This is a genomic window from Actinomadura rugatobispora (genome assembly GCF_042656285.1).
GTDB lineage: Bacteria > Actinomycetota > Actinomycetes > Streptosporangiales > Streptosporangiaceae > Spirillospora > Spirillospora rugatobispora.
In genome coordinates, this window is the sequence record NZ_JBHSON010000099.1 from 1 (window position 1) to 56424 (window position 56424).

At 73.0% G+C, this 56424-nt stretch carries 53 protein-coding genes (1 of these 53 only partly in view); 19 read left to right on the top strand and 34 right to left on the bottom strand.

The window, feature by feature from the left end:
• The 3 genes from ACFPZN_RS45275 to ACFPZN_RS45285 all read right to left on the bottom strand — a co-directional run.
• Positions 1-1174: IS200/IS605 family accessory protein TnpB-related protein (locus ACFPZN_RS45275; RefSeq protein ID WP_378289304.1), on the bottom strand; the 1174-nt coding region annotated here is incomplete at its 3' end.
• A 321-nt stretch (positions 1175-1495) separates the two neighbouring features.
• Complete coding sequence (locus ACFPZN_RS45280; protein WP_378289306.1) at positions 1496-1696, bottom strand: DUF397 domain-containing protein; 201 nt, start codon at positions 1694-1696, stop codon at positions 1496-1498.
• Positions 1697-1712: 16 nt separating this feature from the next.
• Positions 1713-2582: a helix-turn-helix domain-containing protein gene (locus ACFPZN_RS45285; RefSeq protein ID WP_378289308.1), complete on the bottom strand. Its 870-nt coding sequence runs from the start codon at positions 2580-2582 to the stop codon at positions 1713-1715.
• A gap of 174 nt (positions 2583-2756) precedes the next feature.
• Here ACFPZN_RS45285 and ACFPZN_RS45290 point away from each other — a divergent pair, with 174 nt between their 5' ends.
• Positions 2757-3503, top strand: coding sequence for an ATP-binding protein (locus ACFPZN_RS45290; protein WP_378289310.1), 747 nt, complete (start codon positions 2757-2759; stop codon positions 3501-3503).
• A 21-nt stretch (positions 3504-3524) separates the two neighbouring features.
• Here the strand turns inward: ACFPZN_RS45290 and ACFPZN_RS45295 are convergent, their stop codons facing one another.
• From ACFPZN_RS45295 to ACFPZN_RS45340, 10 genes are all read right to left on the bottom strand, one after another.
• Positions 3525-4841: a hypothetical protein gene (locus tag ACFPZN_RS45295; RefSeq protein ID WP_378289312.1), complete on the bottom strand. Its 1317-nt coding sequence runs from the start codon at positions 4839-4841 to the stop codon at positions 3525-3527.
• Positions 4828-5244: a hypothetical protein gene (locus ACFPZN_RS45300; RefSeq protein WP_378289314.1), complete on the bottom strand. Its 417-nt coding sequence runs from the start codon at positions 5242-5244 to the stop codon at positions 4828-4830. Before ACFPZN_RS45300 ends, ACFPZN_RS45295 begins: the two co-directional genes overlap by 14 nt.
• Entirely contained in the window at positions 5241-6374 is a 1134-nt protein-coding gene (locus ACFPZN_RS45305) for a molybdopterin-dependent oxidoreductase (protein ID WP_378289316.1), read from the bottom strand. The genes ACFPZN_RS45300 and ACFPZN_RS45305 overlap by 4 nt, the downstream gene beginning before the upstream one ends.
• Positions 6350-6976 (bottom strand): methyltransferase domain-containing protein, encoded by a 627-nt coding sequence (locus tag ACFPZN_RS45310; protein WP_378289318.1) that lies wholly within the window; start codon positions 6974-6976, stop codon positions 6350-6352. Before ACFPZN_RS45310 ends, ACFPZN_RS45305 begins: the two co-directional genes overlap by 25 nt.
• The gene (locus ACFPZN_RS45315) at positions 6973-7638 is read right to left on the bottom strand and encodes a TIGR04282 family arsenosugar biosynthesis glycosyltransferase (RefSeq protein WP_378289320.1); all 666 of its coding nucleotides are present in this window, start codon (positions 7636-7638) and stop codon (positions 6973-6975) included. Before ACFPZN_RS45315 ends, ACFPZN_RS45310 begins: the two co-directional genes overlap by 4 nt.
• The gene (locus ACFPZN_RS45320) at positions 7635-8306 is read right to left on the bottom strand and encodes a glycosyltransferase family 2 protein (protein ID WP_378289322.1); all 672 of its coding nucleotides are present in this window, start codon (positions 8304-8306) and stop codon (positions 7635-7637) included. Before ACFPZN_RS45320 ends, ACFPZN_RS45315 begins: the two co-directional genes overlap by 4 nt.
• Positions 8303-9316, bottom strand: coding sequence for an NAD-dependent epimerase/dehydratase family protein (locus ACFPZN_RS45325; protein WP_378289324.1), 1014 nt, complete (start codon positions 9314-9316; stop codon positions 8303-8305). Before ACFPZN_RS45325 ends, ACFPZN_RS45320 begins: the two co-directional genes overlap by 4 nt.
• 120 nt (positions 9317-9436) lie before the next feature.
• Positions 9437-10552 carry a sensor histidine kinase gene (locus ACFPZN_RS45330; protein WP_378289326.1) on the bottom strand — a complete coding sequence of 372 codons (1116 nt, stop codon included), beginning with the start codon at positions 10550-10552 and terminating at the stop codon, positions 9437-9439.
• A complete protein-coding gene (locus ACFPZN_RS45335) occupies positions 10549-11271 on the bottom strand; it encodes a response regulator transcription factor (protein ID WP_464043868.1) in 723 nt (240 codons plus the stop codon). The genes ACFPZN_RS45330 and ACFPZN_RS45335 overlap by 4 nt, the downstream gene beginning before the upstream one ends.
• 26 nt (positions 11272-11297) lie before the next feature.
• Positions 11298-11855: a helix-turn-helix domain-containing protein gene (locus ACFPZN_RS45340; protein ID WP_378289328.1), complete on the bottom strand. Its 558-nt coding sequence runs from the start codon at positions 11853-11855 to the stop codon at positions 11298-11300.
• 62 nt (positions 11856-11917) lie between these two features.
• Between ACFPZN_RS45340 and ACFPZN_RS45345 the strand changes: the two genes are divergently transcribed.
• The 3 genes from ACFPZN_RS45345 to ACFPZN_RS45355 all read left to right on the top strand — a co-directional run bounded on the left by ACFPZN_RS45345 (position 11918) and on the right by ACFPZN_RS45355 (position 15383).
• Positions 11918-12865: an alpha/beta hydrolase gene (locus tag ACFPZN_RS45345; protein ID WP_378289330.1), complete on the top strand. Its 948-nt coding sequence runs from the start codon at positions 11918-11920 to the stop codon at positions 12863-12865.
• A gap of 48 nt (positions 12866-12913) precedes the next feature.
• Positions 12914-13798, top strand: a complete 885-nt coding sequence (locus ACFPZN_RS45350) for a CPBP family intramembrane glutamic endopeptidase (RefSeq protein WP_378289332.1) — start codon at positions 12914-12916, stop codon at positions 13796-13798.
• Positions 13799-13946: 148 nt separating this feature from the next.
• Complete coding sequence (locus ACFPZN_RS45355) at positions 13947-15383, top strand: serine/threonine protein kinase (protein ID WP_378289334.1); 1437 nt, start codon at positions 13947-13949, stop codon at positions 15381-15383.
• On the opposite strand, the gene ACFPZN_RS45360 is transcribed toward ACFPZN_RS45355, so the two are convergent.
• The 6 genes from ACFPZN_RS45360 to ACFPZN_RS45385 form a co-directional block, all read right to left on the bottom strand.
• The gene (locus tag ACFPZN_RS45360; RefSeq protein WP_378289336.1) at positions 15296-17563 is read right to left on the bottom strand and encodes a transglutaminase TgpA family protein; all 2268 of its coding nucleotides are present in this window, start codon (positions 17561-17563) and stop codon (positions 15296-15298) included. The genes ACFPZN_RS45355 and ACFPZN_RS45360 overlap by 88 nt on opposite strands.
• Positions 17560-18675, bottom strand: coding sequence for a DUF58 domain-containing protein (locus tag ACFPZN_RS45365; RefSeq protein WP_378289338.1), 1116 nt, complete (start codon positions 18673-18675; stop codon positions 17560-17562). Before ACFPZN_RS45365 ends, ACFPZN_RS45360 begins: the two co-directional genes overlap by 4 nt.
• 2 nt (positions 18676-18677) lie before the next feature.
• On the bottom strand, positions 18678-19682 hold the full coding sequence (locus ACFPZN_RS45370) for an AAA family ATPase (protein WP_378289340.1): 1005 nt from the start codon (positions 19680-19682) through the stop codon (positions 18678-18680).
• Between the two features lie 33 nt (positions 19683-19715).
• Positions 19716-21506: a YncE family protein gene (locus tag ACFPZN_RS45375; RefSeq protein ID WP_378289342.1), complete on the bottom strand. Its 1791-nt coding sequence runs from the start codon at positions 21504-21506 to the stop codon at positions 19716-19718.
• Positions 21507-21809: 303 nt separating this feature from the next.
• A complete protein-coding gene (locus tag ACFPZN_RS45380) occupies positions 21810-22109 on the bottom strand; it encodes a WXG100 family type VII secretion target (RefSeq protein WP_378289344.1) in 300 nt (99 codons plus the stop codon).
• Positions 22110-22120: 11 nt separating this feature from the next.
• A complete protein-coding gene (locus ACFPZN_RS45385) occupies positions 22121-22462 on the bottom strand; it encodes a hypothetical protein (protein ID WP_378289346.1) in 342 nt (113 codons plus the stop codon).
• Positions 22463-22818: 356 nt separating this feature from the next.
• Here ACFPZN_RS45385 and ACFPZN_RS45390 point away from each other — a divergent pair, with 356 nt between their 5' ends.
• On the top strand, positions 22819-23160 hold the full coding sequence (locus ACFPZN_RS45390; RefSeq protein WP_378289348.1) for a hypothetical protein: 342 nt from the start codon (positions 22819-22821) through the stop codon (positions 23158-23160).
• Positions 23160-25673, top strand: coding sequence for a TPR repeat domain-containing protein (locus ACFPZN_RS45395; RefSeq protein WP_378289350.1), 2514 nt, complete (start codon positions 23160-23162; stop codon positions 25671-25673). The genes ACFPZN_RS45390 and ACFPZN_RS45395 overlap by 1 nt, the downstream gene beginning before the upstream one ends.
• A gap of 57 nt (positions 25674-25730) precedes the next feature.
• On the opposite strand, the gene ACFPZN_RS45400 is transcribed toward ACFPZN_RS45395, so the two are convergent.
• Complete coding sequence (locus ACFPZN_RS45400) at positions 25731-27224, bottom strand: EsaB/YukD family protein (protein WP_378289352.1); 1494 nt, start codon at positions 27222-27224, stop codon at positions 25731-25733.
• A 120-nt stretch (positions 27225-27344) separates the two neighbouring features.
• On the opposite strand from ACFPZN_RS45400, the gene eccCa reads away from it, so the two are divergent.
• The gene (gene eccCa / locus ACFPZN_RS45405) at positions 27345-31286 is read left to right on the top strand and encodes a type VII secretion protein EccCa (protein ID WP_378289462.1); all 3942 of its coding nucleotides are present in this window, start codon (positions 27345-27347) and stop codon (positions 31284-31286) included.
• Between the two features lie 15 nt (positions 31287-31301).
• Here the strand turns inward: eccCa and ACFPZN_RS45410 are convergent, their stop codons facing one another.
• The 4 genes from ACFPZN_RS45410 to ACFPZN_RS45425 all read right to left on the bottom strand — a co-directional run bounded on the left by ACFPZN_RS45410 (position 31302) and on the right by ACFPZN_RS45425 (position 36337).
• Positions 31302-32966 (bottom strand): serine/threonine-protein kinase, encoded by a 1665-nt coding sequence (locus tag ACFPZN_RS45410; RefSeq protein WP_378289354.1) that lies wholly within the window; start codon positions 32964-32966, stop codon positions 31302-31304.
• A 73-nt stretch (positions 32967-33039) separates the two neighbouring features.
• On the bottom strand, positions 33040-34296 hold the full coding sequence (locus ACFPZN_RS45415; RefSeq protein WP_378289356.1) for an ABC transporter substrate-binding protein: 1257 nt from the start codon (positions 34294-34296) through the stop codon (positions 33040-33042).
• Positions 34297-34298: 2 nt separating this feature from the next.
• Positions 34299-35282, bottom strand: a complete 984-nt coding sequence (locus ACFPZN_RS45420) for a hypothetical protein (RefSeq protein ID WP_378289358.1) — start codon at positions 35280-35282, stop codon at positions 34299-34301.
• A gap of 146 nt (positions 35283-35428) precedes the next feature.
• Complete coding sequence (locus ACFPZN_RS45425) at positions 35429-36337, bottom strand: alpha/beta fold hydrolase (RefSeq protein ID WP_378289360.1); 909 nt, start codon at positions 36335-36337, stop codon at positions 35429-35431.
• Positions 36338-36604: 267 nt separating this feature from the next.
• Here ACFPZN_RS45425 and ACFPZN_RS45430 point away from each other — a divergent pair, with 267 nt between their 5' ends.
• From ACFPZN_RS45430 to ACFPZN_RS45440, 3 genes are all read left to right on the top strand, one after another.
• Entirely contained in the window at positions 36605-37759 is a 1155-nt protein-coding gene (locus tag ACFPZN_RS45430) for a sensor histidine kinase (RefSeq protein ID WP_378289362.1), read from the top strand.
• Complete coding sequence (locus tag ACFPZN_RS45435; protein WP_378289364.1) at positions 37756-38415, top strand: response regulator; 660 nt, start codon at positions 37756-37758, stop codon at positions 38413-38415. Before ACFPZN_RS45430 ends, ACFPZN_RS45435 begins: the two co-directional genes overlap by 4 nt.
• A gap of 92 nt (positions 38416-38507) precedes the next feature.
• Positions 38508-39797, top strand: coding sequence for an alkaline phosphatase family protein (locus tag ACFPZN_RS45440; RefSeq protein ID WP_378289366.1), 1290 nt, complete (start codon positions 38508-38510; stop codon positions 39795-39797).
• Between the two features lie 91 nt (positions 39798-39888).
• Here ACFPZN_RS45440 and ACFPZN_RS45445 read toward each other — a convergent pair whose 3' ends face one another.
• Positions 39889-40692 (bottom strand): alpha/beta fold hydrolase, encoded by an 804-nt coding sequence (locus tag ACFPZN_RS45445; RefSeq protein ID WP_378289368.1) that lies wholly within the window; start codon positions 40690-40692, stop codon positions 39889-39891.
• A gap of 81 nt (positions 40693-40773) precedes the next feature.
• Between ACFPZN_RS45445 and ACFPZN_RS45450 the strand changes: the two genes are divergently transcribed.
• Complete coding sequence (locus ACFPZN_RS45450) at positions 40774-41697, top strand: hypothetical protein (protein WP_378289370.1); 924 nt, start codon at positions 40774-40776, stop codon at positions 41695-41697.
• Positions 41698-41741: 44 nt separating this feature from the next.
• Here ACFPZN_RS45450 and ACFPZN_RS45455 read toward each other — a convergent pair whose 3' ends face one another.
• Positions 41742-42434, bottom strand: a complete 693-nt coding sequence (locus tag ACFPZN_RS45455; protein WP_378289372.1) for a hypothetical protein — start codon at positions 42432-42434, stop codon at positions 41742-41744.
• Positions 42343-44994 (bottom strand): hypothetical protein, encoded by a 2652-nt coding sequence (locus tag ACFPZN_RS45460; protein ID WP_378289374.1) that lies wholly within the window; start codon positions 44992-44994, stop codon positions 42343-42345. Before ACFPZN_RS45460 ends, ACFPZN_RS45455 begins: the two co-directional genes overlap by 92 nt.
• Before the next feature lie 211 nt (positions 44995-45205).
• Between ACFPZN_RS45460 and ACFPZN_RS45465 the strand changes: the two genes are divergently transcribed.
• Positions 45206-45757: a dihydrofolate reductase family protein gene (locus tag ACFPZN_RS45465; RefSeq protein WP_378289376.1), complete on the top strand. Its 552-nt coding sequence runs from the start codon at positions 45206-45208 to the stop codon at positions 45755-45757.
• Positions 45758-45795: 38 nt separating this feature from the next.
• Here the strand turns inward: ACFPZN_RS45465 and ACFPZN_RS45470 are convergent, their stop codons facing one another.
• Positions 45796-46353: a maleylpyruvate isomerase family mycothiol-dependent enzyme gene (locus ACFPZN_RS45470; RefSeq protein WP_378289378.1), complete on the bottom strand. Its 558-nt coding sequence runs from the start codon at positions 46351-46353 to the stop codon at positions 45796-45798.
• 82 nt (positions 46354-46435) lie between these two features.
• On the opposite strand from ACFPZN_RS45470, the gene ACFPZN_RS45475 reads away from it, so the two are divergent.
• Positions 46436-47044, top strand: coding sequence for a TetR family transcriptional regulator C-terminal domain-containing protein (locus tag ACFPZN_RS45475; protein ID WP_378289380.1), 609 nt, complete (start codon positions 46436-46438; stop codon positions 47042-47044).
• Here the strand turns inward: ACFPZN_RS45475 and ACFPZN_RS45480 are convergent.
• Both ACFPZN_RS45480 and ACFPZN_RS45485 read right to left on the bottom strand, forming a co-directional pair.
• Positions 47041-47181 (bottom strand): hypothetical protein, encoded by a 141-nt coding sequence (locus ACFPZN_RS45480; RefSeq protein ID WP_378289382.1) that lies wholly within the window; start codon positions 47179-47181, stop codon positions 47041-47043. The two genes, ACFPZN_RS45475 and ACFPZN_RS45480, sit on opposite strands and share 4 nt — an antisense overlap.
• 330 nt (positions 47182-47511) lie before the next feature.
• Positions 47512-48153, bottom strand: coding sequence for a TetR/AcrR family transcriptional regulator (locus ACFPZN_RS45485; protein ID WP_378289384.1), 642 nt, complete (start codon positions 48151-48153; stop codon positions 47512-47514).
• Between the two features lie 140 nt (positions 48154-48293).
• On the opposite strand from ACFPZN_RS45485, the gene ACFPZN_RS45490 reads away from it, so the two are divergent.
• From ACFPZN_RS45490 to ACFPZN_RS45510, 5 genes are read left to right on the top strand one after another with little or no spacing between them, the layout of a single operon-like run.
• Positions 48294-49127: a TauD/TfdA dioxygenase family protein gene (locus tag ACFPZN_RS45490; protein ID WP_378289386.1), complete on the top strand. Its 834-nt coding sequence runs from the start codon at positions 48294-48296 to the stop codon at positions 49125-49127.
• Position 49128: 1 nt separating this feature from the next.
• Entirely contained in the window at positions 49129-49704 is a 576-nt protein-coding gene (locus tag ACFPZN_RS45495) for a nuclear transport factor 2 family protein (RefSeq protein ID WP_378289388.1), read from the top strand.
• Positions 49705-49735: 31 nt separating this feature from the next.
• Positions 49736-50662: a TIGR03564 family F420-dependent LLM class oxidoreductase gene (locus tag ACFPZN_RS45500; protein ID WP_378289390.1), complete on the top strand. Its 927-nt coding sequence runs from the start codon at positions 49736-49738 to the stop codon at positions 50660-50662.
• Positions 50659-51411, top strand: a complete 753-nt coding sequence (locus tag ACFPZN_RS45505) for an SDR family NAD(P)-dependent oxidoreductase (RefSeq protein WP_378289392.1) — start codon at positions 50659-50661, stop codon at positions 51409-51411. Before ACFPZN_RS45500 ends, ACFPZN_RS45505 begins: the two co-directional genes overlap by 4 nt.
• A 12-nt stretch (positions 51412-51423) precedes the next feature.
• Entirely contained in the window at positions 51424-52398 is a 975-nt protein-coding gene (locus tag ACFPZN_RS45510; RefSeq protein ID WP_378289394.1) for a TIGR03621 family F420-dependent LLM class oxidoreductase, read from the top strand.
• A gap of 11 nt (positions 52399-52409) precedes the next feature.
• Here ACFPZN_RS45510 and ACFPZN_RS45515 read toward each other — a convergent pair whose 3' ends face one another.
• On the bottom strand, positions 52410-53180 hold the full coding sequence (locus ACFPZN_RS45515; RefSeq protein WP_378289396.1) for an SDR family NAD(P)-dependent oxidoreductase: 771 nt from the start codon (positions 53178-53180) through the stop codon (positions 52410-52412).
• Positions 53177-53932: an SDR family NAD(P)-dependent oxidoreductase gene (locus ACFPZN_RS45520; RefSeq protein ID WP_378289398.1), complete on the bottom strand. Its 756-nt coding sequence runs from the start codon at positions 53930-53932 to the stop codon at positions 53177-53179. Before ACFPZN_RS45520 ends, ACFPZN_RS45515 begins: the two co-directional genes overlap by 4 nt.
• Positions 53933-54007: 75 nt before the next feature.
• Between ACFPZN_RS45520 and ACFPZN_RS45525 the strand changes: the two genes are divergently transcribed.
• A complete protein-coding gene (locus tag ACFPZN_RS45525; RefSeq protein WP_378289400.1) occupies positions 54008-55198 on the top strand; it encodes a cytochrome P450 in 1191 nt (396 codons plus the stop codon).
• Between the two features lie 8 nt (positions 55199-55206).
• On the opposite strand, the gene ACFPZN_RS45530 is transcribed toward ACFPZN_RS45525, so the two are convergent.
• Entirely contained in the window at positions 55207-55776 is a 570-nt protein-coding gene (locus ACFPZN_RS45530; RefSeq protein ID WP_378289402.1) for a TetR/AcrR family transcriptional regulator, read from the bottom strand.
• A gap of 78 nt (positions 55777-55854) precedes the next feature.
• Positions 55855-56424 carry the 3' portion of a cadmium resistance transporter gene (locus tag ACFPZN_RS45535; protein WP_378289404.1) on the bottom strand. It continues 27 nt past the right edge of the window, so 570 of the gene's 597 nt are visible here — the last part of the coding sequence; its start codon lies beyond the right edge, outside the window; its stop codon occupies positions 55855-55857.

Here is a 56424-nt window from a genome sequence, read left to right on the forward strand (position 1 = left end):
CGCACCGCTTGGCCCAGTGCAGCAACCGGCTGATGGCGTGCCGCACCTGGGCGTCGCGGTGGTCTGCGGTGCCGGACAGGTCGTAGCCGAAGCGTTTCGGGTCACCGACAGGGTTGCCGTGCGGATCAAGGCGGTAGGCGGCGAGGTGGTCGGCGTTGGTGTCCACTCCGATCACGCCCCGCGCGCACGCCGCCTGGAGGGGGAGGGTGCGGGCGGGGGTGCGCTGCCAGGACGCGGTGAGGTACCAGCGGTCGCGTTCGGGGTCGTGGTGGATGCGGTAGGCCACGGCACGGTCGGCGGCGATGCGGTCGGCCCACTCGGCTCCCCGGTGCCGGAACGCGACGCGGGCGGTGAGGACGTAGCGGCCGTGCGGAGCGTTGGCCAGATGGGCCAGCAGGGCGGGGAGCTTGAGGGACACTTGCCCGCCGGGGGTGAGGCGGATGGTCTCGTTGCCGTACCGCTTCCCGCTCTCGCCATCGGCGGCCAGGAACAATCGCCGGGCCTCCCAGCGCTGGCGCCACTGCCGCTCGGTGAGCCCGGCGTTCTCGAGTTGGTGGCGGGTGCGGGCGAGTTTCTTGCCGCCGCGGACCACGTGCACGATCCCGGCGTCCCGGTCGGCCCGCTCACGGGTGAGCCGGTCTTTGAGGATGCCCAGGCGGCGGGACTTGTGAAACCACTCGCGCCGGGACCGGTACCCGCCCGGGGCGCGCCTGGTCCCTTCGGCCCCGATCGGCAGGGACAGCCGGTGCTCCAGCGTCCGCACCCCCGCCTCCAGGCCCTGGACGTGGGCGTGCTGGGCGCGGCGGGCCAGGGCCCACTGGTCATGGGTGGCCTTGGTGATCGAACCGGCCCACCGCGCCGACGACACCTGCGTCAGCTCCCGCTTGCGCGCCGCCCACCGATCCGCATCATGGTCCAGGCCGGCGCCGCACCGGACCTTCAGATCCCGCGCGGCCAGCGACCCCAGATGCGCCCCCACCAGCCGCAGCACCCGCTCGTCGGCAGCGGTCAGGCCCTTGAGACGGTCACGCACCGCCACCCCCGACGGGCCCGCCGCCACGAACGGCGCCGCGACCGGACGCACCCCGCCGCCTGGGGGGCGGGTTGTGCGGCCGGGGGCGGCGTGGCGGGGCGCCGTCTCGGCGGCCACACCACCGGAAGCGGTACGCGACATGACGAACACTTTAAGTGACAGTATTCGAACATGCAATCGACTCTCGCTGCTCGGACACTGTGACGGCACGCCGCCATGGGTACGCGCGGGTATTCATGGACACTCCTGGACACTCTCCCGCCGACAGGTCCGAACCCCACCGCGGTGGTGCTCTGAGGATGCCTTTCCGTCGCCTCCCCGCCGGCGGTGCGCTCGATCACCGTGCGGCGATTGAGCGCACCCGGCACCGCTCGTTGGCGGCGGTGCGTCGTCGGGCCTTGAAGGAGGCGACAGCGTGACGGCCCCTGCATCCGCACGGATGCAGGGGCCGCAGACGTTCTGCTAAAGGTCGAACGTTCCTTGCTTGATCTTCGACAGCAGCGTGTTCCAGGCCGCACCGTGCAACACCACACACCCGCCGTCCGGATCCTGGGAATCTCTAACAAGACGACGTGAGCCGATGACACAGGTTTCCACGCAACCATCGGAGCCGCTGTAGCTGCTCTTGCGGAAGACGCCCTGAGCAAGATCGAGATCGGACACTTCGTCCTCCTGGCAATCACTGTCCGGCAAGTCGTTCGAGCATGGCCAGCGACTCCTCAGGACTGAGGGCCATCGCTCCCATCTGCTCGAACGCGAGGGAGTACGTGTGAACCTCCCTCTCGTCCTCAATGTACAGAGCGCTGGTCATGTTCTCGACATACACGACTTCCGGGGTGAAACGCTCAGGGAACCCCATGACCGTGAAGCTGCCGACCACGCCCGGGTGTCCCCCGGCGTGCAACGGCATGACCTGGAACATCACATTGGGCAGTGCAGCCAACTCGATCAGGCGTAGGTACTGGTCACGCATCACGTCGGGGCTGCCAATGACGCGTTTGAGCGCCGTCTCGTCCGTGATCGCCCAGAGTCGGGTCGGCTCCTCGCGCTCCGACCAAGCCTTCTGTCGTGTCATCCGTGTTGCGACTCGTCGCTCGACATCAGACGCGGGCGCGAAGCGCATCAGTACCGATTTGGTCGCATGCATGGCGTAATCAGCGGTCTGCATCAGCCCGTTGATGATTCCCATGCTGTAGGCATTGAGCCACTCGGCTTCGGCCTCAAGACCCATGTAGGTGGTGTAGTCGGCGGGCAGACTGTTCGCATAGGCGTCCCACCAGCCGCGCTGTCGCGCCGAACGAGCGAAGCGGACGAGCGCATCGGATCGCGGGCCGTCGATCTCGTAGACGGCGAGGATCTGCTGAACCTCTGCCGGAGAGACCCGACGCAACGAGTTCTCGATACGAGACAGTTTGGTCTTGCTCCACCCCAACTTCTCGGCGGTTTCTTCGAGCTTGAGAAGTGCGCACGTCTCCCTCAACCTGCGTAGTTCGCTGGCGAGTCGGCGCTCACGGATGGTCGGCGGTCTGGCTGTCATGTGATCGAGCATGCCCGCTCCGTAGTCGGGCTACAAGCGATTTCGCACCTTTGCAAAAAAGATCTTGATGTCATTATCTGAAACCGTTGCGGAGTTCTGTGTCGGCAGCGCACTATGTGAACCCCAAGTCGATACGGACGGTGACTGACTGATCACTTGTCCGCGCGGGATGGAGGTGGCTCCCGGATGGTGATCTCTCACACCCCCAACCTGGCCGCCGGCGGTATGTGCGCCTGGCGGCTTCCTTCCGATGAGAGCGGGCCGGCCGCGGCGCGCTCCCTGCTCCAGCAGGTCATGACCCGGCTCGGGCTGCGGCGGGACGTGATCGAGGACGGCAGGCTCGCGGTCTCCGAGGCCGCGACCAACGCGCTCCGGCACGCGCGGCCGGAGCCGCTCGGCTCCTGCACCCCGCCCGAGCTGTGGATCTGGGCGCGGACGATCCCCGCCCCGCAGCTGGTCGTCTCGGTGTTCGACTGCGCCAGGGGCGCCCTTCCCCGCGCCTCCGGTACCGGGCTGCTCGACGAGCACGGCAAGGGACTGGGGCTGCTCGCCGCGTTCACCGCCGAGTGGAGCACCGCCCCGTCCCGGTCACGCCTGTCCGTGCAGCGCACCCCCGGAAAGACCGTCTGGTTCGCGCTGCCGCTGCCGTCCGACTGGCCGGGGCTGAACCTGGAGGTCCAGCCGGGCACGGCCGCGCAGTGCCTCCTTCTCAACCTCGGCGAACGCGGCTACAGCGGGGCACGAAGCAGCGGTGACGAAGGCGTTTTCGTGGTCGAGCTGCGGGGCCTGAACGTCTGGGTGCTCGGGGGGCAGTTCCGCTGGCAGGCCGAGCCGGGCCGGTGCGTTCGGCGTCCGCTCGTCGATCTCCAGGAGACCGCCGAACTCGTCGTCCGGCACCTGGAGGGGATTCCGAGCGCTTCGCCTACTCCTTGAGGAACTCGCTCCTTCCAGGCGTCACCAATGCGAGTGGACGAGCGCCTGGATCGCCAGGGTCAACCCCGCCTGCGCGGCCAGGAATCTGCGTGCGGGTGGATCGTGCTGGGCCGAGGCGAGGACGACCCACGCCGCGTAGGGCACCCATATGCGTTCCACCTCTCCCCTTGTCACGCCCGACACGTCCAATGCGAGGAGGCCCAGCAGGGCTGCCCCCACAAGCCAGGCCAGGGGACGGCGCTGTGAGAACACCGCCGGCAGGGCGTAGGCCGTCGCAGGGCCGACCAGTAGGCCGAGCACAGCGATGTTGGCGATGACGAAGTAGGCGTAGGAACGTTGCGCCGACCCTCGGCTGATGAGGTAGGTCTCGTGGGTGGCCGCGACACCGTCCGGCCACCAGAAGCCGCCCGTGCTGAAGGCCAGGGGCGCGACCGCGGCACAGCACAGCAGTACGGCGAGGACGCGACGGCCTGGGCGAAGCAGGATCACGACCGCGAGAGGCAGGGCGAACAAGGGCAGCAGGCCGTAACTGAGGTACGGCAGAGTGCCCAGCAGGAGACCGGCTCCTGCGGCTGCGACGAGGCTGCCGCGTTTGGCCGCGATGGCGGTGAGGGCTGTGGCCCAGGCGCCGACACCGAGAAAGAAGGCGTCCATTGCCGTGGCGATCCACAGTGTGAGCGGCGCCAGGACGAGGAAGGGCAGGGCACGCCGGGCGAGTGGCTCACCGGCGACGTGGCGGGCGGTGACGGCGATGCCCATGACGGCGGACGTCCCGGTCGCGACGATGAGTGCGGAGGACCAGCCCGTACCGCGCAGACCGGTCTCCTCCAAGGCCCACAGCACGAGGGTGGGAAGCGGCGGGTGGCCGCGCACGTGGGTGGTGTAGCCGCCGAGTCTCTCGGTGAACGTTCGCAGCCATTCCGCGGGGTCCGCCCGGACGGCGTCGAGTCCCGCGGGGTACTCGGTGGGGGCGTCCAGTGGACGGTGCAGGGCGTCCGGGCCGTCGCTGAGGGCCAGCGCGACCGTCCACACCATGGACGCGGCCCAGGACACCGGCAGCAGAACCCGCCAGGGCAGCCGTCGCGCAAGGGGCGGCAGCATGGCCACGGCGACCCCGCCCAGGCAGGCGGCGGGGACGATCTGCCAGGTGAGCAGGCGGGGTGCGGCGTGCAAGGGGGGCAGTTCGTCCTCGGTGGCGAGCCCAGACCTCCTGAGGATGTCGCCGGCGACGAACGCGCCGGTGATGAGCAGGGCCCATGCCGTGATCGCGATCCGCCCATACAGGTGGGTCCTGCTCTGGGGGTGATGCCGTTGCCGTTCGAGCTCACCGGTCGCCATGGGAACGCCTTCCGCGGATTCCCTGGCACAGGGCGATGCAAGCGGCGAGGGCGAGAACAGCGGCCAGGACGATGAGAAGGTTGCGGCCGTAGGGGAGAGGCAGGATGGACGGGTTGTCCGCGCGCCGCCCCAGGCCCAGCACGAACGGCAACGCCACCAGCGTCACCGTTCCGCCCACCATGAGCGCGCCCTGCACAAGCCGCCGGTAGGAGCGGGGCAGGCGCGTGGTGGCCGCTCCTACGAGGAGCACGCACGGGACCAGGACCGCGTCATGGGCGAGGACCGCTCCCCCGAACCAGACCGCCCAGCCCACGAGATCGACGTCGGATTCCCTGGCAAGGCCCCACAGGCCGGTGGCGATGAGCGCCCCGCCCACCCCGTGACCCAGGATGCGCCTCTTCATACGACCGTCACCTTGGACACCCACTTGGTCTGCATCACCCCGGGGCGGTTCGGCGCGATGAGCCTGCAGGGATGGCCGTGGTCGAGGTCGAGAGGCGCGCCGTTCACCTGGAGCGCGAGCAGGGTGAGAGGGTCGTTCCAATGGGGAGGGTCGACCCAGGACGTTCGGTAGAGGCCGCCGCGCTCCAATGACTCGATCCGTATGCGCGCGTCCTCGGAGACACCTGCCATGTGGAGGAGGTCGCGTAGCCGCACCCCCGTCCAGGTGGCTCCCGCACTCCACCCCTCCACGCACGCGATCGGCAGTCGCGCCGTATGGGACGGGAGCGCATTGAGGTCGTCCAAGGAAAGGGCGAGTTCGCGTTGGACGCGGCCTGTGACGAGAAGCCGGTAATCGGGGTCACGGGCTGCCGTCGTGACGCCCGCGGCGGCCGCCGACTTGTTGACCGGTAGTCCCTGTGGACCGACCCCGCGACGCCTGGGTGCGAGTACCGCGAGCTTGGCGAGGGGCGAGAAGGCTTCGCCGACCGTGGTCAACGTGACGATCCCCCCGGCGGCGGCGACGGTCAGCAGGAAACCGCGGCGTCCCAGGCCGTCCTCCGGACGGGTCATGACCGTGCGCCGTACCTTGGCCCACTCGTTGGTCACGTGCACGACCAGTGCTCCGATGAGGATGTAGGCCGTCCAGTAGTGCGCCGTGGGGAAGAAGAACGGGAACGGATACCAGTAGGCGATGTTGAACAGCCCCGTGACGAGCTGGAACAGAGAGCCCGCGACCAGGACGAACACCAGGATCCGTTCGATCGCGTGCCCGGCGGAGCGCACGGGCGGCCACTGCAGCAGCTTGGGATAGACCGTCCACAGTTTGGCCAGCAGCAGGGGGATCGTCGCGAGTCCGCCGATCACGTGCAGGCCCTGGGTGAACCGGTAGAGGTTCACCGGACGGGAGGGCCACACCATCCAGCCGGGCGGGTGCTGCATGAAGTGGCTGATCAGGCCCGTGACGAACGCCGTGGCGAACGACAGGCCGAGCGCGATGCCGAGCCAGGCCGCCACCCGCTCGTCATGCAGCCGGCTCGTGAAGGCCGCCCGGCCGCGGACCCGGCTCAGCGGCTCAGGGACGCGAACCACCGGCCCGCCTCCTCCCACACCTCGGTGACCTCCGCCCCGTGGGCGGCGGCGAGCCCGATGACGTCGTCGGCCGACACCCACGCCCACGGGAACCATCCGCCGACGATCCGGCCGGTGCGGAGCCGGAGCCGTCCGGCGCGCGAGCGGGTCCCCGGCTCCAGCACCTCCACCAGCACCCGGCCGCGGCCCGGCGCGAGCAGGTCGAAGGCCCTGCCCAGCAGCGCGGACGGGTCGCCGCCGATGCCGATGTTGCCGTCGGCCAGCAGCACGGTCGTCCAGATCCCGGCGCCGGGCACCCGGCCGTACACGTCCCTGACCAGCGCGAGGCCGCCGGCCGCGACGGTGAGCGCGACCGCGGACGGGGCGACGTCGATGCCGAGGGCAAGCAGCCCGCGCTCGGTCAGCGCCACGGTGAGCCGTCCGGGGCCGGAGCCGACGTCCAGCGTGGGGCCGTCGCACCGGTCGAGCAGGCCGGCGTCGCCGGGGCGCAGGGACATCCACTCCCCGACGGGCAGCGGACTGCGGCGGCCCGCGCCGTCCTCGACCTCGACCTCCAGGCCGTCGCGCCGTTCGAGGGCCCGCTCGTACAGCTCCCCGATCATTCCGTGCCCGCCCGGAGAGCCTCCCCGGTACCGGCCTCGCCGTTCCGGACGGCCCGGACGGCGGCGGCGAACCGGCCGTGCGGGGCGAGCGCGGCGACCCTGGCGGCGTCGGCGGCGGTGTCCACGTCGGTGAGGCGGGGCAGTTCGGCCACGGTCAGTCCCGCCGCACGCAGCCGGTCGAGCTGGGCCCGCCCGGTGCCGGGACGCGACATCGGCACGCCGCGCAGCAGCGCGGCGTCGGGACGGGCCAGGCCGAGCAGCCAGAAACCGCCGTCCTCCGCCGGGCCGAACACCGCGCCGCGGTGCTCCAGAGCCCGTCCGGCCCGTTCCAGGAGAGCGGTCGTGACCTGCGGGGTGTCCATGCCGATCAGGACGATGGGCCGCCCCTCGTACGCGTCGTCGAAGGCGTGCGCGAGCCGTTCGTCGAGGCCGTCGCCACGCTGCGGGATCACCCGCACGCCGGGCGGCAGCCACGGCCCGGGGCTGCCCCGCAGCGCGAGGATCCGGGCCCCGGCGGGGGTGCGCGCGACGGTGGCGAGCGTGTCGGCGAGGGCCGCCTCGGCCAGAAGGGCGGCTTCCTCCGCCGTGTATCCGGGGGTCAGCCGCGTCTTGACCCGTCCTGGCACGGGCTCCTTGGCGATGACGACCAGGTCGGCGTTCACGGAGTCACCTCGGCCAGCACGCGGCGCATGTCGCGGACCGCCCGTACGGTCCCGCCGACGGTGCCGGTCACTTTGGAGCGGCCTCGGCGCGGGCGGTACGTCACGTCGACCTCGGTGATCGCCCAGCTGGCGGCGGCGGCCTTCAGGACCATCTCCAGCGGGTAGCCGAAACGGCGATCGGCGAGCGCCAGGTCCAGCAGCCGGGCTCGCCGGACGGCCCGCATGGGGCCGAGGTCGTGGAGGGCCGTTCCGGCCCTCCGGTTGAGGGAACGCGCCAGGACGGCGTTGCCGAGGCGGGCGTGCAACGGCCAGGCGCCCCGTCCTGACGGGCGCCTCCTCCCGAGCACCAGGCCCGGGCCTTGCCCGCACGTCTCCAGAGCCGCCACGACGCGGGGCAGTTCCCGCGGGTCAAGGGAGGCGTCGGCGTCCATGAAGCACACCACGTCCGCCGAGGCCGCCAGCAGGCCGGTATGGCACGCGGCACCGAACCCGCGTTGCGGAGCCTCCACCACGACCGCGCCGTGGCCTCGCGCGATCTCCGCCGAATCGTCGGTGGAGGCGTTGTCGACCACGATGGGCGTGAACCCGGCAGGCATCCGTGACAGCACCCAGGGCAGAGCCTCCGCCTCGTTCAGGCACGGCAGGATGACATCGACGACGTCGTTCACCGGTCGGCGCCCGCTTTCGCGTTGGCGAACTCGGCCATGCCCGAGGCGAAAGGCACGTGTGCCGTGTAACCGAGTTCGTTCCGCGCGCGCTCCGGGGTCGCCACGATGTGGCGCACATCGCCCAGGCGGTAACCACCGGTCACCTGCGGCTCTGGGCCGCCGTACACCTCGGCCAGCGCGTGAGCCATCTCGGCAATGGAACGAGGGGTACCGCTGGCGATGTTGTACGCCCGCGACTCACCCTCGCTCCTGTCTTTGAGCGACTCCAGAGCGAGGACGTTGGCGCGGGCCACATCGCGCACATGGACGAAGTCGCGTCGCTGCCGCCCGTCCTCGTACACCAACGGCGGTTCTCCGCGCTCCAACCGCGAACGGAAGAGCGCCGCCACCCCCGCGTAGGGCGTGTTCAGGGGCATCCGTGGGCCGTACACGTTGTGGTAGCGCAGGGCCGCGACCCTGCCCCCGGTCATGCGCGCCCAGGATGCGGCCAGATGTTCCTGGGCCACCTTGGTGTCGGCGTAGACGTTGCGCGGATCGAGGGCGGCCTCCTCATGGACGAACCCGGGTTCTAGAGGGTTCTCGCACACGGGGCACGCCGGCTCGTAGCGTCCTGCCTGCAGATCCGTCTCCGACCGTGGGCCCGGCCGGACGTTCCCATGGACGTCGCAGGTGTAGGCGCCTTCGCCGTACACGACCATCGACGACGCCAGCACGAGCCCTCGCACCCCCGCACGGGCCATCTCGGCCAGCAACACCGCCGTGCCCTGCACGTTCACACCCGCATAGGCCGGGAGATCGAACACGTCCACGCCGAGGCCGACCATCGCGGCCTGGTGGCAGACCGCGTCCACGCCGCGCAGGCGGCGCGCCACCACCTCGGGGTCCCGTACGTCTCCGGCTTCCTCGCCCGCGCGCAGATCGAGCTCGCGGACCTCGTGCCCAGAGGCCGCGAGGGCCTCGGCGACGTGCGAGCCGATGAATCCGGCCGAACCTGTGAGCAGCACTCGCATGCGACGAACGTAAGGGGGCGGACGTACGGAAACGCGGCCCGAGCCCATCCCGTACGAACCTCGTAAGATTTGCCGCCGACGATTTGACCCGAGGGACGGAGACGGCCGGGCCCGCCGCCGTCAGGGGGCCAGCGGGAGGCGCACGACGAAGCGGCAGCCGGGACCCGCGTTGGCCACGCCGATCTGCCCGGAGTGCGCCTCCACGATGCCGCGCGCGATGGCCAGGCCGAGGCCCGCGCCGCCGCCCGGGGTGCGGGCGCTCTCGCCGCGGAACGCCACGTCGAACACCCGGGGCAGGTCGGTCTCGGGGATGCCGCCGCACCCGTCGGCGACGCTCACGCACGCCATGCCCTCGTCCACCTCGCCGGTGATCTCGACGGTGCCGTCCTCGGGGGTGTGCCGGATCGCGTTCACGATCAGGTTGCGCAGCGCCCGTTCCATCTCACCCGCGTCCACCTCGACGGGGGTGCGGCGCCGGACCTCGCCGCGCAGCCGGACGCCCTTGGCCTTCGCCAGCGCCTCGGTGCCCGTGACGACCTCGGCGACCAGGTCCTGAAGCCCGACCCGCCGCCGCGACAACCGCAGCGCCCCGGCGTGGATGCGCGAGAGCTCGAACAGGTCGTCCACCATCTCCGACAGGCGGTCGGCCTCCACGCGGATGCGGCCGTGGTAGCGCGCCACGGTCTCGGTGTCGGCCACGACGCCGTCCTCCAGCGCCTCGGCCATCGCCCGCAGCCCGGCCAGGGGCGTGCGCAGGTCGTGGCTGACCCAGGCGACGAGGTCGCGGCGGCTGGACTCGAGCGCCCGTTCACGGGCGCGGGCCTCGGCCAGCCGCCGGTAGGCGTCGTCCAGTTCGCGCGCCAGCTCGGCCAGCTCGGCGGGCAGGCGGGCGCCCGGCACCCGGTACGGATCGGCGCGCACGGCCGCGACCAGGACGCGGTTGGCGGCGACCAGGCGGCGGCCCAGCAGCACCGACACCCCGGCGGCGACCGCGCCGGAGGCGGCGACGACGGCGAGCACCACCGACTGGTCGTGGTCGTTCAGCACCATCATGAACGTGATCACGACGATGCCGGAGACGGTCGCCAGCACCGTCGCGACGCCGACCAGGCCGAGCTGGACGGCGATGGACCGGCCGCGCAGCAGGTGGAGGAGCGCCAGCCCGGCCGCGGCGACGCCCAGCGCCGCGACGGCCGCGTACCAGACCACCTGCAGCAGGTCGGACAGGGGGATCACGGCGGCGCCTCCCCTGCGCCGGCGGGCTCGTAGCGGTAGCCGACGCCCCAGACGGTGACGATCCGCCGCGGCGCGGTCGGGTCGTCCTCGATCTTCTCCCGCAGCCGCCGGGTGTGGACGGTGACCGTGGCGGTGTCGCCGAACGACCAGCCCCACACCCGCTCCAGCAGCTCGTCCCGGGTGAACACCCGCCGCGGGTGGCGCATCAGGAACGCCAGCAGGTCGAACTCGCGGGCGGTCAGGCTCAGCGGGGCGCCCCGCAGCTCGGCCCCGTGCGCCAGCGCGTCCACCCTGAGGTCGCCGTCGCGCAGCACCCCGGTACCGGCGGGGACCACCAGGCCGCGGGCCCGGCGCAGCACCGACCGCACCCGGAGGGCCAGCTCCCGGGGACTGAACGGCTTGGTGACGTAGTCGTCGGCGCCGGTCTCCAGACCGACCAGCCGGTCGGTCTCCTCACCGAGCGCGGTCAGCATCACGACCGGCACCGAGGAGGTCTCACGGAGCCTGCGGCACACCTCGAGACCGTTCAGACCGGGCAGCATGAGGTCGAGGACGACCAGGTCGGGCGGGTCCTCCAGAGCCCGCCGCAGAGCATCGCGCCCGTCGGCCACGCACTCGACCCGATGACCGTCGCGCACCAGGTAGCGGGCGACGACCTCGGCGACGGTGGGATCGTCGTCCACCACCAGCACTCGCCCGGTCTCCCCCGACACGATCACCCATGCAGCGTAAGGCAACCGGGCGTTCAAGGTTCGTCGCCCGGGGGGCTCTCGACGTCGGGTTTGTCGGGGACGAAGACGAGGCTGAGGAGGTGGCGGGTGCGGCCGTCGCCGGGGGTGGTCCGGGTGCGGCGGGCGACGGCGGCCTCGATCTCTTCGACCAGCGCGGCGAACTCGTCGGCGGTCACCCATACCGCGCCCTGCCGGTAGAGGACGCCTTCGCGGGCGGGTTCGGCGTCGTCGCGGGAGAGGTAGCGGTCGAAGTCGGCCATCAGGGCCCCGGTGAACACGGCGAACGCCTGCCGGTGGTCCTCCTTGGTCATGGTGGCGCGGGCGTCGGCGTCGACGAGGGCCTCGTCCTGGCGGACGCGGTAGCTGCGTTCGACGGTGCCGCGGACGGGTCGTTCGCGGACCACTTCCAGGATGCCGGCCTGGGTGAGGGTGGCGATGTGCCGGTACATGGTGGCCGGGGGGATGTCGGGCAGCCGTTCGCGCAGCTGGGCGGTGGTCATCTCGTCGGCGCCGACGAGGGTCTGCAGGATGCGCAGCCGGACGGGGTGGAGGAGCAGGTTCGCGGTCGCCATGACTTCATGATCTCATGCCTGATAACGTTCTCAGAGTTGAGAACAAAACGAGAGGCGACGTCTTGCCCGACACCGACATGACGGTCACCGCCGACGACGGGACCCGACTGGCCGGCACCCTGACCCTGCCGGCGGGCCCCGGTCCGCACCCCGCCGTCCTGCTCCTGCACGGCTCAGGGCCCCTGGACCGCGACGGCAACACCCCCAAGCTCCCCGCGAACCTCGGCCCCCCGCTGGCCGCCGCCCTCGCGGAGAAGGGCATCGCCACGCTGCGCTACGACCGGCGCGGCGCGGGCGCCACGCCCGGCCGGTGGCAGGCCACCGGCTTCACCGACAACCGCGAGGACGCCGCCGCCGCCCTGCGCGCCCTGGCCGGGCACCCCGCCGTCCGTGCCGACGCCGTCGGCGTCATCGGCCACAGCGAAGGCGCCCTGCACGCCATGGCCCTCGGCGCGCGCCACGACGTGCGGGCGGTGGTGCTGCTGGCCGGATACGCCCGCCTGGGCGAGGACGCCTTCCGCTGGCAGGCCCGCTCGATCCTCCAGGGCATGCCCGCCCCCGTCCGCCTCCTGCGGCGGCCGCTGCGGGCATTGGGCGGCCGGGTCCTCGCCCGGCTCAAGGAGACCCGGACGGACGTGGCGCGCGTGGCGGGGCTCCCGGTCAACGCCCGCTGGATGCGCGAGATGCTCGTCCACGACACCCGCGACGATCTCACCGCCATCCGGGCTCCCGTCCTGGCCGTCACGGGCGACAAGGACGTCCAGATCGATCCCGCGGACCTGGACGAGATCCAGCGGCTGGTGCCCGGCCCGACCGAGATCCATCGCGTCCCCGGCCTCACCCACGTGCTGCGCCACGACCCGGGGCACCACACCGTGCGCTCCTACCGCCGCCTCCTGCGCGGCCCGGTCGACCCCGACCTCCTGGCGCTCATCGCCACCTGGCTCACCCGCCGACTGGACGCGACTCCCGGGGAGAGGCCCGCCGAGGAGAGAACGACCTCTTCCTGACCCCCGCCTGCACGCACGCAAGACAGTGGACACCGACAGAGGGAACCCATGACCGCTTCACACGCACGCCCCGCCGCCCCCGGCCGGTACCGGAACGACCTGGTCCTGTTCATGGCCATCGCCTTCGCCCTGAGCTGGGCGTCCTGGGCCGTGGCGATCGGGATCGGCGGATCCTCGACCAAGCCTCCCACGCTCGCGTTCCACGTGTTCGGCGCCTTCGGCCCTCTGATCGCCGCCCTGGTGATCCGGATCCGCCGCGCCCGCCGCGGCGAGCCCGTCCCCGAACACGCGGTCCGGTTCCGGCCGGCGGCCCTGGGCTGGACGCCGCTGCTGCTGGCGCTGGCCTCGGCGCTCGTCCTGGGGGCCGCGTTCGTGGCGCACGCGGCGGGCGGCCCCGCGCCGAGCCTGGAGGACGCGAAGGACGTGATGACGACCTACCCGGGCGGCCCCGTGGCGTTCCTCGTCAACATCCTGGTCGCCGGCCCGCTGGCCGAGGAGCCGGGCTGGCGCGGCACCGCCTACCCGAGGATGCGCGCCTCGCTGAACCGCTTCCAGGTCAGCCTGATCCTGGGCGTCATCTGGGCCGTGTGGCACATGCCGCTGTTCTTCATCGACGGGACCGTCCAGAACCAGCTGGGCGTGACGAGCCCCAGCGGCGTGCTCTTCGCCGTCAGCGCCGTCCCGATGGCCATGCTGGTCTGCTACGCCTACGAGCGCGCCGGTGTCCTCGCCGCGGTCGCGGTGCACTTCGCGACCAACCTGACGATGGTCCTGCTGAGCGTCCAGGCGCCCGTCACGCAGGCCATCGTCATGGGCGTCCAGCTGATCGCCGCGGTGGTCCTCCTGGCCACCGTCCGCCCGGCGGGCAGGCCCGTCGCGGACGGCCCGAGCCTTCCCGCCATCCCGGCGAACCGCGGCGCGCACGTCCGCTGACGGTGAACGCGCGGTGGACGTCCGTCGCCCGGACGGTGACGGAAGGCCGAATGATCACGTTCGTGCCGCCCGGCGTCTCGTGCGGCTCCGGCCGCGCCTGCACACTGGACGGTGGCCTGCCGAGCGGTACCAAGGGGAGGGCGCCGCCATGTCCGGCGACGGGGACGCACCGAGCCTTTTGCCCGGGTACCGCGAGCTGTCGGTGATCCGCCGCAGCGCGGGCGCGGTCACCTACCGGGCCGTCCACGAGGAGTCCGGGGACGCGGTCACGGTGCGGGTGCAGCGCGACGGCGGGCAGATCCCGCAGGACGACCTCGACGCGCTCGGCCGCGCGTCCCGCGACGAGCGCGCCCTCACGGTGCTCGGCACCGGCATGACCACGACCGGGCGCCGGTACGTGACGCTGCCGCACCATGACGGGACCACCTACTCGGGCGGGGGACCCATGCCCGTCCGGCAGGCGGTCGAGGTGGCCGCCGCGGCCGGAAGGGCGTTGCAGGCCCTTCACGACGAAGGGCTCGTCCACGGCGATGTGCATCCGGGCAACATCCTCCGGGGCGTCGACGGCCCGCTGCTGACGGGCGCGGCGACTCTGCGCGGGCTCGCCGCCCATTCCGCCCTCGGAGTGCTGGACCCGGTCGACCTGGACCGCGTCGACGCCGCGCACGCCGCCCCGGAAGCGCTGCGGCGGCAGCGGCTTACGGCGGCGGCCGACGTGTACGGCCTCGGCGCGGCCCTGTGGACGCTGCTGGCCGGGCGTCCGCCCTACACGGGCGACGACCTGTGGACGATCCGGAAGAGCGCCCTGAACCAGCCGGTGCCGCCGCTGCCTCGCGACGACGTGCCCGGCTGGCTGGTGAGCGCGCTGGGCACCGCGACGGCGCCCGAACCCGGCGACCGCTTCCCGTCGGCGGCGGCGTTCGTCCGGACGCTGGCCGACGGCCTGGGCGAACTCCCGGCGCCCGCCGAACCGCCGCGCCCGGTGCCACCGCCTCCGGGGCCGTCCCGTGACTGGGACCGGCTTCCCGGCTGGTCGTGGGGCGAGGACGGCATCGGCGGCGACGACGGCCACCGCGCGGCCGAGCCCGCGCCGGAAGCGACCGAACGCAGGCGAGGGCCGCTAGGAGGGCCGTCACGTCCGCGCCGCCGCGTCGGCCCGGTGGTCGCGGCGGTGGTCGCGCTCGCGGTCGTGGGGGCCGGGATCGGCGTGACCGGCCTGCTTTCCGGCGGGCGGACGGCCGAGGAGCCGCCCCGGGCGGCGCCGTCGGTGCCGACCTCCACGCCGACCGCGGTCCGTCCGGCCAAGGAGTACCTGCCCGGACGGGTGCGGATCGTCGACGGCCGGGTGTCGATCGAGGTGTCCTGGGAGGACCGCAGCGGGGGCAGGGCGGCCCACTACGTGGTGGGCGGCCCTGAGGGCCGTCCGGCGTCCACGCTGGCGAGCGCCCCGGCCGGGACGGAGAAGGTCGTGGTCACCGCGCTGAATCCGAGCGTGGACTACTGCCTGACCGTGGTCGCGGTCGTGGACGTCGACCGCGTGGCCCACGCCGAGCCCGTCTGCACCCGCCGGGTCAAGCGGGGCTGAGCCGGCCACCGCAGCGGGCGCGGGTCCCACCACCACGACGCCCGCCGCCACCACGGCAGCGATCTGCGCAGCGCGCCGATCAGAGAACGCGCCGACGCGACCGCGAACGAGGCGTCGGCCGCCGTGACCGGGCCGCCGAAGCCCGCCGCGTTCACGATCCCGGCCATCCGCCTGAGCCGTGGCGCGTCCGTGCCCGGAAGGGAGCGCTCAAGGTGGCCCGCCACCTCGGAGGCGGTCGCGGCGGCTGAGGCCGGGACACCGGCGAGACGCATCGCGACCAGCACTTCCGTCCAGGCGGTCAGGGCCTGCCGAGCGTGGCCTTTCACCCGGCGCATCCGCCGGAGCCGCCGCCACCGCAGCAACGGTACGACGACGAGGTACAGCGCAAGAACGGCTGCGGCGGCGCCTCCCACGACCGGCCACACGGACGATCCCGGACGGGTGCCGGTCGCCGCAGCACGAGGCGGTGTCAGGGTCTGCACGCCGCCGCGCGGGCCCGTCCCGCCGGAAGCGCCCTCATCGCCCCCTGGACGGGCGGCCGCCGCCGAGCGCACGCGCGGGTTGTGGTCGTACGACACCCACCCGAGACCCTCGTAGTAGATCTCTCCCCAGGCCACGGCGTCCCCGGTGCGGACCACGCGCCCGCCGTCGCCCCCGGTGCCCGGCCCGAACCCGACCATGATCCGGCTCGGCAGCCCGGCGGCCCTCGCCAGGACCGCGAACGCGCTGGCGAACTGCTCGGACGTCCCGCCGCCGCCCTTGCGTCCCGGCTCCACGAGGAACTCGTTCAGGTCGGCGTAGCCGTGCCCGCCGCGTGCCGCGGACCCGAAGGTGTAGCTCTCGCGGAGGTATTCGGCCAGGCGGGAGGCGCGCTGGTGCGGGGTGCCGTCCCCGGCGGCCTTGCGGGCGATGTCGGCCAGCCGCGCGGGCGCGCCCTGCGGCAGCCGCACGTACCGCTCGAAACCGGGACCGAGCGCGGGCGTCGCCCGAGAGGCTTCACCGCCAGACCAGTCGGGGACGGAACCCGCCGCGCGGTACGTCCTGCCCGTCATGGGGCCGGCCGAGGACAGGGCCGTGCCGGAGACCTCGTCGTAGCCGAAGTCGAGCCCGTCGATGCGGGTGGGCGTCCCAGGGACGGGCACCCAGTCACCGGGCAGGTCTCCGACAGAGACCTCCACCGACGTGCGCGTCGCACGCGGCGGCCGCACCTTGGCGGACGGCACCGAAGGCCCCGACGGCCGGTACGAACTGTCCGGCAGCCAGGTCGGCCCGGTGAACTCCGCGAGCGCCACCCACCGAAGGCTGGTGCGCGGCCCCCGCACCGTCATGAGGGGACGGTCCGGATCGGCCGCCCACGCCGACAGGTACGCCAGCGGATTGCGCACCTCGCGCGGCTCCTCCGGGGAGTCCACGACGGTGCGCGGGTCGGCCGCCCGTACCGGCCAAGCGTTCAGGACGCCGGGCGCCGCCACGACCACGGCGAGCACGGGAGCGACCACCGCGCAGGCCAGCGCAGCCCCCGCTGCACCACGGCGCGTCCGGAACCCGCCGGGGGCGGGCTTGGGGCCGTCCGCGAGCACCCGGACCGTGATCCCCGCCGCCGTGGCGGAGGAACGCTCCGGCGGCGACAAGACGAGCAGCACCACCCCGGCGAGGGCGAGCAGCGCCGCCGACCAGTAGCCGGGGCCGTCCGCGTCCGGGTTGAGCGCCGCCGCTCCCGCCAGCAGCAGCGTTCCCGGCAGCAGCGCGGGCAGACCGCGTCCGTCTCGGCGCAGCGCCGTGCCGGTCGCGCCCGCCAGCCACACCGCCAGCAGCGGGAACGCGACCAGGTCCACGGTCATCGGTGCCTGGGAGGCGGTGGTGAGGATCCGGGCGCCCGAATGCAGGACGGCGTCCAGCGCGCCGGGCACCGGCTCCCGCACCGGCCCCGGCCGGAAGGCGGCCAGCGCGACCAGCCCGGCGAACGCCACGGGCAGCCCGGCCGGAAGCGCGACGGCGGGACCGAACCTCGGCAGCGCCCGATACGTCCCGGCGGTCACCGCGACCGCGGTCACGGCGGCGGCGAGCAGCACCGCCCCCACCGGTCGCGGGCTGTCGTAACCGGCCGCCAGCAGCGGGACCGCGGCGCCGGAGGCCGCCACGATCGCGAGCGCCTCCACCAGGGCGCGGACGCGGCTCATCGCGCCCACCACCGCGTCCGGTTCCAGCGTTCGGTGAACGCCGCCGCGTCGGGCGCTTCCAGGAGTCTCACGCCACGCGGGGGCTCCACGCCGCTCGCCGTTCCGAGCACGCCCACCAGCGAGAGCGCCGTGCGCCCGGTCAGGGCCGCGAGCGCGGTAGGTACGTCCTCCTCCGCCGCGCCCGGGAGCAGCACGACCACCCGGCCCGACCCGGTGCGCAGCCGCCCGCACGCCGCCGCGAAGTCGGCGCCGGGCAGGGCCCCGGCCTCCGCCAGCAGGTCCAGGTGCGCGGTCCGGCTCGCCGTCGCGGGCGACAGGGCGCCGGAGGCCAGCCGCAGCTCGACCGGGACGGCGGGGTGGTGCTCCACGATCGAGGCCGCGACCTCGGCCAGCTCGTCCAGCTCGGCGGGGCCGTGACGGTCGTCCACCAGCACGGTCACGCCCGCCTGGACGGCGTCGGCCTGCTCGCGCACCACCAGCCGCCCCCGGCGCGCCGAGGTCCGCCAGTGCACCTGGCGGACGTCGTCGCCCGGCGCGTGATCGCGCAACCCCGCGAAGGCCCCCTCGCTCGCCCGGGTCGCCGCCGTCGAGGTGTCCCGCCCGCCCGTGCCGCCCGCGGGCACGGCGGCGAGCGGATGGTGACGCGGATGGACCAGCACCCGGACCGGCACGTCGTCGGCGGGGCAGGACGTCCGCGCCAGCCCCAGCGGATCGGTCCGGACGAGGCGCAGCGGGCCCGCCTTCACGACCCCGCGCCGCCCGGCCGCCACCTCGTACCGCATCCGGGCGCGGGCCGTCCCCAGCGAGATCACCGCCTCGCCGTCGGGCCCCGCCACCCGCTCGACCACCTCGGACGGCCGCGGGCGGTCCAGCGCCAAGGTGATCGTCACGGGTTCGCCCGCCCGGGCGCGCACGGCCGGGCACCGCCGCCGCACGTCCACCGGACGGGACCGGCCGGCCAGCAGCAGCCCCGCCGCGACGGCGGGAAGGGCCAGCGCCCCCAGGACGGCCGGCGCCAGATACCCGAACCCGAGACCGCCGCCGCACAGGCCGGCGCCGGCGGCGAGCAGCCCCCAGCCGCGGGCGGTGGGGCGGGGCGACCCGGCGGCCACCGCTAGCGCGGGTTCTCGTGCGGGCCCGGAGCCGGGACCTCGCCCAGTACGCCGTCCAGCAGCTCGGCGGCCTCGTCGGCGGTGGCCAGGCCCGACAGCGGCACCAGCCGGTGCCCCCACACAGGAGTCACCAGCGCCTTGACGTCGTCGGGCGTGACGAACGGGCGGCCGTCGGCCAGGGCGTGCATCCGCGCGACGCGGCACAGCGCGATGGTCGCCCGCATCGAGACCCCGGCGCGCAGCCTCGGATGGCGGCGGGTGCGCTGGGCGAGCCGCAGCACGTACTCGTAGACCGGCTCGGCGAACGTGACCCGGCCTGCGATCAGCCCCAGCCGCGACGCCTGCTCGCCGTCCAGCACCGGACTCAGGTCGCCGGGGGCGGTCAGGGACGAACCGCGCATCAGCGACAGCTCGGCCTCCTCGCCCGGGTAGCCGAGCGACAGCCGCATCAGGAACCGGTCGAGCTGCGCCTCGGGGAGCGGGAAGGTGCCCTCCATCTCGACCGGGTTCTGCGTCGCCACCACCAGGAAGGGACGGGGCACCGGATGCGCCGTGCCGTCCACGGTGACCTGCTCCTCCTGCATCACCTCCAGCAGCGCCGACTGCGTCTTGGGCGAGGTCCGGTTGACCTCGTCCACGATGACGACGTTGGCGAAGACCGGGCCGGGGTGGAACTCGAACTCCCGGCTGCGCTCGTTGAAGATCGTCACCCCGGTGATGTCGGACGGCAGCAGGTCGGGCGTGCACTGGACGCGCCGGGACGTGCCGCCGGTGACCGCCGCCAGAGCCCGTGCCAGGGTCGTCTTGCCCATGCCCGGCAGGTCCTCCAGCAGGACGTGCCCGCCGGTCGCGAACGCCGTCAGGACCAGCCGCACCGTCGCGGGCGCGCAGCGGGCCGCCGACTCGATGGCCGCCGCCATCCGGTCGAAGGCGTCGGCCGCCAGCACCGCCTCCTCCTCGGTCACGGTGCCTGCCGGGGTGGGGGACACGGCCGTGGGGGCGCTCACCCTTCTCCTCTCGATCGTGCGCGTCGGAGCGGATCAGCCACAGTTGGCCCAGCCCGCGGAGGCGCTGCCGCCGTTCGCGCCGCCCGAGTACCGGACGCAGTCGCCGGGCGCGTTCACGTACACCGGCCCGGCGTAGTACTTGAAGGAACCGCTGTCGGAGACGACCTTCGCGCCCCGCTGGCTCTCCAGCCGAACCCACGCCGGGGTCGCCGTGCCGATGCTGGAGGTCTTCATGGCGACCGCGCAGTTGTTCTTGGTGGCGGCGCTGTAGAGCTGGTAGACGTGCCCGCCCGCGAACGACGAGGACCGCTGCACCTTGTAGCCGCTGCCGCAGACCTGCTGCGGCGTGTACGGGTTGGTCGCCGGAGGCGGCGGAGGCGGAGGGGGAGGCGGCGGTGCCGGATTCGGGTTCGTCGGCGTCGACGAGCGAGGCCGCTCCGTGGACGGCTTCCCCTCCGGCGACGGCGAAGCGGACCGCTCCCGCGGCGCGGCCTTCGGGCTCGGCTCCCCGGACGGCTTGGGCGACGGCCGCTCCTCGGGCTCTGCCGACGGTCTGGAGGACGGCTCGTCCTCCGGGACGCGCGGGCGCAGATCGACGACGGGCCTCCGCGTGTCCACCGGCTCGGGGAAGTTCGGCACCGCGGGCGGCGCCGCCACCTGCGGCGGTGGCGCCCCGGGCCGCGTGACACCGGGACCGTCGCCGCCCGGCCCGGTGCCGAGCCCGTCCTTGCCGACCGGACGGGCCTGGCCGTCCGAGCCCACGACCTGCGCGTCCCTGCCGCCCGGCGCGTTGACGAACAGGCTGCCCTCACGCACCTGGAGCTCGATGTCGCCGCGCCCGGACGGCATCGTCAGCACGCCCGTCTGCGGCCCGGACGGGTCGTGCACCCGCACCTGGCCGGTCTCCCGCACGGGCACGTACACCTTGCCCGAGAACGGCACCGCGGGCTCCTGCACGGGGTCGCTCAACCGGAACGAGCGGATCGGACCGCCCTTGCGCACGTCCGCGACGGTGACCACGGCCCCGGCGGCGGGCACGGTCACCGCGGCCAGCGCGCCATGGGTGCGCTCCGGCATGATCGCGCCCGCCAGGGCCACCGGCGCGGTCAGCCGGCGGGTCGCCTCGCCGCTCGCCACCACCAGGTCCCGGCCGCCGCGGTCGGCCACCAGGGCGCCCTGGTCCAGGACGGTGACCGCCAGGTCCCGGCCCGGTTCGGCGACCTCGACGGTGCGGACCGCCTTCGGACCCCGCTCGGTGATCTTCAACCCGGTGACGGTGCCCTGCTGCGGCAGCGCCACCCACAGCACGCCGGAGCCGTCGAACGCGCCGCCGACCAGAGGCCCCGGCAGCCGCAGCACCGCCCCGGTCGGCCGCAGCGTGGCCGGGTCGACGGCGCGGACCTCCCCGCCGGTCCGTTCGATCACGGCGGCGGCGCCGTTCCCCATCGCCAGGTGCGGGTCGCCGCGCAGGCCGACGTCGGCCTGCCCGGACAGCCCCAGGGCGCTGAGGTCCAGCGACGACACCCGGCCGGTGTCCAGGTCGTGGATCAGCAGGTGCCGGTCGTTCTGCGTGACCCGCACCCGGTGACCGCCCGATCCGGGGACCTGGAGGGTGCGCTCGACCTGCCCGGTCTGCGCGCTGACCTTGCTCACCGTCCCGCCGGGCCGGCTCCACAGCCAGGCGCTGCCGTCCGAGGCCGCGGTGGCGTGCCCGATCCGGCCGCCGCCGAGCAGGCTGGCCAGCAGCGCCAGGGTGATCACCGTGGCGGTGGCCCAGCCGCCGATCCGCGCCCGGACCGGCACCCCGGTCCCTTGCTGCCGCACTGACACGTTCTCTCTCTCGCTACCCGGACGGCCGGGACAAGGCGGCGACCCCGTCGCGCAGTTGCTGCTCCCGGTTCAGCTCCTGCTGCCGCTGGAACGCGGCGGCCAGGGTGAGCGCGCCGATGACGACGGACACGACGACCACCCCGGCCACCACGGCGGGCCAGATCCGCTGGCGGCGGCGCCAGCTGCGGCCCGACCCGTACAGCAGCGCGCCGTTCAGCTGGCGGCGGCGCAGCGCGTCGGCCTGCAGGACGTACCGCTCGGCCGACGGCGTCGCCTGGAAGGCGGACGGCGGATCGCTCAGAACATCCCGTCCAGCCGCCGGGCCAGCGCGCCGTACTGGGTCCCGGCGCTCTCGGTGGTGGTGACCAGCCTCTGGAACGCGGCGTTCACCTGGTTGAAGTGCTGCTCGTACTCGTTGAACAGCCGGGTCGCGCTCTCGTTGCCCGCGCCCTCCCACTGGCTCAGCGTCGTGCGGGCCTGCCCGTCGATCGCGGTCAGCAGCGCGCGCAGCCGGCCCAGGTGGTGGGCCTGGTCTCCGGCCAGCCCGGTCAGCTTGCCGGAGTTGCCGTAGACCTCGAAGCCTCCGTTGTTGCCCATGCGATGTCCTCTCAGGCCGTGATGGGACGCTCGAGCGAGGTGAACTGGCCCTTGGCCGCGCTGAAGTCGTCGACCGTCTGCGTGACGGTCTGGCCGACGTCGTTGTTGGCGGTGACGAGCTTGACGCCGTTCTGGTCGCACCAGCGGATCAGCTCCCCGCAGCGGGTCATCAGCTCGCCGATCGCCCCGTTCAGCGAGGACAGCCCCGCTCCCTGGATCGCCTCCCCGGCCCGCTCCATGTCCGCGCCCAGCGTTTGCACCTGGGCGAGCAGGTTCCGCGCCTCGGCGCTGAGCTGGTCGCCGCCCTGCCCCAGGGCCCCGCCCTGGGTGAGCCCGATGAATTCGGCCCCCATGCCGCCTCCCGATCGCATTCGATCGCCCCGGTATCCAGACCAGGACACGCCGAGCAAAGCCAATTCGATCAAGATGAGCGCCGGGCGACGCACGGGTGAACACCTTCCCCCCGGTTCGTGTGGAGCGCGCCCGCGAAGTGAAGGTGCCGACGGTACCCCAGCGCGGATCCGTAGGGGATGGGAGCCGATCCCCGCCCTTCGGTAATTCCGAAGGGCCCGTACCCGAACGGTTCGATGGTCGATTAAGGGCAGGTGTCCACGGGGTGAACTTCGCTCGGAGAAATGTTCACCGGGCGCTCACGGTACGGCCCCGGAGATCGCTTACGCTCCCCGCAAAAACGTGTGAAGGGGGCGTCATGGCGGAGGTCGGGGCCAATCCGGGCCAGGCGGTGACCCAGGGGAATGTGGCGGAGGAACTGGCCGGCACCTTCGAACAACTGGTCATGGAGTTCCAGATGGTGGTGTCGGAAACGAACATCCGGGCGGTCGAGGCGCCCATCCAGCGCGGTTACCTGGCCTACTGCGAGGCCAACGTGTCGGCCATGGCCCGCGTGCAGACGCACGGAGTCACGCTCAGCGGCAACATCGTGGCCGCCGGAACCCACGTCGGGCAGACCGACCAGACCATCACCGGCGACATGAGCGCCACTCAGGCGCTGCTCCGGAACCTCAACTACGAGATCCCCCGGGGGCAGTGATGAGGGAATTCCAGCCAACGGACACCGCGGCGGACCCCGCCCTGATCGAGGCGGCGGCGAACCTGTTCTGGGCGACCGCCGGCCGCATCATCGGACGCTCCGGTGACCTCAGGGCGACGCTGGACAGCTCGGCGCTCAACTTCACCTCCCTGGTGGCGAGCGAGATCACCAGTCAGACCGGATACAACGTCGAGGACTGGAAGACGGCGGTCGAGGCCGTCTACTTCGGTGCCGGGGTCACGCTGGCATGGGCCAAGGCCGTCCGGGACTTCAAGGCGCGCCGGCAGCAGCTCATCGACGAGTGGAACACCGCCAAGGGCAATAATTTCGGTGTCGTGGGGTCGGAGCTGACGCTCTACGAGCAGACCCTTCCCAAGGATTCGCAGCAGGCGGTGAAAGGGGCGGGCGGCCCCACCTTCAACAGAGAAGACCTCGAGGTGGCCGCGGAGGAGAAGCTCGGATATCTGAACCAGCAGATCGACAGCGCCTGGTCGACCCTGCAGCAGACGGCCGCGGACCTCGGCAACCGGCTCACCGCCGGACCGACCCCGGAGAACGTGAGGTACCTGGTCGAGGCCGGGGCGTTGTCCTGGGCACCGTTCAACATCCGTGGTGCCGAGGCCCCGCTGCCGCTGAACCCGGAACTCGCCGCGGCGGACGCCGAGAAGTTCAAGGCCTACACGACCGGCAAGCTTCCGCCCGACACCGAGTACGCCGCCATGATCGCGGCGCTGAACGCCGCCGTGCAGGCGGGAACCTTCCGCACGGCGCAGGGCGGGCAACTGGACCCGAGGACCATCCAGTACCTGCAGAGCTTCTACGGCGCGCTCGGCCCCGACCTGTTCAAGACGCTCCCCGGCTTCCTCAACGGCAAGGGCGACAAGAGCCTTGGCGACGACCCGCTCCTCCAGCGTGACACGATCAACGCGCTCGGCGGCGGCCTGCTGCTGCTGTCCGACGAGAAGGTCGGCGGCGGCTATGACAAGCTGCCGCCGGTCATCCACGAACTGTTCAAGGGCGTCCCGGTCGGAGAAGGCGACGGGAGGACGATCCAGTACGCCTGGAGCCAGAACTACAAAGCCCTCAGCCAGCTGCTCGGTGGCGATCACCAGTATGCCGGCGGCAAGGAGTTCTCCACCCAGCTCGTCTCCGCCACCTCTTACTACCTCGATCACAGTCTCAACAACCCGCACCCGGACATGCGGCAGGGGTGGGACGACAAGCCCGCGATCACGATGCTGAACGTCGCCACCCGCAACATCGAGGCGAACCACGCGCTTCTCACCGGCGACCACGATCCGGGCGAGCTGGGTCTGCCGACCCCGGACCTGCTGAAGTCGCTGTACTCCCACGACTGGAGCGACGGCGGCAAGGCCGTCACCGGCCTCACCGACTGGATCTACGAGGAGAGCACGAACGACCGGGACGACACCGACGACGTGCGGCGGCAGCTCGCCGGTGAGGCCGCGGCCGCCCTGATCGAGACCGTCACCGACGCGGACAACGGCCTGTACCCCGCCCTCGCCGACATCGGCTCGGACATGCACTCGGTGGGCATGGTCAACCCCGAAGTGGCCAAGGAATTCGCCAAGATCGCCATCCACCACCTCGACAGTTTCGCCGCCGATGTCGTGCCCAACCCCCAGGGAGCCGACGCCGCTTTCATCTCCGCCGACAAGGGAAAGATGACGGATCCCACGGTGACCGCCTACGCCGGGGGCAACCTGAAGGTCGGCGAGGGCGACGCCGCCCGCTTCTTCGAACTGATCGCCGGCGACGAGAAGGCGGCGTGGCACCTGGGCACCGGGGTGGAGGCGTACGAGTACGCCAATCTGCAGCGCTATGTCACCGAGCAGATCACCACGGGCCAGAACAAAGCGTCCACATACGGCGGTGCCAACGGCAAGCTGCGCGCTCTGTATGACGCGGGCATGCTGAACGAGGCCATGGACCGCACCGGCAACGAGCAGCAAGCCCGCACCGATGCCGAGTTCCGCTCCACCAACGCCAAGACCCTCTGGTCCGGCCTCGCCAAGGAGACGGTCGGCAACTTGTTCAAATGGTCGGGCTACGCCAAGTCGATCATCGGTTCGAGCACTGAGATCTACCGGGCCGACGTGCGTGCCGGCGTGACCTCGCCGACGGTCGAGGTGCAGCTGCCGAACGGCAGCGACAAGTACACCCAGACCGCGCTGGAAGCGGAGGCCACGCTGTCGATGCTCGAGTCCGCCGTCCGCAACGGCAAGGTGCCGCTGGAGGTGGTGCCAGTGGACCTCCGGACCGATAAACCGGCCGACCCCATCAAGAGGCTCAACCAGGTCACCATCGGACAGCGCGAAATGCAGGATTTGATTCGGCCGCTGCTCGACTCGGCGGTACCGCCCAACCGCGACCCCATCGGGGAGATGTCCAAGACCTACGCGCAGTACTACAACACGTTCGCCGCCAACAGCCTCGACAAGTACAACAGGGACATCCGCAACGGCGTCGAGATGACCTCCTACCACGGGTGAACCATGTGTGGCCGGACCAGGGATTCACGGACGGTTCCTCCTGGTCCGGCCTTCTCGTCAGAAGGGGAGGGGGCCGAGGCGGTCGAAGAGGCCGAAGGTGTGGGCGGCGGTGACGACCATCGCGACGATCACGGCCAGTTCGGTCCAGTCGAGGAGGCGGCGGAGGCGGGCGCGGGGGACGGTCGCGAGCGGCACGGCGCTCAGGCCCACCGCCACGAGCGCCGCCGTCACGGCGAGGGCGGGCGTCCAGCCGGAGAGGGCGGTCCCGGAGGCCGCGGCGACGGCCGCGGCTCCCAGGCCGGCGATGCCCGCGACGCGGGGGCCGAGGGCCTGCGGGACGCGGTCGAACAGCCGGGAGCGGAGCAGCAGCGCCAGCGCGGCCACGGCGGCGAGGAGCCGGTCGCGGCCGTCGCCCGCGGCCAGCAGCACGAGCAGCACGCAGGCGGCGCCGGACAGTCCCAGCAGCGCCCCGATCAGCACGTCCTCGGTGGTGCGGAGCCGGTCGTCGAGGTGGTCGGCGGGGACCCGGCCGTGGTCGCGGGCCTGCTGGTCGGCGTCGGCCAGGCCGCCGAGCGTCAGCGCGGCGCGGGGCAGCGCCCCGGCGGCGAGGACGAGCAGCACCGCGCCCGTGCGGACGCCGAGCCCGGGTTCGCCGAGCAGTTCACCCGCCGTCACCGCGCCCGCCGCCGCGACCGCCACCGCGGACCCGCTCAGGAACGGCAGCGCGGACGGGGCGCGCGACCAGACGAGCCCGGCCGTGCCGAGCGCCCCGGTGGCGGCCAGGACCGCGAGGACGGCGGGGACCGGGGCGGTTCCGGCAACGGCGGTGGCGCCGAGCGCCGCGGCCAGGGCTCCCCATGCGCAGGCCGCGCCCGTCATCAGCCGGGCGAGGAAGGTGCGCTCTCCGCACGCCCACGCGCCCACCACGGCCAGCAGGGCGGCGATCGCCGCGCAGCCCGCCCGTCCGGCCGCCGTTCCCGCCGGGACGTCCCAGGAGGTGGCCCAGCCCGCGGCCACGGCGACGGCGGGCGGTCCGAGCGCGGCCAGCGCCAGCGCGAACCCGTAGGTGGTGGACGGCCCCCAGATCCAGGTGGCGTCCACATGGTCCTCGACGGCGCCGCGCACGTCCTCGACCTCGGCGGGCCGGACCCGTACCGCGCGCGGGTGCAGCATCAGCACCTCGCCGTCGGCGATCCCGGCGGCGGCCAGCGGCTCCGCGCCGGGCAGGTCCCGGCCGTCGAGCCGGGCCAGCCGCCAGGCGGCGGGGTCCGGGTCGGGGCGGTCCGGCGCGCAGAGCGCCATCAGCTGCGGGAGCAGCACCGACACCGGCACCCCGGCCGGCAGCACCAGGTCGGCGCGGCGGCCCGGCCCGGCGACCGTGACCCGGCAGTACCCGCCTTGCGTCGCGGTCTCCTCGGCCGCCGCCCGGCGCACCAGTGCCCGCTTCACCCCTGCGAACCTCCGCTCGTCATGTGCGGGCCACCCTCCGTTCGCCGTCCGGCCGCCGCCCCGTTGGATGATCTCCCCCGCGGCCGGAGCGATCGTCAGCATCGTGGTCCTCGCTGACGCGGAGCCGACCGGCGGGTGTACGGGAGGAGAACTCAGGTGGCCACGACCCCGGTGCGGCGGCCGCCCAGGCGGCCGGTGCCCGATCCGGGCGGCGAGCGGCTGATGCTGGCCGCGCCGCCGCAGCTGCCGGAGAACGCTCCGCTCGGCGGGATGAGCGCGATGCTGATGATGCCGATCGTCTCCGGCGCGGGCGGGCTGCTGATGACCCTGACGATGGGCCGCAGGCCGCTGTTCGCCGCCGCCGGCCTGCTGTTCATGGTGGCCAGCGTGGGCGTCGGCCTGGTGATGTTCCTGTCGCAGTACAACGGGCCGCGCCGCCGCGTCCGCGAGCAGCGCGAACGCTATCTGGACTACCTCGACGGGCTGCGCGGCACGCTCCGGAAGGTGGTGGCCGCGCAGCGGGCGGCCGGGGCGATGCGGCACCCGCCGCCCGGGGCGCTGCCCGACCTGGCCCGGCTGCCCGGCCGCCGGTGGGAGCGGCGCCCGTCCGACCCCGACTTCCTGCGGCTGCGCGCCGGGACGGGCACCGCGCCGCTGGCCCGTCCGCTGACCGACCGGATCGACCGCGACGACCCGCTGACCGTCTACGACCCGGTGTGCCTGGACGCCGCCGACCGCCTGGTGCGGCACTACGGGCAGGTCGCGGGCGAGCCGCTGGAGCTGGCGCTGGCCGAGGCCGGGATGGTCTCGGTCGTCGCCGGCCGGAGCGCCGGGCGGGACCTGGCGCGGGCCCTGGCCGCGCAGCTGGTGGCGACCACCTCGCCCGCCGACGCGGGCCTGGCCGTCGTCCGCGCGGAGCGGCTGGCGGTGGAGTGGGACTGGCTGAAGTGGGTGCCGCACAACGCCGCCGAGGGCCGGCTGGACGGCCCGCTGCCGGCCCGGCTGGTCGCCGCCGGCACGCTGGGCATGGCCGAGCTGCTGGAACAGGAGATCGAGGAGCGCACCGTCGCCTGGCAGCGGCGGCGCGGGCGCCCGCCGGGGCCGGGCACCCGGCGGCTGGTGGTCGTGGTGGACGGCGAGTACCAGGCGACCCTGGCCGGGCTGGAGCCGGTGCCGCCGGTGCCGTCCCTGGCCATGCTCGGCATCCACGTGATCGTGCTGATCACCGACCGGCGGGAGGAGCCGGAGGCGGTGGACGTCCGGGTGAGCGTGGACGGGGACGGCGCCCTCACCCTGGAGCGGCTGACGCCGGTCCCGGGCGCCGACCGGCCCGGCGAGGCGTCCGAGGAGCCGCTGCCGGAGCCGGTCACGGGCGTCGCCGACCGGGCGGGCGTGGCGTTGCTGACCGAGCTGGCGCGTGAGCTGGCGCCGCTGCGGGCGTCCGCCGACGACACCGGCGACGCGCTGCACGCCACGATCGGGCTGGCCGACATCCTGGGCGTGCCCGACCCGGCGGCGCTCGACCCGTCCCGCACCTGGGGGCCCCGGCCGGCGGGCGACTTCCTGCGGGTGCCGATCGGGGTGGGCCCGGACGGCCGTCCGGTGCTGCTGGACCTGAAGGAGTCGGCGTTCGGCGGGATGGGCCCGCACGGGCTGGTGGTGGGCGCCACCGGCTCGGGCAAGTCGGAGATGCTGCGGACGCTGGTCAGCGCGCTGGCGATCGCGCATCCGCCGGACCGGCTGGCGCTGCTGCTGGTCGACTTCAAGGGCGGCGCCACCTTCGCCGACCTGGCCGCGCTGCCGCACTCGGCCGGCATGATCACCAACCTGGCGGACGACGACGCCCTGGTGGAGCGGTTCCACGAGGCGCTGTACGGGGAGCTGACCCGCCGCCAGCAGTTGCTCAAGGACCTGGGCGCGCTGCCCAACGTGCACGCCCACGCCGAGCTGCGCGACGGCGGCCGGACCGACCTGGAGCCGCTGCCGCACCTGCTGGTGATCATCGACGAGTTCTCCGAGCTGCTGGCCGCCCATCCCGACTTCGCCGACCTGTTCGTGGCGGTGGGCCGGATCGGCCGGTCGATCGGCGTGCACCTGCTGCTGGCCACGCAGCGCCTGGAGTCGGGCCGGATCCGCGGCCTGGAGTCGCACCTGTCGTACCGGATCGGGCTGCGCACCTTCTCCGAGGCCGAGAGCCGCGAGGCGATCGGCGTCCCGGACGCCTACCACCTGCCGCCCGAGCCCGGGTCGGGGATCCTCAAGGTCGACACGTCGGTGTTCGAGCGGTTCAAGGCGGCGATGGTGTCCGGGCCGTACACGCCGCCGCGTCCCGACGAGGGCCCCGACCTGCCGGTGCTGCCGCTGCTGCCCGGCAACGGCCTCGGCGCGCTGCTGCGCGCCGGCCCGGTCCCGGCCGGGGAGGAGGCGCCCGCCGATCCCGCCGGGCGCAGCGTCCTGCGGGTGATCGTGGACCGCATCGCGGACGCCGCCGCGCCGCCCGTCCGGCCGGTGTGGCTGCCCCCGCTGCCGGAGGCGCTGCCGCTCGGCGCCGTCCTCGACGGGACGGGCGGCGAGCCCGGCCCCGAGGAGATCACCGCGGTGCTGGGCCTGACCGATCTGCCGCGCGAGCAGCGGCAGGAGCCGACCGTCTGGGACTTCGCGGGCGGCGACGGCAACGTGATCGTGCTCGGCGGCCCGCAGACCGGCAAGTCGGTGCTGCTGCGCACGCTGGTGGCGAGCCTGGCGCTGCGCTACCCGCCGGGCCGGGTCGCGATCTACTGCCTGGACTACGGCGGCGGGTCGATGACCCCGCTGGAGCGGCTGCCGCACGTCGCCTCGGTCGCCACCCGGTCCGATCCCGAACGGGTGGAGCGCGTCCTGTCCGACCTGACCGTCCTCCTGGACGAGCGGGAGCGGCTGATGCGCAGGCACCGGCTCGACTCCCCGGCGGCGCTGCGCCGCGCCCGCGCGGACGGCCGGATCCCCGCGTCGGTGTACGGGGACGTGTTCCTGCTCATCGACGGCCTGGCGGCGGCCCGGGAAGCGTTCGACGACCTGGACGAGAAGCTGGCGGGCCTGGTCACCCGCGGCCCGGCGCTGGGCCTGCACACGGTGGTCACGGCCGGCGCCGGTTCGCAGGTGCGGGCGCGGACGCAGGCGGCGTTCGGCGGGCGCATCGAACTGCGGCTGCCGGACCCGTTCGATTCGACGCTGGGGCGCAAGGCGGCCGAGCGCCTGCCGCACGACGTCCCGGGCCGTCTGCTGCTGGCGGGGGAGCGGTTCGCGCAGGCTGCCCTGCCCCGCGTGGACGGCGGCACCGGCCTGGACGATCTGCCGGCGGCCGAGGCGGAACTGATCGAGCGGGTGCTGGCGCGCTGGTCGATGCCCGCCGTGCCGGCGGTGCGGACGCTGCCGGAGAAGGTGGAACTGGCCCGGCTGCCCGGCGGGGACCGCCCGGACGAGGTGACCTCGCCGCTGCTGGGCATCGGCGACCGCGATCTCGGCCCGGTCCGGCTCGACCTGCTGACCGATCCGCACCTGGTGGTGTTCGGCGACTCGCGTACCGGGAAGTCGGCGCTGCTGCGCACCCTGCTGCGTCAGATCGCCGCCGTCCCCTACGAGCGGGTGGGCTTCGTGCTGGTCGATCCGAGGCGCAGCCACCTCGGCCTCGTCGACACCCCGCACCAGCTCGCGTACTGCACCGAGCGCAACCACGCCGGGCAGGTGCTCACCGAGGTCGCCGCACAGATCCGCCAACGCCTGCCGGGACCGGACGTCACCCCGAAGCAGCTCCGCGAGCGGTCCTGGTGGCGCGGGCTGGAGATGTTCGTCGTCGTCGACGACCTCGACATGCTCACCGCGGCGGGCGCGACGAACCCGCTGTCGCCGCTGATGGAGTTCGTCCCGCAGGGCGCCGACCTCGGCCTGCACCTGATCGTCGCACGGCGCACGGGCGGGGCGGCGCGGGCACTGTACGAGCCGGTGCTGCAGGCGCTCACCGAGATGTCCTCGCCCGCGCTGCTGTTCTCCGGCGACCGCATGGAGGGGAGGCTGGCCAACGGCGTCGCCTCCCGCCGCCTGCCGGAGGGCCGGGCGCTGCTGGCCAGACGCGGCGTCCCGCCCGAGCAGGTCCAGGTCGCCTGGACCGACCCCGCCACCGGCTGAAACCCGGCAGCGTGCTCACCCCGTGGGCCAGCTTCCGGGGACCGTTCGGGCGTGCTCCACCATCTGAGTCCAACGTTGCCCTGCCGAGCCGAGGCTGAGTGAGCGCGTCTCGGTGTCCGTCGAGGGTCGGCAGAGGAACGCCTGCGCCGGGCTGTTGGGCCGCGCCCCGGCGGGGAAGGGCGACGCGACCACGCATCGCAGGTCGAGCCGTCCCGCGATCCACAGGACGAGAGGGCCGGGCGGAAAGCATTCCATCACCATGCCTCCCGAGGCGGTGTCCACCTGGGTGAGCGAGGTGACGGGCCGGCCGCCCGGATCCATCAGGGTGATGAACCTGGTGTTCGTTCCCGTGGCGGCGTCCACGTCCTCGGTCACCATGCACGGCCATACCTGCCACGGATTGCCTCTCATGACGGCCCGCATCCGCGTGGAGCCTTTGCCGGGGCCGAGAGCGATCGCCAGTCCGCCGGTGATTCCGCCGAAGCACGCCCAGAAGGACACCGGGGCAGGCCAGGGAATGACGTCGCGCGCGGCAACGCCCATGCTGTGGAGGATCGCATGGAGCACCGCCAGAGCGATCGCCGCGAGAAGGATCGTTGTTCCGAGCCGGGTCCGGAACCGCCGTCGTTCGCGTGCGATACGGACTTCCTGGGACAGCTGCTCGAAGAGCTCGGGGGAGACGGTTCTCGCGGGCCGGCCGGAGACCCGGTATCCGAACCGGCGCGCGGCCTGGTCACGCTCGTCGAGCCGCAACGCGTCGAGTTCGACGGGATGTCCGGTCAGCGTGCCGGAGTCTTCCGGCAGGGCGCTGCTCCCCGGAGCATCGGGCTGTGCGGTCGGTTGCTCTTGGACGAGTGAGGTGAGCCGGGCCCGCAGGCGTTCGGCGGTAGGACGCCGGGACGGCTCACGGCGCAGCAGCGTCCGGAGCACCGGTTCGAGGGGACCGGCGTGCACGGGCGTGGCGGGGTCCTGGGTGGCGACGGCGACGAAGATCGCCCCAGGGCTGGCGCCCTCGAACGGCGGGTGCCCCTCCACCGCCGTGTAGAGCATGGCCCCGAGCGACCACAGGTCGGAGGCGGCCGTGGCCTTCTGGCCGCGGACCTGCTCGGGCGACATGTAGGCGGGAGTGCCCAGGACCGCGCCCGTTCCGGTCAGCGTCACATCGCCCTCGACGGCCGCGATGCCGAAGTCGGTCAGGACGGCGCGGTCACCCTCGAGCAGGACGTTGGCAGGCTTGACGTCGCGGTGCGTGATGCCCGCCCGATGGGCCGCGTGCAGGGCGTCCAGCACCTGCAGCCCGATCCGCGCGACCCTCATCGGTGGCAGCGGCCCCTCGGCCTTCACCAGGTCCTGCAGCGAACTCCCGCGCACCAGCTCCATGACGATCCAGGGGCGCCCGTCCTCGCCGGTGACGCGGTCGTACACGGTGACGATCCCCGGATGCCGCAGCCGCGCGGCGGCACGCGCCTCCCGCTCCAGCCGGGCGACCCAGATCCGGCGCGCGGCGTCGTCCAGATGCTCGGGCAGGCGCAGTTCCTTGACCGCCACCTCACGGTCCAGCTGCTCGTCACGGGCCAGCCAGACCGCCCCCATGCCGCCCCGGCCCAGCAGATCGGTCAGCCGGTACCGGCCCGCCAGCACCTGCCCGTCCGCGTCCCCCGCCTGGTTCAGCGGTCCCAAGGGCGCCACCCCACACGAAGACTTTCGTACCCGGCCAAGCTGAGATCCTCCCAAACACCGGCCACCCAGGCACTCAGGACGGGAAGCGAGTGGTTCGGCGGACCTGGTCCAGGGCGGTCAGGATGGTGTCGAGGCGAGGGTCCCTCGGGTCGGCGGCGAACTCCAGGACGGCGTGGTCGAACGCCGCGGCCATGACGGTCGGCATGGAGTCGGACGCGTCGAAGCGCACGGTCTGCGCGCTCGTGAGGGTCTGGGCGATGCGCTGGGAGAGCCGGTCGGGGTAGCGCTCGGGCGGGACGGCCCGGTTGAGCGAGAACGCGCCGCTGCCCGCCCGTTTGATCCAGATCTCCTGGGCGTGGGCGGTGGTGAGGTAGGCGATGAGCCGGCGGGCCGCGGGGGTGTCGCGGAACATGCCGAGGACGTCGCCGCCGATCTCGACCGCGCGGCGGCCGGGGAAGGGGATGAAGTCGTAGTCGCGTCCAGGCTGCGGGCGGCTCGCGGCCTGGTTGTAGAAGGCGGTGGCGAAAGAGCCCGCGTGATCGAGGAGGCACCCCGGCGGATCGGTGAACATCGGTGCCCCGGCCTGGCCGTAGCCGGTGAGCAGGATGCCGTTGGTGCCGCCGCGGGCACCTGCGACGACCGAGCCGAACGCCCGCCAGGCGTTCCGTACCGGCGCGGAGTTCCACGGCAGGCGTCCGGAGACCCAGGCGTCGTAGACCTCCGGGCCGGATTCGTGCAGCAGGACGTCCTCGATCCAGTCGGTGCCCGGCCAGCCCGAGTTGGACGTGTCGGCGAGCCCGAGGCACCAGGGGCGGGCACCGGTCGACTCGGCCGCGGCTTCGGCGAGGTCGGCCCAGCTTCGAGGCGGTGCGGTGAGCCGGTCTCGGAGCCCGGACGGGATCGTTCGCGGGTTGTACCAGATGAGGCTTTTCACCGTCGCCTTGACGACGATTCCGTACGGGCGGCGACCGCCGTCCGGCCCGGCGGCGGTGGTCAGCCCGTCGTCGGCCCCGTGCGGCAGTCCGCTGAGGGGACGCAGATCGCCTCCGGCCGCGTAGCCGCGGAGGTCGCCGATCCTGGACAGGACGGCCGTGTCCGGTGGGCGGCCGTCGTGCAGCTCGCTGGCCAGCACCGCGCGGGCGTCCCGGGTGCCGGTGTAGTCGACGTGGATGCCGGTGCGCTTCTGGAAGTCGGCCAGCACCGCCCGGAACGAGACCTCCTCCTGACCGGTCCAGGAGCCGAGCACGGAGACGGTCGTGTCCGAGCCGGAGCCGCCGCAGCCGCCGAGGACGACACCGCAGAGCAGCAGGAGGGCCGTCAGAAGTCGCATGATCATCCCCGGTACTCGCGGAGCCGGAGCGCGAAGCCCGCCGCGGCCAGGCCCGCCACCGCAAGGCTCAGCAGCGGCAGTCCCCAGGTCAGCCCGCCGGTGTCCGCGGCGTCGGTGAGCCGGGTCGTGAGCGGCCGGCGCGCACGGTCGGCCGCGGCGACGTTCAGCCCGCCGGTCAGGTCGGCGCTCCGGCCCGTCCTCAGCGCGCCGGCACCGGCGTCGGCCATGGCGATCTGGGTCTGCCAGACGCGGTCGAGTGCGGGCAGCTCCGTGTCGTGGGCGTGGGTGAAGGCCCGCTGGGTCTGCACGAGCGTGACCGTCGTCCAGACGACCAGCACGGACAGCACGACGCAGGCGGCCAGGAGCGGCAGGTTGAGAACGCGCCGGAACCGCCGCGCCATCGCGACCTGCGCATAGACCAGCGCCGCCATGAGAACGACCCCGACCGCGACGGGGGCGATGACGACACCTGAGCCGATCCAGGCGGAATCGCGCTGATCTTCGACGGCCTGCCGGTCCCGCCGCGCGATCTCGTCGATCCTGGCCAGCAGTCCACCGTCACCGTGCAGCAGGTCGGAGGCGTAGGTCAGATAGGCGAAGCCGAGCTTCTCCATGCCTTGCCGGTAGGTGGCATCGGCCTGTTCCACGAGCCCCTGATAGGTGACGACCTGAGCGTTCACCGCGTGCAGCAGGTCGCGTCCGGTGGCGCCACCGCGGTCGGTCCCGGCGACGCGCGCGAGGCTCTGCCCGGCCGTCGTGAGGTCGTCCCGGAACCGCTGACCGGGGCCGATGAGTTTGGCCGCCCCGGAACGAAAGCTCTGCCACGCGGCGCGGTCGGCGTCCGACAAGGCGGCACGGGCGGCGCGGGCGCTGACATACGCGGGAACGTCCTGCTCCCGTGCCGTCGTCACCGCGGCCTGGCCGCCCACCGAAACGGCCGTCGCGACCAGCCAGAACAGCGATGCCAGCGCCAGGACCAGGGCCATCGCCGACCAGAGCCAACGCGGCGTACTCCATTTCCGCGGAACCGCCCGAGCAGCGCGTGACACCCACGTCACACTAGACGAGAAATCCGCTGCCGATCAGGGGCCGGTGCGGGCCGGTTCCGGCCCCGAACCACTGAAGCGGGCGGTCATCCGCCGTTCGCCTGCCGCACGGCCTGGGAGGCGACGCGCTGGACGGCCTGGACGGCGACGTCGGGCTGGTCGACGTAGATGTAGTGCCCGCTCTTGGCGGCCGTGCTCAGCTTGGCGCGGCCGGACAGCGCGAGCCACTTGCGCTGGCCCGCGGACCACGCCTGCTCCAGCCGCGGCCCGTACTCGGGGATGGCCGCGAGGTACGGCTTCCCGTGCTGGATCACCTCCACCGGGATGTTCCCGGCGGAACGCACCTTCCCGTCGGTGATGGCGAGCTTCTCCGGGTTCTGCCCCTGGAAGATCGCGAGGTTCTGCGCGCGCACCTGGGCCCCCGGACCCGTGGCGGACGCGGGGATCGTCTTCGTGATGTCCTCGACCATGGTCGGTGACGTGGTGTCCAGCAGGACCAGCCCCTTGACCCTGTCCTGGTGGTCGGGGGCGTACCTGGCGGCGACCAGCCCGCCCAGCGAGTGCCCGGCCAGGACGACCGGGCCCTTGCCGGCGATCCGGTCGAGTACCCCGGTCAGGATCTTCCCGGTACCGGTGAAGTTCTGCGGGCCGTCCGGCTGGTCGCTCGCTCCCGCGCCGAGCCGGTCGTAGGAGCAGACCCGGTTGCCCTCGCTCAGCGTCTTCTGGACGGCGGCCAGCTTGTCCAGCCCGTCGCCCCCTCCGTGCATCAGGACGATGACCGGCTTGCCGTCGGCCTGGGCGCCCGAGCAGGACACGTTCACCGACTTCCCGCCGATGTCGATCTTCTTGGTGCCGGTGAACCGGTCGACCTCGGCCTTCCCGGAGGCGAACGGGTCCCAGTCCTCCACCGCGTCGCCGTCGCAGCCGACGAGCCCGGCGCCGACCACGGTGCAGCACAGCGCGGCCACAGCGGATGCCTTGATCTTGCGAAGCATGATGTCCTCCAGTGAGGGGAATCGGCGTTGCGCGGCGGTGTTGCGGGAGCGCCGCGGCCATGCCGAAACGCTATGGAACCGGAGGCTCATGAAGCGTCACCGTGCCGTGGACATTCGCTGGTAGCTCGCACGGGGGACAAGGGCGCCGCCCTCGGCCCCGGCCGGTCGCCGTGACCGAGTCCGCGGGATCCTGTTGCGCACGCTGTCCGGCTGGCGGGTTTCCGGTCGGCGCAGCGGCCGTGCCGAGGCGACCGCTACGCTCTCCCGGTGATCGATCTTCGTCGGGTTCCGGCCCTTTGGCGGCGTTGCGACGTCACCGTCCGAGATCTTCCGATCGCGCTGCTGCTGATCGTCGCGTCGTTCCTGCCGGTGCTCGAAGGCCACGACACGCAGGTCGGCGACCTGCCGGCCCGTCCCTTCGACGCGGTGGCCGCCGTGGCGCTCGCCCTCGAATGCCTCCCGCTCGCCCTCCGCCGCCGGTGGCCGGCCGCGTCCCTCGTCCTGGTGACGCTCGGCTTCCTCATCGCCGAGCTCGGCAGCCACCACATGGTCGCCGGCACCGCGATCACCATCGCGGTGCTGAGCGCGGGCGCCCATCTGGAACGGCACCGGCGCGCCACCCTGGTCGTCCTCTCCATCGTGTACGTGGCACTGGCGGTCACGCTCGTCCGGCTCGGCTCGACCGAGGGGCTGGACGGATTCGTGGCGTTCTACCTGGGGCTGACCGCCGCGTGGTGCGTCGGGACCTGGCTCCGCGCCACCCGGACCGCCGAGGCCGAACGCCGCCGCCGCGTCGCCGAGGCCACCCGCACCGCCGAACGCACCCGCATCGCCCGCGAACTCCACGACGTCGTCACCCACCACGTGACGGCGATGGTCGTCCAGGCCGAGGCGGCACGCTACCTGACCGCCGCACCCGAACGCCTCGACGAGACCCTGAGCGCCGTCACCGACACGGGCCGGCGGGCCATCACCGATCTGCGGCACCTGCTCGACCTGCTCAACCCCGACCACGGCACCGACGCCAGGACGCCGTCCGCCGGCGAACTCCACACGCTCGTGGAGCAGACGCGCCGGGCCGGGCAGCCGGTGGAGTTCACCGAGGAGGGCAGGACGGCCGAGTCGGGCGGAAGCGCCGGGGTCGTGGCCTACCGGGTGGTGCAGGAGGCCCTGACGAACGCCCTCAAGTACGCCCACGGCAGCCGCACCGCGGTCCACGTGCGGCATGGCGAAAAGGAGATCACCGTGCGGGTCAGCACCGACGGGTCCGGCTCGCGGGCCGGCTCTCCCGGCGGGAGCGGGCGGGGCCTGGCCGGGCTCCGCGAGCGGGTCGACGCCCTCGGCGGCGAGTTCGGCGCGGACCCGCGGGCGGACGGCGGCTTCGTCGTGCGGGCGCGCATCCCCGCGGGGAGGCCGTCGTGACCGCGCCGGTCCGGGTCCTGGTCTGCGACGACCAGGCGCTGATCCGCACCGGGTTCGCGACGATCATCGACGCGCAGCCCGACCTGGAGGTGGTCGGCGAGTGCGGGGACGGGCGCGCCGCGGTCGACCTCGCCCGCCGGCTGGACCCGGACATGGTGGTGATGGACGTCCGGATGCCGATCCTCGACGGCATCGAGGCGACCCGCCTGCTGGCCGGCGCCGGGGTCGCGCAACCCGTCAAGGTGCTCGTGGTGACGACGTTCAACCTGGACGAGTACGTGTACGAGGCGCTGCGCGCGGGGGCGAGCGGGTTCCTGCTCAAGGACGCCCCGCCCGCCCAGCTGCTGCACGGCATCCGCACCGTCGCGTCGGGCGCCGCGCTGCTGGCGCCCGAGGTGACGCGGCAGCTCGTCGGCAGGTACGCGGCGCGGATCCGTCCCGCCGGGAGCAAGGCGGACGACATCGCGCTGACCCCGCGCGAACTGGAGGTCCTGCGCCTCATCGCCGACGGCCTGTCCAACGGCGAGATCGCCGCGGCGCTGGTGATCAGCCCGGAGACCGTCAAGACGTACGTGTCGCGCATCCTCACCAAGCTCGACCTGCGCGACCGCGTGCAGGCGGTGGTCTACGCCTACCGCAGGGGCCTGGTGACCTGAGAGCCGGCGGCGCGGGGTGATTTTCGGGGGCGTTTACCGGGGGACACCTCGTCGATCATGCGGAGGCCACCGGATGCCGGTCGGCTGGCGGCATGAAACTTCGTGTTCGCGCACTTCGCACCGTTGCGGCCGGTGCCGGTGCCGCGCTCCTGGCCGGGCTGTGCTCCGGGTTGACCGCCCCCGCCTCCGCCGCCCCGGCACCGCGGGCGGACCATGTCGTGTTCCTCGGACTCGACGGCTTCGACATCGACTACGTCGGGGACGCCCCGATGCCGAACCTCGAGCGGCTCCTGCGGCGCGGCAGCCTGACGACCTCGACGGGCGTGATGACCTCCATCACCAACCCGTCGTGGTCGTCGGTGGCCACGGGCGCATGGCCGGAGCGGCATCGCAACACCGCGTACTGGTACGACGCGGCGTCCGGGACGGCGCGCGGGCAGCAGCGGGAACTGGCCGTCCCCACGATCGCGCAGGCCGTGCGGGACCAGGGCGGGACGGTGATGTCCGCGCAGTGGTTCATCCTGCAGAACTACGGGACCGCCTACGGGGACCCCGAGGGGATCTACACCCAGCCGGGCGGCGAGTGCTCCAGGCGTGTGGACGACGCGGTCGCCGTCCTGGAGGGCAGGCCGGTCTCCAGCGGCGGCGCGCCGGTCACCGCCCCGAAGATCCCGGACCTGACCGCCGTCTACTGCGACACCTTGGACGCCATCGGCCATTCCGGCGGTGACCGCGACCCGCGGATCCCCGGCGCGCTGCAGATGATCGACGAGCAGATCGGACGGCTCGTCCAGGCCACCAAGGACGCGGGCGTCTACGGCCGCACCGCCTTCGTCATCACGGGCGACCACGGGATGACCACGTTCATGAACGGCCTGGACACCCAGGTCGTCGAGGCGATCGCCAAGGCCGGGTACAAGGCCGAGTACCTCGCCTCGGGGCAGCGGCCCGCGGCCGGCACCGACGCGGTGATCGTGGTGGGCGGCGTCGGGAGCCTGCACCTGGTCGGGAAGGCCGCCGGGGACCCGGTGGCGGAGCGGCGCATCGCCGCGGCGCTCCGCGCCGTCCCGCACATCCGGTCCGTCTACGCCAAGGACGACCAGCGCCGCATGCGGATGAGCCCCAACTACGGCGAACTGGTCGTCGAGCCGGAACCCGGATGGACGCTGGGCGCCTCCCGCACGACCCCGGCGGGCGCGCACGGCACCACCAACGACCTCCGGATTCCCCTCGTGCTCGCGGGCGCCGGGGTGAAGCCGGGACGGGCCCCGCACCGTCCGCGCCACGTGGACGTGGCTCCGACCATGGCCGCCCTGCTGGGCATCGCCCCTCCCTCGGGCGTCCAGGGCCGCGTCCTGAACGAGGCACTGCAGCGACGCTGACCGGCGGCCACCGCTGAGGGCCTCGTCCGAGCGCCCTCAGCGGTCGTTCCGGAAGGAGACCGAGATCGCTCCCCGTGCCGGGCGCCGGTGGTCAGCCGGGGCGCTTCACCTCGGCGAGGAAGCCGAGGACGACCCGGTTGAACGCCTCGGGGACCTCCAGGTACGGTGCGTGCCCGCTGCCCGGCAGGACGACGCGCTCGGCGCCGGGGATGGCCGCCTCGACGGCTCCGCTGTGCGCGTGCACGTCCGGGACGTCCAGCTCACCGACCACGATCAGCGTCGGCACGGCTATCTCGCCGAGTCGCGGGAGCACGGGCCGCGCCAGGTCCCGTTCCAGGTCCATCGGTGGACGCAGGTTCTGCGGGTTGGCGGCCAGCAGCGCACGCAGCCGTTCCCGCGCGGCGGTGCTGCCGGGCGCGGTGAACCACGGGTCCTTCCCGCTCCAGTAGGCGATCTGCTCGGCGTCCGAGGTGTCGGGCGTGGGAACCTCGCGGCCGCCTCGGGTGAGGAAGTGCTCGCTGAGCGGCAGGCCGGTGACGGTCGGTCCGACCAGCACCAACGCGGCGACGGTTCCCGGATGGTCGAGCGCGCACCGCACCGTGAAGAGGCCGCCGATCGAGGAGCCGACGAGCACCGCCGGAGCGTCGGACACCGCACGGACGACGGCCGCGAGGTCATCGACGCTGGAGAACGGCTCGGTCGGCCGAGGTGAGCGTCCGTAGCCGCGCCGATCCCACCGCGCCACCCGATGGCCGGCCGCGAACACGCCGAACTGCGCGTCCCAGGACTCGCTGTGCAGCAGCCCATCGTGGGTGAGCACGACCGGCGCACCCGCCCCGGCCACCTCACCGTGGACGGCGTCGACCGCGATCGGTTCCACATCTCTGTGCACCATGTTCCCAACCTGACGACCGGTCACCGTGCGGGACGGCGAAGCCCGTCTGTGTGTCGGAGGTGTGGACTAACGTGGCCGGGCATGGGTTTCGACACGAGCTTCCATCCCGTCGACCTGTCGCTGATCGAGAACCGGCTGCTGCCGTACCTCGCCGGTCACGGGCAGGACGACGCCATCGACGACCTGATCGCCGGCGCCGTCGCCCTGCGCAAGACCCGCTTCCGCGCCAAGGCGTGGGCGCTCGGCGCCCTCAAGTTCGAGCCCGCCGGTTTCGAATCCGATCTGCACGTGTGGGGGCGTCCGTTCTTCATCGTCGCGGACGGGGCCGAGCGGGTCGCGGAGGACGTCCAGCGTTACCTGGCCACGCCCAGCGACCAGGTGGACGATCTCGCGGCGGAGATGCTCAACCGGCTCGACCCCGCCCTGGCCGGGCGGATCGAACCCGACCAGGGCGGACGACTGCCCGACGACGCGGCCCTCGCCGACAGTCTCTCCGCGGCGATGCGGATCCTGCGCGGCGCCGCCCTCGCCCTGCGGGCCGGGGAACGGACCGTCCGCCACCCCGACGGCAGGGAGTTCGACGCGGCCGACCTGCTGGCCCGCGAGGTGCCCTACAACCTCCTCGACTTCGCCGCCGCCCTGCTGCCGGGCTGGATGTCGCGGGGCTACACCTGGCCCACCCGCCTGTACGGCGACGCCGGCATCGCCGATGAGGGCTTCACCTCCTCGGTCGCGCTGACCGGGCTGCTGCGCGAGGAGTTCCCAGGGCTGGACTGGCCGGCGCCGTCCCACACCATCGACTCCAACTACATGGTCGGCGGCCTGGTCCCCGCGTCCGACGTCGCCGGCGCCCGCGCGCACCTGAACCGCCACCGGCTCCGGCTGGACTGCGAGCCCTTCGACGCGCAGAAGATCGACGAGGCGATGGGCGTGGCCGAGCACCTCGGCGTCGCCTTCTGCGAAGCCACCGAACTGTACAGCGGCATGGAGGGCAACCTGAACTGACCACGGCCGCCGCCGGGGATCGCGGTGACAGCGGTCTGCCCTGGTCACTCCAGGTCTTCCCACGTCCAGGGAGCAGTGGCGGTCGTGTCCGGTTCCCGGCCGAATCGGAAGCGGTCCTGGTGGTCACCGATGTCCATGAACAGATCGAACCTGCCGGCGGCGGGCAACCGTTCGACCAGTGCGGCAGCGGGGCCATGTGCCCCGGCGTCCCGCAGGACGGCCAGCAGCTCCGCTACGGCGGCCGGGTGCCCGTGGGCGGCGGCTCGCTCGGCCAGCACGGCGACCTGGTCGCCCCGCAGGACGCTCAGCAGCTTCGCGACCTCGAATGAGCCGTCAAGGCAGACGTGCGAGGCGGCTCGCCCGGCCAACGCAGCCGCATCGTCGTCCGCCCCGGCCTCCCGCAGACCGTTCAGCAGGTCCGCCACGCTGTAGGCGTTGCCGAGGGCAGTGTGAGCGGCGGCTCGCTCGGCCAGCGCGGCGACCTGGCGGTCCGTCCCGGCCTTCCGAAGGCTGTCCAGCAGCCACCTTGCATCCTCTGGCTTGTCGGGAGTGATGCGGGCGGCACGTTCGGCCAGGACGGCGACCGGCCCGTCCGCCCCGGCCTTCCGCAGGCTGTCCAGCAACGCCGCCACGCCACTCGGGTCGTCAAGGGCGGCGCCGGTGGCGGCGCGTTCGGCCAGGAGTGCGGCCAGGCCGTCGGCTCCGGCCTTGCACAGGCAGTCCAGCAGTTTCGCCACGTTCCTCGGATTGTCGAGGGCGGTGTGGGTGGCGGCGCGTTCGGCTGCGGCCAGGCCGTCGGCTCCGGCCTTGCACAGGCAGTCCAGCAGTTTCGCCACGTTCCTCGGATTGTCGAGGGCGGTGTGGGTGGCGGCGCGTTCGGCCGGCCAGGAGAGCGGCCGGGCCGTCGGCTCCGGTTTGGCAAAGGGTGTTCAGCAGCCGTGCCACCTGGTCAGGCTTGTCGAGAGCTGTGTGGGCGGCGGCGCGCTCAGCCAGCGCGGCGGCCTGGCGGTCTGCCCCGGCCCTCTGCAGGGCGTCCAGCATGGTCGCTACGGCACGCGGGTCGTCGAGGGCGACGTGGGCGGCCGCCCGTTCGGCCAGCGCGGCGGCCTGGCGGTCCGCTTCGGCTTTCTGAAGGGCGTCCAGCAAGGTCGCCACGGCGCTCGGGTCGTCGAGGGCGACGTGCGTGGCGGCGCGCTCGGCCAGTACGGCGGCTGCGCCGTCCGCCCTGGCCTGCTGCAGAGAGCCCAGCAATACCTGCACGCCATATGGGTTGTCGAGGTTCGCGTGGGTGGCGGCTCGCTGGGCCAGTTCGGCGGCCGGACCGTCCGCCCCGGCCTTGCACAGGGTGTCCAGCAGCGTCGCCACGGCACGCAGATCGTTGAGGGCCGTGTGGGTGGCGGCGCGTCCGGCCAGTTCGGCGGCTGGACCGTCGGCACCGGTTTGGCGAAGGGTGCTCAGCAGCCATGCCACCTGGTCAGGCTTGTCGAGGTCGGCGTGGGTGGCGGCGCGTTCGGCCAGCACTGCGACCGGACCGTCCGCCTCGGCCTCTCGCAGGGTGTCGAGCATGACCTGCACGTCGTACGGGTCGTCGAGGTCGGCGTGGGTGGCGGCTCGCCGGGCCAGCTCGGCGGCCGGACCGTCCGCTCCCGCCATGCGCAGGCCGTACAGCAGTGCCGACACGTGGTGCGGCTCGTGCAGGGCCACGTGCGTGGCGACTCGCTGGGCCAGTGGTCTGATGTGGTCATCGGCCCCGGCCCTCAGGAGGCTTTTGATCAGCCACGCCACGGCGAGCGGGTCGTCAAGGGCGACGTGGGTGGCGGGGGCACAGGCCGCCAGCAGTACATCGATCTGGTCGTCGGCCCCGGCCTTGCGCAGGCTGTCCAGCAGCACCGCCACGGCGTAAGGGTCACGGGGGGCCGCGTGGGCCGCGGCCCGTCCGGCCAGTTCGGCGGCTTGGCCGCGGGCTCCGGCTTCCCGCAGGCTGTCCAGCAGCTTCGCGACGGCGAACGGGTCGTCGAGGGCGGCGTGGGCGGCGGCGTGCTGGGCGGGACGCTGGTCGGCAGGGTGCAGGGCGTGCAGGTTGAGGACGAGGGCGGCGGCGGCTTCGGCGTCGCCGTAGGTGGTCGCGATTTTGTGGAGTTGGGCGGCGACACGGTAAAGCCCTCGGTCCCGGGTGGCGTTGCCGAGGCTGGTCAGGTCGGCCGGTTGGGCGTGGGCGGCGGCCGCGTCCCAGAAAGCGGCCGGAGGGATCTGCCCGGTGCGGTGGCGGCGACCGTGCTGGTCGAGGTGGTCGGCCAGCCGGTACAGCGGCCCCGCCGCGTGGGGATCTGTGGTCGTGACCGGGGTGAGGATGCCGGTGATGCCGTCGCACGGGGCGGCGGCGTAGTCCAGGGCCTGCCGCAGCCAGTCGTCGCCGGTCTGCGTCCGCTGGGACTCGGTCAGGTAGCCGGGGGCGGCGTCGGCCAGGAGCCTCAGCGGCAGGTCCGGCCCGCAGCCCAGCCGACGAGCGTCCATCGCCGCCCAGATCAGCGCACGGGTCGCGCGTGGGGCGCGGGCGTAGCGCTCCCTCAGCACCCCCATGCCCGCCAGGTATTGCGTGATCTGCTTCTCGTCGGCGTGCTCGGCGGCCCGGCCCAGCCGCGGATCGTCAACGGCTTGGGCGGCAAGGGCGTTCAGGTCGGTGCCGCTGAAGGCTTCGGGCACCGTTATGGCATGCGCGTCCAGCAGTTCGCGGGCCTGGACGTGCACATCGGGTTCGTCGCGGCCGGTCAGAGCGTCCCAGTGGGCCGGCCGCAGGGTGGCCATCACCAGCACCGGGCCCTGTCCCGGCTCGCTCAGCAGGTTCCGGAGCCCTGCGGCGACCTTCTCCCCCAGCTTGTCGGGAGTCAGGTAGAGCTGGGCCTCGTCCAGCCACACCACCGTGTACGGCGCGATGTCGCCCGGACGGGTGAGATCGGCAGGCTGCCACAACCGCCATGGCTCGGCCCGCTCGCGGAGCAGGTCGAGGGCCTGCCAGCAGGCGCGGGTCTTGCCGGTCGACGGTCCGCCCACCAGTACCGCGACCTGGCTGGTCCCCTCGGCGGCCCGCGCGACGACCTCGCCCAGCCGCACGTCATGCTCGCGCGGCACGTACACCGGAAGGTCGGGCAGGTCAGGGGCCGATGCACCGATCGCCGGGCGGACCCCCAGCGAGAACGGGTCGGTCACCTCCTCCAACGGAAGCCCGGGCGCCGTGCGCGGCTCTGTCTCCTCGGCGCCGGTGACGTCCCGCGACGCATGGTCAGGAGCAGTGTCCACCCAACGCCACCCGTCCCGGCTCGACCCCATCCGTGTCCGCGCCATGACACCCGATCACCGAGCGCCCGTCAAGATCAGCTCCGTCCCGGCGTGCGGCCGGCGATTAGAAAATCTGTGCGGGCGCGTCGATCTATGGGGGCGTCGTTCGACCTGTGATTGACGGTACCCGTCCAGGGGCGCCCGTCCCGGACGCGATCAAAGGAGCATCCCGATGGGATTCATCAAGTCCAGCCTCTTCATCTCTCTCGACGGCGTGATCGAGTCGCCGGAGGCATGGCACTTCCCCTACTTCGACGACCAGATGGGCGCCGTCGTCGCCGAGCTGATGATCGAGGCGGAGGCGACCCTCCTCGGCCGGAACACCTACGACGGGTTCGCCTCCTACTGGCCGGACGCCGACCCCGCCGACCCGATGACCAAGGCCATGAACAGCGCGCGCAAGTACGTCGTGTCGAACACGCTGACCGAGGCGGCCTGGGAGAACTCCACGCTGATCAGCGGCGACGTCGCGGCGGAGCTGACCAGGCTCAAGGCCGGCACCCGGCTCGGCACCACCGGTAGCGCCGCCCTGGTGCGCTGGATGCTCGAACAGGGCCTGGTCGACGAGCTGCACCTGCTCGTGCACCCGATCGTCGTCGGACACGGCGCGAAACTCTTCACCGACGGCGCGACCGTGCCTCTGAAGCTGGTGTCCTCGACGACGTTCGAGGCCACCGGCGTGGTGCACCTCGTCTACGCGGGCGCGGACGCCGCCAAGGAGTGAGCGGCGGCCGGTCACCGGGCGCGGGGTCGGCCGGCGTGTCACGCCGGTGGAGACCAGCGGGGGTCACGGCCCAGGAGGGCGACGATGGTGTCCATCGTGGGACGGGACGGGTCCTCGGCGAGAGGTGGGTGGTAGGCGCCGCCGGGCTGGTTGAGAGGGCTGCCGGGCGCGGTGTTGGCTCGGGCGAGGGGCAATGCGATCTGGGTCAACCGGTCTGGGACGGCGGGTGCGGTCTGTAGCGCACGGGCCAGGTCCCAGCGGTGGACCAGCATGTCGACGAGGTGGACGCCGAGTACCCATTCGGTCGAAATCGGCCCTCTCCACGGCAGGTTCACGGTCTCGCCGGTCTGTTCGAGGGCGGCGACCCAGCGTGCGGTGATGCGGGGGAAGTCGTCGCGCGGGTCGCCGCTGTCTTCCAGGGGCGGCAGCACGGTCCGGGCGACGGCCTCGTGCCGCTCGTTCATGTGGTGGAGCAGATCCGTCACCGTCCAGCCCTCGCACGGTGTCGGGTTCGCCATCGCGGCATCGGGGATCAGCGCCACGTCGTGGCCGATCAGGGCCAGGGCCGTGGCGTCCGGCCGGAGCAGGTCGGTCATGTCGGGTTCCGTTCGAGTGGCGATATAGCGAACGCTCGTACGCCAAAAATATAGCGTACGAGCGTTCGCTATAGTGGTGGGCATGTCTCCTCGCCACTCGACCGTCGAAGCGGCCCGGACGCGGGAGCGGATCGTGCGGGCCGCGGTGGAGGACGCCTCGCGCCTGGGGCTGGAAGGGCTGACTGTCGGCTCACTCGCGCGGCGGCTCGGCATGAGCAAGGCGGGCCTGGTCGGTCCGTTCGGATCGCGGGAGCAGTTGCTCGCGGCCGCGCTCGAGCAGGCCGGTCAGGTCTTCCGCGCGGCGGTCACCGAACCGTTGGAAGGTCTGCCCCCGGGGCCGGGACGACTTGAGCAGCTGATCGACCGATGGGTGGACTATCTGGCCGACTGCCCGTTCCCCGGCGGCTGCTTCGTCACGGCCGCGTCGTCCGAACTCGACGGGCGTCCGGGTCCGCTGCGCGATCGGTTGCGGGAGATCGTCACGTCATGGCGGCGGCGGCTGGCCACGGAGATCGCCGCCGCCCAGGCCGAGTCGCCGGGGCGGCACCGTCCACCGGACGAGGTCGCCACGACCCTGATCGGCCTGTCCATGGCGCTCAACCAGGAGATTCAGCTGCTGGAGGATCCGTCGGCCGTGCCTCGAGCGCGCGAGGCCATGCGTCACGCGGTCGGCCTGGCCGTGGGCCCTTAGGGCGCCATGCCGGTCTCGCGCTGGAGGGTGGCGGTGGGGGTGGCGACCGTGATGGTGGCGAGGATTCTGGCGCGGGTGGGGCCGAGGAGTTCGGCCAGCGCGTTGGGGCCGGCGCGCGGCGGCGGCCTGTGGGGCAACGGGTAGACCATCACGGGGGGGCAGGGACGGGTCGGCGAGGACGACGGGTGCCGCCGAGCAGAACCATGAGGGGATCAGCCGCAGACCCCGGCCGCCGAGGTGGACGTCGAGGGGAATCGGGTAGCGGGCCTGGAGTATGCGGTCGGCCGGGTTCCAGAAGGCGAACGGCCGCAGGGCCGACAGCGTTTCGTGCGGCCAACGGCTCGAACCGCGGGGCGGCCTGCCGGAATCTGCTGGTGAAGGCGGGCGTGCACGTTCAGCACGCCATCACCGGCTGCCGCGAAGCGTTCAGGTAACCGAAGAACGTCGCCGGCGGCGATGCGAGCGGTTCACTGCTCGCATCCCCGCCTCGCCAGTGGCGCCGATTCCTCAGGTGCCGCCTGCAAGGCCGGGGACGGGGCTTCATGGGGCGGCCAACGCGTCAGGCGGTCCTCGATGAGGGCCAGTACCTCGTCGTGGCCGTCGGTGATGCCGAGCATGCCGTCCATGGACAGGATGCGGGCCAGTGCGGCGATCACGACGGTCGCCGCGGCGGGGGTCGGGGTACCGGGGTCCTGGGCGTCGCTGACCTGTTCGATGATCTCTCGCTGCTTCCGCCGGAATCTGCGGGTGTAGTCGGCCAGCTCGGTGCGGATGGCCTGCCGGTGGTTGGCCAGGGCGATGAACTCGATGGTCAGGGCGCTGCCCTGGGGTTCGCTGCTGACCTGCCACAGCGTGCGCAGCGGGTCGTCGGAGCGCGCCGCGTCCTCCAGCCGTTTGAGGCTGGCCTCGGCGCCGCGCCGGAAGACGGCCAGGAAGAGCTCGTCCATCGTGCCGAAGTGGTAGTACACCAGGGCCTGGTTGACGTCCGCCCTCGCGGCGACCTTGCGGGTGGTGACCGCCGCGTACCCGTCCTCCAGCATCAGCCGGGTCGCCGCGTCGATCAGCGCGGCCCGGGTCGTGGACTCCCTGGCCGGCGCGGACTCGCTCATGTCGCCTCGGATCTGCCGGTGTCGAGCACCCGGCCACTGTAGCGGGGCCTTGACCCGCACGATCCGCCGGTGTTAGGCATATGCCTAAGAAAGTCTTAGGCGAACGCCTAAGGCCCGCTGCTGTACATGGGAGGTGCGTGATGGCCGTCGCGTTCACCGGGCTGGAGCCGTTCGGTGTCGAGATCACGGGTGCGTCCGGCGGGCGGCTGGTCGATCGGCGGGCCGCGGACGAGTGCCGGGCGGCGCTGGACGAGCACGGGGTCGTGATCTATCGCGAGCTCGGCATCGGCGACGACGACCTGGTCGCCTTCACCCGGCTGCTGGGGGAGCCGGTGGTGGCCAAGACCAGCGAGCACCGGCATCCCGAGATCGACACGATCACGCTGGATCCGGCGAAGACGAACGCCGCGCTCGCCGCGGTGCGGAGGGGCAACTTCCACTGGCACATCGACGGTGCCACCATCGACGTCCCGCAGCAGGCCACGCTGCTCACGGCCCGGGAGGTCGACCCGGCCGGGGGCGACACCGAGTTCGCCAACACCTTCCTCGCCTACCAGGCGCTGCCCGAGAAGGAGAAGGCGGAGCTCGACGGCCTGCGCGTGGTGCACAGCTTCGCCGCCGCGCAGCTGCGCGCCAATCCGGAGGCGTCGGAACGGGAGCGTGCCGTCTGGGAGCGCGTCTCGCCCAAGGTCCATCCGCTCGTGTGGACGCGCCAGAACGGCCGCAGGTCGCTGCTCGTGGGCGCCACCGCGGGCGAGGTCGTCGGGCGCCCGCCCGAGGAGGGCCGGGCGCTGCTCGACCGGCTGACGGAATGGGCGACCCAGCCGCGGTTCGTGCTGCGCCACCGCTGGCGGCGCGGCGACCTGGTCATCTGGGACAACACCGGGATGCTGCACCGCGCGATGCCGTTCGAGCCGACGTCCCTGCGGCTGATGCACCGGACCACGCTCGTGGGCGAAGAGGCGGTGGCCTGAGATGACCGACGAGGAGTTCGAGGCGCTGCGCGATGACGTGCGGTACCTCAAGGACCGCGCCGAGATCCTCGACTGCGTCGCCCGCCACGCGCGCGGCTGCGACCGCCACGACGAGGAGCTGATCGGCAGCGCGTACCATTCGGACGGCACCGACGAGCACGGCTTCACGCTCAACTCCGGCGCCGACTACGCCGCCTGGGTCAATCCGACGCACGCGGCGACCTCGCAGGCGCACCTGCACAACATCACGACGCAGTCCTGCGAGATCGACGGCGACGTCGCCCACTGCGAGAGCTACTCGATGGTCGTCCTGCTCGGCCGGGACGGGCGGACCGCCCAGGTGATCAACGGGCGCTACCTCGACCGTCTCGAACGGCGCGACGGGCGGTGGCGGATCGCGCTGCGCCGCTCCACCGTCGAGGCCATGTTCACCGCGGACGCCTCCGTGCTGAAGTCGCCGTTCTTCACCGAGCAGGGCTACCTGAAGGGGACGCGGGACCGGGACGACCTCTCCTACCGGCGTCCGCTGCTCCAGGAGACGCCCCCTCCCGCTCGCTGGTCGGAGAGCGTCCGCTAGCCCGCCCCCACCTCACGACGAAGGACATCGCATGCGCATCGGCCTGACCGGCGGCGCCGCCACCCCCGACAAGATCGTCCAGCAGGCGAAGCGGGCCGAGGCGGACGGCTTCGCCTCGCTCTGGTACGCCAGCATCGTCACCGGCGACCCGCTGACCCCCATGGCCCTCGCGGGACGGGAGACCTCGGCGATCGAGCTCGGCACCGCCGTCCTGCAGACCTACCCCTGCCATCCGCTGCTGCAGGCCAACCGCACCGCCTCCGCCGCCGCCACGATGGGCCGCCCCGGGCTCACCATCGGCATCGGCCCCTCCCACGAGCCGATGGTCCGGGACGTGTACGGCATGTCCTACGACCACCCCGGCCGCAGCACCGAGGAGTACATCCGGATCCTCACCGGCCTCCTGCGCGGCGAGGACGTGGACTTCCAGGGCGAGGACTGGTCGACGCGCAGCGCCGGCCGGATGGCGCCCGTCGCCCACCCCGTCCCCGTGCTGCTGTCGGCGCTGTCGCCGCGGATGCTGCGCGTCGCGGGCCAGTACGCCGACGGCACGATCCTGTGGATGGCTCCCGTCAAGGCGATCGAGGAGCACATCGCGCCCCGGATCCACGCCGCCGCGTCCGCCGCCGGGCGTCCGGCGCCCCGCATCGTCGCAGGGCTGCCCGTGGCCGTCCACGACGATGAGGCACAGGCCCGGGAGGCGGTCGCCGCGACCGCCGGTGCGTACGCCGGGATGCCCAACTACCAGCGCATCATGGACATCGGCGGTGCCCGCTCCCCGGCCGAGGCGGCCCTCGTCGGGGACGAGACGTCCGTGCGCAAGCAGCTCCAGTCGCTCCTGGACGCGGGCGCGACCGACATCTGGGTCAACATCGTCCCCGTCGGGCCCGACCGCGCCGCCTCCAGCCGCCGCACCCGCGACCTCCTCCGCGACCTCGCAGGCGGGGCGGCGGAATGAGCGGGGGACGGCTGGCCGGCAAGGTCGCGGTGATCACCGGCGCCGGTTCGGGCATCGGACGGGCGAGCGCCGAACTGTTCGCGCGGGAGGGGGCGAGGGTCGTCTGCGCGGACGTCAGCGGCGAACAGGAGCGGACGGCCGCCGGCATCGGGGACGCGGCGGTCGCGGTGCACGCGGACGTGAGCGTCTCCGCCGACGTCCGGAACGCGATCGCCACGGCCGAGCGGCGCTTCGGGAGGCTGGACGTCCTGTTCAACAACGCCGGGATCGGCGGCCCCAAGCGGCCGATCACCGAGCAGGACGAGGAGGACTACGACCGCGTTCTCGACGTCAACCTCAGGAGCGTGTTCCTTGGCATGAAGTACGGGATCGCGGCCATGCTCCGCACCGGCGGCGGGTCGGTCATCAACACCGCCTCGGCGGCCGGGCTGGTCGGCTGGAGGAAGAACGCGCTCTACGGCGCCTCCAAGGGCGGTGTCGTCCAGATGACCAAGGCGACCGCTCTGGACTTCGCCGACCAGGGCGTCCGCGTCAACGCCCTCTGCCCCGGCATGACCTGGACCGCTCTGGTCCCGGCGGCGAAGGACGGGGCGCCCCCGCCCGCCGATGGTTTCGCCCCGCCGCAGCCGATGGGCCGGTGGGGCCTGCCCACCGAACTGGCCGCGGCGGCGCTGTTCCTCGCCGGTGACGAATCGTCGTTCGTCACCGGGGTGGCGCTCCCGGTCGACGGCGGCTACGTCTGCGAGTAGGAGGCGACCGGGATGCGACCGTTCCGTTTCGGGGTTCAGACGACGACGGCCACGTCGGCGGGGCAGTGGCGGGATCTCGTCCGCAAGGTCGAGGAGCTCGGCTATTCCACGCTGTTCCTCGCCGACCACTACATCGGGCCCGGCCCCGTGAGCGACCGCACGTTCCTGCGGCCGCAGCACCTGGCCCCGATCGCGGCGATGGCCGCGGCGGCGGCGTGGACGTCCACGCTTCGCGTGGGCTGCCGCGTCTTCTGCGTCGACTACCACGTGCCCGCGGCGCTGGCGAAGGAGGCCGCGACGATCGACCTGCTCTCCGGCGGCCGCCTCGAACTCGGCCTCGGGGCGGGCACGAACGGCGGCGAGTACGCGGCCATGGGCCTCGCCTTCGAGGACGCTCCGCGCCGGGTCTCCAAGCTCGAGGAGGTGGTCGCCCTCATCAAGGCGCACTCGACCGGTGAGCCGATCGACCAGGACGGCGCCCACGTCAAGGTCGGCGGCTACTCCGGCCTCCCGCTCCCGGTGCAGCGCCCCCACCCGCCGATCATGATCGGTGGCTCCCGGAAGAGGGTGCTGTCGCTCGCGGCCAGGGAGGCCGACATCGTCAGCCTCGCCAACGTCCCGTGGACCCCGGTCAACGACGCCGGTCTCACCCCGCCGCAGGAGGCGCTACGGCGGTCCCGCCTGGTCCGCGACGCCGCGGGGGAGCGGTTCGCGGCACTGGAGCTGGAGAGCTCGCCCTACGTCCTGGAGGTGACCGGCGACGCCGGCGAGGCCCTGGAGCGGTGGGCGGCCCGCCTGCGCACCGCCGTTCCCGAAGTCCGGGCCGAGACCCTGCGCGACCATCCCAACGTCCTCGTCGGTTCCGTCGGGGAGATCGTCGAACGGCTGCGGGAGCGCCGCGAGACGCTGGGCGTCAACTACGTCACCGTGCCCAGGAAGCAGATCGACGCCTTCGCCCCCGTCGTGGCCGAGCTGACCGGCACTTAGAGGCCGTCCGGTCAGACTCCCGCGGGGCCGGGCCCGCCATGGATGTAGAGGGTCTGGCCGGAGCAGAAGCTGGAGGCGTCGGAGGCGAAGAACAGGACCCCGTAGCCGATCTCCTCGGGTTCGCCGAGGCGGCCGGAGGCGTTGGTCTTGCCGATGGCGTCGAGGTCGTGCCCGTACCGCTCGGCCTCCTCCAGCAGGGTCGCCGCCCGCACGGCACCGACGGCGATCGTGTTCACCCGGACGCCCTTGCGCGTCCAGGTCGCGGCCAGGGAACCGGTGAGGTTGTTCACCCCCGCCTTCGCGGCGCCGTACGGGGCCGCCTGCGGCATGGCCAGCAGGCTCGCGCCGGACGAGATGTTCACGATCGCGCCCCCGCCCTGCTCGATCATGGGCTCGGCGGCCGCCCGGGACAGGAACCACACGCTGCCGAGGTTGAGGGCCAGGACCCGGGTCCACTCGTCGTCGGTCCACTTCATGGGCGACTTGGTCTCCGCGCCGCCCGCGTTGTTGACCAGGATGTCGAGCCGCCCCATCCGCTCGACGGCGGTGCCGACGAGCCGCCGGCACTGCTCGGGGTCGGTCACGTCGGCCGGCACGGCCAGCGCCCGGCGGCCGAGCGCCTCGATCTCCCGCGCGGTGGACTCCAGCGGCTCGGGGCGCCGTCCCGCGAGGACGACGTCGGCGCCGTGCGCGGCGAGCACCAGCGCCGTGCCGCGGCCGATGCCGGTGCCGCCGCCCGTGATGACGGCCACCCGCCCGCCGAGATCGAATCTGCCGCTCACGTGACCGCACCTCCGTTGACGCCGATGACCTGGCCGGTGACGTAGCCGGCTTCGTCCGAGCACAGGAACGCGCACACCGCCGCGATGTCGTCGCCGGTGCCGAGCCGTCCCGCCGGGACCATCCGGGCGAGCGCCTCCGGGCCCGGCAGCCTTCCGGCCTCCTGGTTGTTCCGCAGCATCGGAGTGTCGGCCGTGAAGGGCGGGATCGTGTTCGCCGTGATCCCTTTCTTCGCGTATTCGAGGGCCACCGTTTTGGTGAGCGCGATGACGCCGCCCTTGGACGCCGAATAGTGCGCCTGGCGGGGCACGCCGGTCTGCCCCGCGGCGGACGAGATGGTGACGATCCGGCCCCAGCCCGCGGCCGCCATGTCGCCGATCGCCGACTGCAGGCAGTGGAAGGTCCCGGTGAGGTTCACCGCGATGGTGCGGGCCCAGTCGTCCGGCGTGACCTCGTCGAACGGCACGAACCCGGACACGCCCGCGCTGGTGACCAGGATCTCGATCGGCCCCAGCGCGGCGCGCACCGCGTCGAAGGCCCGGTCGACCGCGGCCCGGTCGGACACGTCGACCTCGCCCGCGACGGCCTCGCCGCCCCGCGCGCGAAGGCCGTCCGCCGCGCGCGCGGCGGCGTCCCCGTCCAGGTCGAGCACCGCGACGCGGCCGCCCCGCCGGGCGAGCCGCTCGCAGATCGACAACCCCAGCCCGGACGCGCCGCCCGTCACCACCGCCACCCGATCCGACCGTTCTCCCACGGGCCCTCCTTTCTTCGACTATACGACCGTACAGCATATGCTATACGATCGTGCAGCACCGTTCGAGGAGGAGAAGTGAGCGATCTCTATTACGACCCCTACGACGTCGAGATCGACCGCGATCCGTACCCGATCTACCGGCGGCTGCGGGACGAGGCGCCGCTGTACTACAACGAGCGCCACGACTTCTGGGGGCTGAGCCGCTTCGCCGACGTCGACGCGGCCCTGAAGGACGTCGCGCGCCTCAGCTCGGCCAAGGGCGACATCCTGGAGGTCGTCAAGGCCGATCCGGTCATGCCGCCCGGCGTGTTCATCAACGAGGACCCGCCGCGGCACACCGTCCACCGCGCCCTGGTCGCCCGAGCCTTCACGCCCCGGCGGATGAGGATGGTGGAGGAGAAGGTGCGCGCCTTCTGCGTCGCGTGCCTGGACCCGCTGACCGGCTCCGACCGGTTCGACTTCGTGGCCGATCTCGGGAACGAGCTGCCGATGCGCGCGATCGGCATGCTGGTCGGCATCCCCGACGCCGAGCAGCCCAAGGTGCGCGACCACGCGCAGCGCAGCCTGCGCAACCAGCCCGGCGAGCCGCTACCGGTCGACAAGGACCACTACTTCGACGGCGACATGTACGCCGACTACGTCGCCTGGCGGGAGCGCAACCCCTCCGACGACCTCATCACCGAACTGCTCGCCCTGGAGTTCGAGGACGTGGACGGCACGGTCCGCCGGCTGTCCAAGGACGAGATCCTCACCTTCCTGGCGGTGATCGCCGGAGCCGGGGTGGAGACCACCGGGCGCCTGTTCGGCTGGATGGGCAAGGTGCTGGCCGAGCACCCCGGCCAGCGCCGCGAGCTGGCCGAGGACCGCTCCCTCATCCCGAACGCGATCGAGGAGCTGCTGCGCTACGAGCCGCCCGGACCGCACGTGGCCCGCTACGTCGCCGAGGACGTCCGCTACCACGGCACCACGGTCCCGGCCGGGTCCGCGATGCTGCTCATGGTCGCCTCCGCCAACCGGGACGAGCGCCGCTTCGAGGACCCGGACCGCTTCGACATCCACCGCGCCATCGGCACGCACGTCACGTTCGGGCACGGCGCCCACTACTGCCTGGGCGCGGCGCTGGCCCGCATGGAGGGACGCGTCGCCCTCGACGAGGTGCTGAACCGCTTCCCCGAGTGGGAGATCGACCTGGCCGGCGCCCGTCGCTCACCCACCACGACCGTCCGGGGGTGGGACGCGATGCCCGCGATCATCGCCCGGGGATGACGATGTCCTCAGGAGGGCTCCACTGAGTCGAGGAACTCCTCGAACTCCGCCATCACCCCGGCGTGCTCGGAGGAGATGCCGACGCCCTCCTCCAGCCGCACCAGCTTCGGGATCCCCGTCACCAGGAACAGCAGCGTCCCCGGTGACAGGTTCCCGAGCGTGACGGGCCGCTCGCGGGACGCCTCGGCCAGCGCCTCGGTCTGCAGCCGCCGCAGCCGCTCCGCCCACTCGGCGATCTCCGCGCGGATCGACTTGCGGTGGTTGCCCAGGGCCAGGAACTCGGTGGTGAGCGCCGCCGCCGACTCGTCCTTGCTGTACTCCCACAGGACGTGCAGCGGTCGGTCGGCACGGGTCCGCAGGTCTTCGGCCAGCTTCTCCAGGTTCTGCCCGGACCGCCGCCGGACCGCCGCGACGAACAGCTCGTCCAGGGTGGGGAAGTAGTACTGGACCAGCCCCGGGGTCACGCCCGCCCTGGCCGCCACGGCGCGGTAGGACACGCTGGCGTAGCCCGTCTCCAGCATCAACCGCTCGACGCAGTTGAGCAGGAGATCCCTCGTCTTGGACGTCTCGGCGCCCACGCGCCGGGAGGATGCCATGCACGACCTCGCTCTCACCCTGCACGGGCATTGTCGCAGACCAGCCGATCACACCGCCGTTCAGAGGCCGAAGGCGCCGCCCTCGACGAGGATGAGCAGGCCGATGCCGATCAGGACGACCGGCAGCAGGACGTGGCCCCATCGGCTGAGCGCCCTGGCGACGAGGGGGCGCGTGGCGAAGAACCGTCCCGCCGCGCACCACACGGCGACCAGGACGAGGAACACCGCGGCGTACACCGCCATGCCGCCGGTGCCGGCGGTGGCGAAGACCGGGACGTACACGCCGATGTTGTCGCCGCCGTTGGCGAAGGTGACCGCGGCGACCTCCAGGACGCCCGGTCCGCCTTCCCGCCGCTCCTGCTCGCCGTCGTCCTTGCCGCGGTGCCTCCACGCCTGCCAGGCCGCCTTCAGGCCGAGGGCCAGCGGCAGCAGCCCCAGGTAGGGGACGGCGGACTCGGGCAGGAACGTCGCGCCGAACGCGGCGGCGATGGCGACGGCCAGGATCGCGGCGAACCCGAGGTACTGGCCGATCACCACCCGGCGGCCCGCTCCGGGGTGCCCGGTGGCCTGGGCGTAGAACAGCGCCAGGATGAGGATGTCGTCGATGTTGGTGACGGCGAACAGGCCGGC

Excerpts from the sequence above, each read along its gene's own strand:
- ACFPZN_RS45290 (WP_378289310.1), top strand. The coding sequence starts at position 2,757 with ATGGTGATCTCTCACACCCCCAACCTGGCCGCCGGCGGTATGTGCGCC.
- ACFPZN_RS45445 (WP_378289368.1), bottom strand. The coding sequence starts at position 40,692 with ATGGTGCACAGAGATGTGGAACCGATCGCGGTCGACGCCGTCCACGGT.
- ACFPZN_RS45285 (WP_378289308.1), bottom strand. The coding sequence starts at position 2,582 with ATGCTCGATCACATGACAGCCAGACCGCCGACCATCCGTGAGCGCCGA.
- ACFPZN_RS45495 (WP_378289388.1), top strand. The coding sequence starts at position 49,129 with ATGACCGACGAGGAGTTCGAGGCGCTGCGCGATGACGTGCGGTACCTC.
- ACFPZN_RS45425 (WP_378289360.1), bottom strand. The coding sequence starts at position 36,337 with ATGCTTCGCAAGATCAAGGCATCCGCTGTGGCCGCGCTGTGCTGCACC.
- ACFPZN_RS45415 (WP_378289356.1), bottom strand. The coding sequence starts at position 34,296 with ATGCGACTTCTGACGGCCCTCCTGCTGCTCTGCGGTGTCGTCCTCGGC.
- ACFPZN_RS45440 (WP_378289366.1), top strand. The coding sequence starts at position 38,508 with ATGAAACTTCGTGTTCGCGCACTTCGCACCGTTGCGGCCGGTGCCGGT.
- ACFPZN_RS45390 (WP_378289348.1), top strand. The coding sequence starts at position 22,819 with ATGGCGGAGGTCGGGGCCAATCCGGGCCAGGCGGTGACCCAGGGGAAT.
- ACFPZN_RS45475 (WP_378289380.1), top strand. The coding sequence starts at position 46,436 with ATGTCTCCTCGCCACTCGACCGTCGAAGCGGCCCGGACGCGGGAGCGG.
- ACFPZN_RS45485 (WP_378289384.1), bottom strand. The coding sequence starts at position 48,153 with ATGAGCGAGTCCGCGCCGGCCAGGGAGTCCACGACCCGGGCCGCGCTG.
- ACFPZN_RS45450 (WP_378289370.1), top strand. The coding sequence starts at position 40,774 with ATGGGTTTCGACACGAGCTTCCATCCCGTCGACCTGTCGCTGATCGAG.
- ACFPZN_RS45510 (WP_378289394.1), top strand. The coding sequence starts at position 51,424 with ATGCGACCGTTCCGTTTCGGGGTTCAGACGACGACGGCCACGTCGGCG.
- eccCa (WP_378289462.1), top strand. The coding sequence starts at position 27,345 with ATGCTGGCCGCGCCGCCGCAGCTGCCGGAGAACGCTCCGCTCGGCGGG.
- ACFPZN_RS45420 (WP_378289358.1), bottom strand. The coding sequence starts at position 35,282 with ATGGCCCTGGTCCTGGCGCTGGCATCGCTGTTCTGGCTGGTCGCGACG.
- ACFPZN_RS45355 (WP_378289334.1), top strand. The coding sequence starts at position 13,947 with ATGTCCGGCGACGGGGACGCACCGAGCCTTTTGCCCGGGTACCGCGAG.
- ACFPZN_RS45340 (WP_378289328.1), bottom strand. The coding sequence starts at position 11,855 with ATGGCGACCGCGAACCTGCTCCTCCACCCCGTCCGGCTGCGCATCCTG.
- ACFPZN_RS45325 (WP_378289324.1), bottom strand. The coding sequence starts at position 9,316 with ATGCGAGTGCTGCTCACAGGTTCGGCCGGATTCATCGGCTCGCACGTC.
- ACFPZN_RS45360 (WP_378289336.1), bottom strand. The coding sequence starts at position 17,563 with ATGAGCCGCGTCCGCGCCCTGGTGGAGGCGCTCGCGATCGTGGCGGCC.
- ACFPZN_RS45505 (WP_378289392.1), top strand. The coding sequence starts at position 50,659 with ATGAGCGGGGGACGGCTGGCCGGCAAGGTCGCGGTGATCACCGGCGCC.
- ACFPZN_RS45310 (WP_378289318.1), bottom strand. The coding sequence starts at position 6,976 with ATGATCGGGGAGCTGTACGAGCGGGCCCTCGAACGGCGCGACGGCCTG.
- ACFPZN_RS45300 (WP_378289314.1), bottom strand. The coding sequence starts at position 5,244 with ATGAAGAGGCGCATCCTGGGTCACGGGGTGGGCGGGGCGCTCATCGCC.
- ACFPZN_RS45380 (WP_378289344.1), bottom strand. The coding sequence starts at position 22,109 with ATGGGCAACAACGGAGGCTTCGAGGTCTACGGCAACTCCGGCAAGCTG.
- ACFPZN_RS45295 (WP_378289312.1), bottom strand. The coding sequence starts at position 4,841 with ATGGCGACCGGTGAGCTCGAACGGCAACGGCATCACCCCCAGAGCAGG.
- ACFPZN_RS45400 (WP_378289352.1), bottom strand. The coding sequence starts at position 27,224 with ATGCTGACGATCGCTCCGGCCGCGGGGGAGATCATCCAACGGGGCGGC.
- ACFPZN_RS45465 (WP_378289376.1), top strand. The coding sequence starts at position 45,206 with ATGGGATTCATCAAGTCCAGCCTCTTCATCTCTCTCGACGGCGTGATC.
- ACFPZN_RS45395 (WP_378289350.1), top strand. The coding sequence starts at position 23,160 with ATGAGGGAATTCCAGCCAACGGACACCGCGGCGGACCCCGCCCTGATC.
- ACFPZN_RS45490 (WP_378289386.1), top strand. The coding sequence starts at position 48,294 with ATGGCCGTCGCGTTCACCGGGCTGGAGCCGTTCGGTGTCGAGATCACG.
- ACFPZN_RS45350 (WP_378289332.1), top strand. The coding sequence starts at position 12,914 with ATGACCGCTTCACACGCACGCCCCGCCGCCCCCGGCCGGTACCGGAAC.
- ACFPZN_RS45385 (WP_378289346.1), bottom strand. The coding sequence starts at position 22,462 with ATGGGGGCCGAATTCATCGGGCTCACCCAGGGCGGGGCCCTGGGGCAG.
- ACFPZN_RS45470 (WP_378289378.1), bottom strand. The coding sequence starts at position 46,353 with ATGACCGACCTGCTCCGGCCGGACGCCACGGCCCTGGCCCTGATCGGC.
- ACFPZN_RS45500 (WP_378289390.1), top strand. The coding sequence starts at position 49,736 with ATGCGCATCGGCCTGACCGGCGGCGCCGCCACCCCCGACAAGATCGTC.